The following is a 57,671-nucleotide window of genomic DNA, read 5'->3' as shown; positions in this document are numbered from 1 at the left end:
CGTCGTGGATCGCGGGCAATCCCGGATGCCGCAGCGCCGCCATCAATTCCGCCTCGCGGAAGAACCGCTTGGCCCAATCCGGGTCCTGGTCGAGGTTCGGGTGGGTGAACTTCACGGCGATGCGGCGCTTCAGGTTGTGGTCGAAGCCGTCGAAGACCTGCCCCATGCCGCCCGCGCCGATCTGTTTGATCAGCTCGTACCGGCCGCCGATGAGCTGCGGTTGCACCGCCCCTACCTCCATGAGTTCACGAGAGATGTCAAACTACTCGGCCGCGACCGCCGGCCGCAGCCGCCCCTGCGCCAGCCCCTGGAATCCGGCCCGCACCAGCGCTTCGACGGTCACCCGCCGCCGCTGCCACGCCGCCTCGAAGGCACTCAGCTCCTCGAACGCCGCACCGAACCGCCGCTGCTCGGCGGGCGAGATCCGCGGCACCGGCACCTGATACAGGTCGATGGGTCCGTCAGACGCCTCGACCGCCGCGCGCAGCACCCCGGCGAGAAACCGCGGGTCGACCACGGCGGCATTGGTCCGCACGAGGTGAATCCCGGCCCCGAGCAGCGCCCCGTCGTCCGCGCAAACCCGCACGGCCGCCGCACTACCGACCGCGACGGCCACATCACCCGCCCGAATCACCACCGCCCCCGGGGTTTCCGGATTCCCCCACCGCGACGGCGCGCGTCCGAGCCGAACGTCCTTCACCGACAGCATCGGGGTATCCCCGCCGTCCGAGCCCACGGTCGGCGGTGCCTGGAACACCGTGACGGTCCCGGCCTCGGACAGCTCCTCGAGCGAAATCGTTCCGCCGGCACCCGATTCGAGCTCCAGCACGGGCGGCTCCCCGGCGCGCTGCTGGACCAGCTCGTCCCGCAGCAGCGGATACCGGTCCTGTGGATCGCCCAGCCTGCGCGGGGTCAGATCGATCTCGCCGTCGAGCAGTTCCACCACACGCTCGGTGTGGGGCAGCGCGTCGGGGTGCATGGGATCCTCCTCGAAGGCCCGCCACGCCCGCAGGGCGTAGGCGGGTTCACCGGCCGCGTTCACCAGCAGCACGTGGGCGGGTTGTGTCTCGGACTGCCGCAGCAGCCACAGATCCGGAGAATCCGGGATGCCGGCCAGGATCGCCCGCAGCACGCCGCCGCGCAACAGCACACCCCGCAGCGTGCGCGCCTCCGCGGCGAAGGCGAGCCGGTTGGGCATGGCCACGGCCACGAGGCTGCCCGGCGCGGCATGCCCGAGGCAATCCCGCGCCCACGCCCGCGCCCCGTCACCGGTCGCCCACCGCCGCTCCCCCGCCCGCCCGAAGTGGCCGGGATCGTAGACGAGAGCGTCGAATTCGCGTTCCGCGAGCGCGCGGTAGTCCGGATACACGGCGATATCCCCCGTCACAGCCGACCGTCTCCCCCTCTGATCACCGCGTACACCCGCCCCGTGGTCCGCGTAAACGGTAGCAGCGCCGCCGAAAACAACGGACCCGAACAACAGTCCGCCATCACCGACCGTCCACGGGCTCGTCCTCGGGAATCAACGCGCCCGCGGTGAGTCCGGTTGTCACCAGCTCCGCGACGTGTTCGGCGGCGTATCCGGCCCGCCGGGCGGCGGTGCGCAACAGGAACAGCCGCCGGAAGAGCGCACCGTACCGCTGCTGCTCGGCCAGCGACAGCACCGGGATCTTCAACCGCGTGGGATCGAATCGGATGGTGGATGTCCTTGTCGCGGAGACATTCTCGGCCCCGGTCAGAAACCCGGCGAGGAACCAGGGATCGAACCGCGCCGGATCGACCCGCAGCGTGTGCACGTGCGGCCCCCGCACGGCCCCCGCGTCGTCGGCCTCGGCGACCCGGGCACTGCGCCCACCCGAACGATCGCTGCGCACAGCGGGAATCAACACGTCACCGGCTTCGACCGGATGCAGTACCGCCGGTGCCGCGGTGCTCAGCGTGCCCGACGCCGGACTGCCGGTCGCCACATCCGGCGCGGTCAGAACGCGCCGATCCGCGTCGGCCTCCACGCGCTCCGAACTCGGCGGATCACTCCTGATCCATTCCACCTGACCACTTTTGGACAGATCGTTGATGGTCACGAACCGCCACGTCTTGCTCTCGGATTCGGTCCAGCCCGCCAGCAGCTGGGTGATGGAGGTCAGTTCCGTCGTGGCCCGGGTGAGCTGCCGGATCGCGTCGTCGACCTCGTCGGCGACCGTCCCCGAATCCAGCGCCGACCGCACGTACCGAGCCGGGGTGAGATCAACCTCTTCGTCGAGCACGTCCACGAGCCGCACGACCGCCGTGCGCCCGGAGACGACCGCGTCATCCGGTGTCGCACCGTCGAATTCGCGCCAGGCGCCGACCGCGGCCTCGGTAACACCCTCCCAGTCGATGCGCTCCTCCCCGTCGATCCGCACGGTCAGGCCGGTGGTGTCGACGAACAGCATGGAGTCGGCCGCCTGCTGCGGCCGCAGTATCCACAGCTGCAGCCCCACGTGCCACGGCTGCGCCGCCCCCGGCGCCAGCCCGATGACCGCGCGTAATGCCCCGGACCGCACCAGGTTCGCGCGAATCTTGCGACCCGACGGCCGAGTGGCGACGGCGGGCGGCAACAACAGAATCGCGGTGCCACCCGGGTTCAGGTGCGCGATCGCGTGCTGCACCCAGGCCAGCTCCGATTCGTTGCGTGGCGGCGGACCGTAGTCCCAGCGGGGATCGAAGGCGAGTGCGTCCGATCCCCAATCTCGTTGCCCGTAGGGTGGATTGGACAGCACGGCGTCGACGCGCAGTTCAGGAAAGGCGTCGGCGGTGAGGCTGTCGCCACCGTGGGCAACGGGCTCGAGTCCGGTATCGGCCTCCAACAGCAGCCGCGTGCGCTCGGCCTGCACCGCCAACACGTCCTGCCCGTACAGCCGGGTCGCGCCCGCCCGCGCGGCGGCGATCAGCAGTGAACCGCTGCCGCACGCGGGGTCGAGCACGCTGTGTACATCCGCCGACCGCAGCAGCTCGACCATCAGCCCCGCCACGGCTTCCGGCGTGATGTACACACCCGTCGCCTGTGTACCTTCCAGCGCCCGATCGGCCAGTGCGTCCAGCGCGGCCCGCGTTTCCCCGGCCGCGACGGACCGCCCGAAAACATCCGCCGCGAGAGCGCTCAGCTCGGCGTCCTCGGCCCCCATCTCACGCGAGTCCCAGCCCGCGTCCGACCGCCGCAGCGACGCGATCAGTCGCGCGGCCAGCTCCGGCGAGGTCCGCGCCCGCACGAGCGTGCGCAACTCGGTGGCGGGCGAGTCCGTCGCCTCCACCCCGTGCGCGACCAGCCATTCCCGCACTTCATCCAGGTCGAAGGTGGGCCGGGTCTCGGTACTCCCGGCCGTGGGTTTCGGAAAGTCGGCGTGCCGGCGCCGCCAGTTACTGACCGTGGCGCGCGTGACCCCGGTGAGCCGCGAGATCTCCGCGGCATTGACCTTCGACACGGGCTTCGACATACCACTCCTCTCGTGTACGTTCCCCCACCCTGCGCGATGCCTAACCAAAAATCAATCTCCAGATTCGTGTTGCGAATGTTTTCACCATGCTCTACGTTTTACATCAACGCCGCAGAGGCCGGATCGCCCACAACTCGGGAGCGACTCGCACAGGTCTCGCCGCGTGCACCGGCGCCTCGCCGGGACCTGAAGTCCGTTGTCACACACCGCGGTCGGCCTTTGCCACCCGCGGCGATCCCTTACGCCCGAAGCCAAGGAAAACCATGCGCACCCTGCCCACCCTCATCGCCATCGGCGCGACCGCCGCCGCTCTCACCGCCGCCGCACCCACCGCGTTCGCCGCCCCCGACACCGGATCCGGCAGCGGCAGCGGCTCGTCCGGTTCCGGCTGCACCGCCCGCACCTCGGCCGACCGCCAGTTCCTGCGCGACGCCAACCAGACCAAGAAGAGCTGCACCGTCCAGGACAGCGTCATCCGCCTGGCTCGGTCGCAGTGCCGCTGGCTCGACACGAACGGCAACTCCGCCCGCAACCACATCACCCTGGCCGAGAGCTCGCGCGGCGCGGTGCAGTACCCCTACACCTTCCTGAACGCCGCCATCGACGCCTACTGCCCGCAGTACCAGATCTGATCCCGCCCCTTCGAAGGAAACGAAATCCCATGCACCGCAAGCTGATCACCGCCCTGACCGCCGCCACCCTGGCCACCCTCACCGCGGCCGGCGTCGCCGGCGCCGCACCCACCTCCACCCTCCACGAGGGCATGCAGATCGTCGGCCAGGACGTGCAGCCCGGCACGTACTCCACCGCGGGCCCCACCGACGACGACTACGGCGTCTGCTTCATCACCTGGCTCCCCTACAAGGGCGCCAAGACCTCCGAACTGATCGACATCGAGTCCTACACGGGGGCTTCGTATGTCCGCCTGAACGACGGCGACGTCATCGAGGTCAACGGCTGCACCTGGACCCACGAGTAACCGACCCACCACCAGTCAAGAGGAATCATGCCCAACCGCACCGCCACCTTCACCCTCGCAGCCTGCGCCGCCCTCGGCGCCCTGGCCACCGCCAACGCGGGCACCGCCGCCGCCGAGACCCACGTCCGCACCTACTCCGGCTACGGCGCCGAACGCGCCTGCAACATCGACAAGATGAACACCCCGTACCAGGCCGGCCAGGAGGTCGTGCTCTGCGACGAGGTCGGCGACAACCTCTACAAGCTGACGATCGTCCCGAATTCCGAGATCCCGTTGCACATCGCGCGTCTCGCGGTGACGGGCAGCTTCAGCGGCCTGTCGTAGCGGTAACCATTCGCGGTGCCGGCTCTGCCCGGCACCGCGGCTCGGGAACGCCTCCCATGCCGTTCCCCCGATCGAAACCTCGGCGCGGCCGGCGGGGAGCCGCGCACGGTAAGTCCCGATTTCTCCGGCCTGCCCCCTCTGCGCCGGCACGCCAATCTGTCATCACCCCAACGCATTCGGTCTTCGGCACGCCACCGAAGCCTCGATTCCACATGCCTTCAGGAGCAGCAATGACCAACCCTCAGCACCCCCAACAGCCGTGGCCCACCCAGCCCCCCGCTCCCCACTACCCCCAGCCCCCGAAGAAGCGCCGCGTCTGGCCTTGGGTCCTCGGCGGCTTCTTCCTCTGCATCCTGGTCCTGTTCGGCGGCTGCACCCTCCTGATCGGCAGCGCCGCAAACGAAGTCGCGAAGCAGGAGGAGAAGCGCACGGTAGCCGAGCCCCTCGGCACGGAGGTCCGCGACGGCAAGTTCGCGTTCCAGGTGACGAAGGTCGATCCTCCCGTCGCGACGGTGGGTACCAACGAGTACTTGAAGAAGGACGCCCAGGGCGAGTACGTCCTGGTCTACGTGGACATCACCAACACCGCCGACCAGCCCCAGACCTACTTCGGTGACAACCAGAAGCTGGTGGACGACCAGGGCCGCCTCTACTCCCACGACACGGCGGCCGCCTACAACGTGATCAAGGACCTGGTGACCGAGATCAACCCGGGCAACAAGATCTCCGCGGTGTTGGCCTTCGACGTCCCGAAGGGGACGGTGCCGGCAGCGATCGAGTTCCACGACTCGGCGTTCTCGGGTGGGGTACGGGTGGCGATCAAGTAGCACGACCATGGCCGGAACCATTCGGTTCCGGCCGATACGACCGGTCCACCGCAACATCTGTCCGGCCCGAGGCTCAGCAACAGCTATCGAACCACGCGAGCCGAAGCCAGCGAACCGGACAACCTCAAGATTTCTGGCCTCCTCGCACCCCACCTGTCGTACCGTAGAAACTCACCGGTTCACCTCGTCGGGGCGAGACAACCTCAGAGAGTTCACACAGCTGACAGCGCACCGAGCCGACAACGCTTGCGACGGTTGCTGTCTAGCGCATCCCGAATCGAAAGACGCGACCGCACAACACCTTTGAGGTACGTTCGACTAGGTAGGACAGATCTAGGGGGAGAAGTGAACCATGTTTCTGACCGATGGCAGCTGTGGGTGGTCCCGGTGGGGGATATCGCCGTAACCGAACGATTGACACGCGATTTGCGGAACGAACTTAATCGTTCCGACGAGTTCGCCGCAGACTTCCAATCGGTCGACGATGCACCTCCGGTCACCGCAGGCAGCAAAGGACTCGCCGACGGCGAGCTTCTATTGACAATCGCGGTGGCCGGCGGCGGTGCGCTGGCCGGTGCCGCGCTGGATGCCGCCGCACAGGCACTGGTTCAGAAGGTGATGAGCTGGTCCGGGCGGCACCGGAACAGCGCAGTCGAACTGACCCTGAACGGGAACCAGGTGACTCTCTCGGGGCAGACAGCCGACGTCGACCGTATCGTCGCGAAGCTAATCAATCCGCCACAGAACGACACGCCACCCGACGGCGCTCAGGAAACCGGGACGGGTAGCGGCTCATGACACGCTTCCACCGGCGGCGAGCATTGCTGATCGGGAACGAGACCTATCAATCATTCCCGCCACTCGCCTGTGTTCAGGCGGACATCCAGCTGCTGAGCGAAGTACTGACGAGACACGATATCGGCGGATTCGCCGAGGTTCAGACGCTGACCAACGCCACAGCCGCACAGATGGTCAGCGCTATCGCCGATTTCCTCGGCACCTGTCACGCGGACGAGCTCGTACTCCTGTACTTCTCCGGTCATGGTAAGCGGCTCGTGCAGGTGAACTCCGAGTTCCACTTCATCGCTACCGATACCCAGTCGACAGATCTGGCGGGCACCGCCGTTCGCGCCGGATTCGTGGCCGACCAGCTGGCAGACTGCGCGGCCGCGCAGAAGGTAGTGGTGATCGACAGCTGCGAGAGTGGTGGATTCAGCCTCGGATTCCGGACGGCCGACCCCGCCACGCCGGTAACCAAGGGCGTCGGCGCACCCGCGTTGCTCACGAGTCGCGGCACCTACGTGCTGTCGTCGTCGCGAGCGAACGAAGACTCCCTGCCGGAAATACCCATCGGGGAGGAGATTCTGCCATCGGTCTTCACCAACGAGTTGGTGGAAGCGCTCCGCACCGGCAATGCGGCCGACCTCAACACCGGCGATGTCACTATCGAGGACTTGGCGAAATATGTGAACGGTCGACTGCGGCATCGAGCCGGTCAAGTATCGGTTGCGTCCGCGAATCAAATGGATGACCGGATAGTCATCGCGTCACGACCGAACGGGATCCCTGCCTTGACGTCGGTCATCCGGGAACCACCTGCTACTCCGGATCCTGCCGTCACGGATGTCACCAAGTCGCTACCGCCGACCTGGACCCAGCTGTTCGACTACTATCGAAACTGCATGCGGACCAAGCAGGGACCACTACCGCTGCTTTCCGGATCCGACGAGGACGTCACGTTCGTATGCCTCACCGGCCGTGAGCGATTGCTTTCCGGCGAGGTGGACTCCGACCACTGCATTGCGGTACCGAGAGAAGCGGCCGCCCTCGCGGCGGACGCCACCGCGAACGGTGACGAGCTCTGGGCAGGTTATCCAGCGATAGTACTCACCGAACACGGCAATCGTGCTGGACGACAACGTCATTCGTTCGCGCCGCTGCTGGTACGCAGAGTCGAGATAATTCCGACCTCCACCGGCGTCCGCCTCGAGCCGACGGGTCGAGTGCTGGCACACCCCAACCTTCTCGATGCACGCCTCGGCGAGGGAGCTGCGGCGGAGTTCAACAACTCCTACCTGCCCGGCTGGCATGCAGGCGAACACGCGCTCATGGCCCGGGAGATCGGCGCGATTCTGCGCAATGAACTCGAGCTGTCATGCATGCAGGATCTCCACCCGGACCGACTGGAACCTCGTATCGACTTCGACACCGCCACCGAGGGCGCCCGCAATGCGGCGATACTGTTTCGGGTTCCGAGCCGGCGCACGGATCCCGAGAGCGGCCTACTCGCAGACCTGGACATCATCGAGAAGAAGGCAGCGCAGATCCAGGGCACCGCGCTGGCTGCGCTCGCCCCCGATCACGCGGAACGAGGCAGAAACGCCGACTATGCGCGACCTTTCGACGTGGTCGCTCCGCTGTCGTGCAATGAAGCACAAGCCGATGTGGTGCGCTCGGCGATGTCGCGACGTTTGACCATCGCGACGGGTCCACCCGGCACCGGGAAAAGTCAGGTGGTTACCAACCTTGTTGCCACGGCCGTTTCCAACGGCCAAACCGTGCTCATCGCGTCGACCAACAACAAAGCCGTGGACGAGGTTTGGAAACGCTGCGAAGAACTCTCCCCCGGCAGCCTGATCCGCACGGGAAACAAGGAGTACCACGCCCGGCGCGACGAATCGCTGCGAGCGCTGCTCAATCTGGATGCGCCGCAGTTCAATCCCTCGACCGCCACCATCCAGCTGCGTGCCGCAGCGGCAGAACAGAATGCCCAGCACGGCACGATCGAGCAGGTTGCGACGCTCGAAAGCGAACTCCTCACCGCCGGACAGCGCAGGGAGGAACGCGCTGGGGCGCTGGGAATCGAGGTAGCGGCTCTCCTCTGTCAACTCTCCAGCCGAACTGACGCGCGGACCAGCGAAATGAGCAGGCTCGCACGCAAGGCACGACGCGTCGGACAGGCCCGGTTCTTTCCGCGACTACGGCAACAGCGCCTGCTCCAGCGGTGGGGCGTGCCGGAACCCGACATCGACTCGGCAAGCAAGTGCCGAACACTATCCGAATTCGCTCTCGCGCAGCTCGACTGGCATCGAGCCGCAGGGCGGCGCGCGGGCTTGCCCAACGACCTCCAGCTCGCCGACAAGCTCGAGGCGACCGCGGCCTCGGTTCGCGAAGCTTCCGCGACGCTGCTCGACACCTCGGTTCGCACACTCGCCTGCGGCCGGCCGCAGGTCATTGCCGATCTGCTGGAGAGCGAATGTAGCTGGTCTTCGATGACTGCGTCCCTGCGTGCCGTACCGGCATGGGCGGTGAGCACGCTGTCGGCTCGACGCTTTCCGCCCAACCCCGCGCTGTTCGACCTCGTCATCATCGACGAGGCAAGTCAGTGTTCGATTCCGCATGTACTACCGCTGCTCTTCCGCGCACGCAGGGCGTTGATCATCGGCGACCCGATGCAGCTGCCACACATTGCGACACTCACCCCGGCACAGGAGGCCGAGGCAGCTCGAAATGCCGGTGTGAGTCTCGCGTGGCTGGAACATCACCGCATGTCCTACCGCCGGCACTCGAGCTATCGAGCCGCGGAGCGAGCCGGAGGCGAACCGCTACTGCTCGACGAGCACTTCCGCTGCCATCCACGGATCGCGGAATTGGTGAACCATCGCTTCTACGAAGATCGCCTGCATGTGATGACCGATATTCGGTCGCGCTTCTCCTTGGAGAAACGCGATGCGGTTATCTGGGCCGATGTGCGCGGCTCCGTCGTACGTCCTGCTTCAGGTGAATCATGGCTCAACCCGACCGAAGTCGACCGGGTCGCGGCCTCGGTGGAGTACCTGTACCAGCAGGGGACGCTGCCGGATGATGCGACTGTCGGCGTGATCACCCCGTTCAAGGCACAGGCATCGGCTATCCGCCAACGCCTCGGACCACACTTCGATCATGTCGCCATCGGCACAGTGCACACGTTTCAGGGTGGCGAGTGCGATGTCATCATCTTCTCCCTGGTCGCGGGTCCCAATATGCCGCGCGGTTCGATCGACTGGGTCGACAGACAATTGAACCTCTGGAATGTTGCCATCACGCGCGCACGCTGCCATCTTCTGGTCTTCGGCAACCGTGATCTGTGGTCCGAGCGCGGCATCGGTTCGGCACTGATCGATGCCGCGGAAGCCGGGGTTGGCTCAGCCCCTGGGAGTCTGGCATTCGACCATCTGCGGGATCGACTTCACCAGTACCTGACCACCCGGTATCCAGACGCCCACATCGAAGCGGAGCCGATCGTCTACGGCCATCGCACCGACGCCCTGGTGCGACGGAACACCGGGCAGCATACCGCCGTGGTCCTCGATCGTGGCGTGACGGGAGATTCGAACCCCGCGCGGCATCTACAGCTCATGCTCGCGCAGAGCACCGTGCGGCACGACCCGGCTCGCGGCTTCTACGCCAACCGTTTTCCCGCCTGGTGGCTGTACTGCACACCGAGCGACCAGGACCCGACCAGTGCGTCGCAACAATGATGTAACCAACCTTTGGGGGCCAGATGTATTCAGCTGAAATCAATCGTCGCCAACCGGCACTATTGCTTCTGCTCATCGACCAGTCGTACTCGATGTCGGAACCGTGGGCTCAGGAGGAGGGTTCCAAAGCGGACGCCTTGGCGGCCGGCGTGAACGACCTGCTCGGCAACGCGGTCCTGTTGTGCAGCAAAGGAAACGATCGCATTTACAGCTACTTCGAGATCGGGATAATCGGCTATGGGACCGGTGTGGCACCGGCTCTGCACGGCACCAGCGATACCCGGCCGATCCTGCCCATCGACGAGGTCGCCCGTAATCCACGGCGGGTGGACAGCGTCATCCGGTACGTTCCTGATCTCCTCGGAGAGGAGCAGCCCGAGTCGCAATACACCCCCATCTGGGTCGACCCGGTCACGGACGGGGCAACCTCGATGCGGGCCGCATTCGCCGAGGCAGAAGTCTTGACACGCGAATGGTGCTACGCGCACCGAAACAGCTTCCCGCCCCTGATCATCAATGTCACCGACGGCGCGAGTACCGACGGCGACCCCAGCGACATCGGCAAACGCATCCGTGACCTGGGCACGGATGATGGCAACGCGCTGCTCTTCAACGTGCACCTGTCGAGTCTGGCTGCCGAACAGGTCACCTTCCCGTCCACCGACGCGGCCCTACTGGATCCGAACGCACACATGCTGTTCGAAATGTCGAGTCCAATGCCACCCTCGATGCTCGAGGCCGCGGCAGCCCTGCACTATGCGGTGCAGACGGATTCGCGGGGGTTCCTTTACAACGCCGATGCGACCGTTGTAATCGACTTTCTCAATATCGGGACTCGCGCCGTCACCCCAACTGGATTGAAGGAACTCACCGCGGCCGCGGCCGGATCTCCCGACCTCCCGACGTCGCGATGAGCAGCTACGCACGCTGCGACATCTCCTTCGTGCTCGATGGCTCGCTGGCCACGATCAGCAGCGTCGCCAAAGATGGTCGCGAGCACGACGAAAACGAGGATCGCGTCGCCGCGGGACTGCGCCGAGTCGCGATCGCGGATGGCGCGTCCACGTCCGCGCGGCCCGAAGTCTGGGCGGAAATTCTGGTGCACACATTCGTGAATGACGCCAAGGATCCATTCGAACCTCAGGTACTCAGTGAGCTGCGACAGCGGTGACTGACCGAAGTACACCGACCCGATCTACCCTGGTACGCGGCGTCGAAAATTCGTGAAGGTAGCGCAGCCGCGTTCGTCGGTCTCGAGCTGGATCCTCGAACGCAACGGTATTCCGTGTCCGCCGTCGGGGATTCCTGTCTCCTGCATCTGCGTGGACCCGAGTTGCTCGAAGCCAGTCCGATACGGCAGTGGGAGCGGTTCGGCCGGTTTCCGCTCTTGCTGACCACTAAAAGCGCCGATGACTCGCATCTGCCCGTCTGGCGCGATTTCGGCTACTACCGGTCGGGCGATATCTTCGTGCTCGCCTCGGATGCGCTGGCGAAGTGTCTACTGCGCCGGCACCAGCAGCACGGCCGACGCATCGATACCTCCGAGGCCCTCGGCGACGATTTCGGCTCCTGGGTCGCCGACGCGCGCCTGCACGAAGACCTCGACAACGACGACACTACGATCTGCGTGGTTCGGGTATGAAGATCCCAACTCTGCTCGACTATCAACGGGCCGTGCAAAATCCGTCCCGTTCGTTCGCCGGAGATCCGGTATTGAACGGCGGCGAAGCCGTACGCAATGCCCAGGGTATGCCGTCGGTGGCCTCCGGTGGTTTCGCGGCGACCTTCCGGATCGCCGCACCGTCGAAGGTGCACTACGCGGTGCGCTGCTTCCACAAGCACACCTATCTGGAACACAATCTGCTCGAACGCTACCGCCACATCGACACGTTCGTCACTTCGCATCGCCACCTCGATTTCCTACTCGACGTGTCATACCGTTCGGACGGAATCATGGTTGACGGCAGCTGCTATCCCACCGTCCGAATGCCCTGGGCCGCAGGCGAACCCCTCGGATTCTGGATCGAGGACTGGGCCGAGGATCCTGACCGTGACCCCGATGACCTGGATCAGGTTCGCCGCGGCATCGCGGATGCGGTCGAGCGATTGGGACTGCACGGCGCGGCACATGGCGATCTACAACACGGCAATATCCTGGTGTTACCCGATCTGTCCATCCGACTGATCGACTACGACGGGATGTACCTGGAGAGGTTCCGAACCCAGCCCGAACTACGGAGCTTCGAGGAAGGTCACCGTAACTACCAACACCCCGGCCGCGCCGAACACTTCGATGCCACGCTCGATGTCTTCTCCGCCGAGGTGATCGACCTTTCGCTGAGTGCGCTTCGCGATCACCCGGAACTGTGGGAGACCTTCGGCGGCACCGGCGAGAATCTGCTCTTCCAAGCCGACGATTTCGTAAATCCGTCACAATCCGACATCTTCGAATTCCTCTCGGGCGTGCCAGCTCTCGCGCGCCGGGCCGAGCTGCTTCAGCGCGCCTGCCAGGTGAATTTCACCGATGCGGCAGCAGCTCTGGCCGGCCACACTGTCGCTCGAACGGCCGCCGGAACCTTCTCCCTCGCGATCACTGATGTCTTCGCGGCGGAGGAGAAGGAGGAGCTGCTCCGCCGTCAAGGCGAAACGATCACGGTCTTCGGTACCGTTCGGTTCGCGACCGTCACTGTCGGTAGCGGAGGGCGTGACGTCGCACTCATCAACCTCGGAAACTACGAGGAGGGGGACTTCACGATCATCGGTGAACCCGATGTCGCCACCGCTCTGTTCGGCATACACGGAGTCACTACTCGAAACCAGAAGCGCGTGCTACGGAAGCTGCACGGCTGGCGCGTCGCCGTCACCGGCACGTTGGTGCTGTACGAGTACCGGCACAGAGGCAAACTCTTCCTGGTCCCACAGATAGAACTGGCACGGGCCGGTCGTCTGAAGAATCTCACCCCGGCCCAGTTCGATGCGATGAGAGAAAAGGCCGCCCAACGCTGCGAGGAACAGGCGGAGGTTGATACCGCTGTCGTCGAGCAACTCCGTGCCGCGACCACTTCGTCGAACGCTCACGCTGAAACGCCCATTATGACCACACCGATCACTCATCGCAGCGACGCGGCGGCGCAGAGTGCACGACAACTGCAGCGCCACAGTCGTCTGAACGAGTTGTACCGGGGCTATCCTTCGAGCGCACCGAATTCCGATTCGATTCCCCCGCCGCACGGGCAGCATTCGGTACCCGAAACACCGCCACCGGAGCCCAGATCGAATCGCGCACCCCCTCGGCCGCCCCCTCCGCCACCGCCGCCCGCGTCCAGGCCGCCTTCCACTCCTCAACCGTCTTCCACGATTCGACAGCAGCCTGTTTCGGCGTTGCCACCACCGGCTCCACGATCTGCTGGACGCCTGTACTTCATGATCTGGGTCCTGCTACCCCTCGCACTGCTGGCTATCGTGGCGCTGCTCGAACACTGATCGTCCGAGCAGGCGGGGACGCCCGCCGTGACTCAGCTTGCTCCAACTACGGCTACGTCCTGCGGCTGAGCAACCGAAGGTGACAGGTTCGCCACCCACGGCCCGGTGACAGATCGTGCCAACACCAGCGGAAACACGAACCCGAGCGACGCCGGTACTAAGTTTGTTCCGGAAAACGTCCACGTACAGGGAGCACCAGCACATGACCGTTGTCGATGAGCGCGACCTCAATGTCGCACCCGGCTCGATAGTCGTGGTTCGCGACGAGGAGTGGCTGGTCACTTCGGCCGAGTACGGCTCGGACGGCTGGTTGCTCCACGTGCGCGGACTATCGGAGTTGGTCGCGGACACCACCGCGAAGTTCTATTCGAGCCTCGACGACATCGTGGTTCTGGATCCGGCTCGGGCCGAGGTAGTCGCCGACGGCTCCTCGGGCTACCGGCTGTCACGGCTGTGGCTGGAGTCCCTGCTGCGTAAGACACCGTTCCCGTACGGCGACCAGACACTGACGGTCTCGACCCGCATCCTGGCCGACCCGCTCGGCTATCAGCGCGCCGCCGTGGCGAAAGCGCTTGATCCCCAGCACATTCGGCCGCGCATCCTGCTCGCGGACGCCGTCGGGCTCGGTAAGACCCTGGAAATCGGGATGATCCTGTCCGAGCTCGTGCGGCGCGGGCGCGGCGAGCGCATCCTCATCGTCACCCCCAAGCACGTGCTCGAACAGATGCAGCACGAGCTCTGGTGCCGATTCGCGCTGCCGTTCGTCCGCCTGGACTCGGCGGGCATCCAGAAGGTGCGCCAGAAGCTGCCCGCCACGCGCAACCCGTTCACCTATTACAAGCGCGCGATCATCTCGATCGACACCCTGAAGAGCCCGCGCTACAAGGCGCACCTCGAGCGCCATACCTGGGACGCGGTGGTGATCGACGAATCCCACAACCTCACCAATGTCGGCACGCAGAACAACGAATTGGCGCGCGTGCTCGCCCCGAACACCGAGGCGCTGATCCTGGCGTCCGCGACCCCGCACAACGGTAGGGAGGAGTCCTTCGCCGAGTTGCTGCGGCTGCTGGACCCCACGGCCGTGGCCGCCGACGGCTCGTTCACCAAGGAAGACGTGTCCACGCTGCTGATCAGGCGGCATCGCCACCACTCCGAGGTGGCCGCGGAGGTGGGCAGCGACTGGGCCGAGCGAGCTGAGCCGGTCCACACCCTCGTGACCCCGTCGCCGGCCGAAGACGCCGTGGCGCGCGAACTCTCGCAGGTCTGGCTGCATCCGGAGTCCGGGCGCTCACCCTATTCGGGCGAGACCAAGGCGCTGTTCCCGTGGATCCTGGCCAAAGCGTTCCTGTCCTCCCCCGCCGCCCTCGCGGAGTCGATCTCCCAGCGCCGGGGCACGCTGCGGAAGAACGGCGGCCCGCACACCCCCGAGCAGCACACCGAACTGTCCGCGCTCGAGGCCCTGGAGGAGTTGAACGACAAGGCATTCAGCGAATCGGCCGGCAAGCAGGCCGCGCTCGTCAACCGATTGCGGGAGATCGGTGTCGGCCCGAAGTCGGCGACCCGCGCGGTGGTGTTCGGCGAGCGCATCGCCACCCTCAAATGGCTCACTGACCTGCTGCCGGGCGCGCTCGGACTGAAGCCCGAGAACGTCGTCATGCTGCACGGCGGACTCTCCGACCAGGATCAGCAAACGATCGTCGACAGTTTCAAGCTGGCGACCTCGCCGATTCGCGTCCTGGTCACCGGTGATGTCGCCTCCGAGGGCGTGAACCTGCACTCGCAGTGCCACAACCTGATTCACTACGACATCCCCTGGTCGCTCATCCGCATCGAACAGCGCAACGGCCGCGTCGACCGCTACGGGCAGAAGTTCCCGCCCGTCATCTCCTCGCTGATCCTGCAACCGTCCGATGCGCGGTTCTCCGGCGATCTGCGGGTGCTGTCCCGACTGCTCGAGCGCGAGAACCAGGCGCACGGCACGCTCGGCGACGTCGCCTCGCTCATGGGCAAACACAGTGTGACCGAGGAGGAATCGGCGATCCTGAAGGTCCTCAGCGGTAAGTCGCAGCTCGAGGAGGAGGTGCGCGACATCGACGACGTCCTGGGCGGCGACGACCTGGACGCCTTCTTCGCCCAGTTCGACACCGACGACCAGGAGCCGGTGGCCGAGCTGCCGGAGGAACCGCGCCACAGCCTCTATCCGGACGACATCAGCTTTCTCGACGAAGCCCTGCGCGCGGCCTTCCACGACGCCCCGCACGCGCCCCCGGACCAGCACGGGAAGGGCGGCATCGGCTGGCAGATCCACCCCAATCACGGTATCGCCGAACTGATTCCGCCCCGGGATCTGCGCCAGCGACTCGCCCAGCTGCCGCAGTCCTATGTGCAACAGGGCGTGGACAAGCGGCTCATGCTGGCCACCACCAAGGCGGTCGGCGGCGCGCAGCTCGAGGCGGCCCGCCAGGGCAAGGGCGTCAACGAGACGACCTGGCCCGAGGCCCACTTCCTCGGCCCACAGCATCCCGTCCTGGACTGGGCGAGCGACCGGGCGTTGAGCGCGCTGGGCCGCAATCAGATCTTCCTCATTCGCGGCGCGGTCGACGCACCGACGGTGCTGCTCATGGGCACCCTGATGAACCGCCGCGGGCAACTGGTCTCGCGAGTGTTCTCGACCGCGACCTTCCCGAACCCGGCCAACCCGGCTTTCTGCCTGGTGGAGACGCACGAGGATCTCGAATTCCTCACCACCGAAACAGGTTTGAAGCCCGGCACGGCCAATCCCGGCGCGGTGGCGGACCCGGAACGGTTCCAGGCGCTGATCCCCACCGCGGTCCACCAGGCCAGCGAGGCGATGAACCTGGTGCTGGATCAGCAGAAGGTCTCGGCGAACGAACGCCTGGACCGCTGGCGAGCGCGCGCGGACCGCTGGCATTCGGGCGCGGAACAGCTGGAGCTGTTCGGCAGCCAGAAGTCCAAGGTGGACAAGCTCTCCCGGCGCATCGCCGAGGAGCAGCGCCTCGCCGAATCCCTCGCCCCCACCCAGCAGCTGGTGCGCCCGTTGCTCGTGATCGTTCCCGAGAAGGATCAGTGACCATGGCCTCTTTCGATTCCATCGTCGTCGGCGAGGATTGGATCAGCGAGCACTACTTCACCACCGATTCGGTGAAGGAGTCCTTCCACGGCAAGGTCATGGAACTACGCAAGACCTGGGACGCCGAGGCGAAGGAAGGCCGCGGCACGGTGCGCGCCTCGCTGCTCGCGGCCTGCCGTGACCTCCAGTCCCTGCTGGCGGGCCTGGCCGAGATCCCCGAGACGGCCCCCAAGGCACACGCAGTGGTGCGCGCGGCCCTCGGCTTCGAGGGCGAGCTGAGCGCCTTCACCGGCGAGCGTGCCGGCGCGACCCTCGAGATCCCCGACGCCGAGCTGCCGAAGTTCGCGAAAGTCCTGTTCCTGCAAGCCGAACCCACCGGCACCCTCGAGGATCTGCTGAACCCCGATATCGGCAGGCTCATCACCCCCGCCACCGAGGACGGCAAACCGATCCCCTCGCTCCGCAAGGCGGTATCGGAGGCGTTCCGCACCGACAGCGACAGCGCACCCGCCTTCATCGTGGTGCAGGCCGGCCGCTGGCTGCTGCTGGCCGAGGCCGAACGCTGGGCCGAGGGCCGCTACCTGGCCCTGGACCTGCTGGTGGTCGCCGAACGCAAACACGAGGCGCGCGGCGGCGAAATCGACCGTGCTGCGGCGATATTCGGCATGCAGGCGCTGAAACAGGACGCCGACGGCAATATCTGGTGGACCGGCGTCCTGGAGGATTCGGTCAAGCACACGGTCGGCGTCTCCAAGGATCTGCGCGAAGGCATCCGCCTGTCGATCGAGATCATCGCCAACGAGGTGGTGCGCCGCCGCACCGCCGCCGAGCTGCCGATCGAGGGCATCGACGGCAACGAACTCGCCAAGCACTCCCTGCGCTTCCTGTACCGAATCCTGTTCCTGCTCTTCGCCGAAGCCTCCCCCGAGATGCAGGTGCTGCCCACCGGCGTACCCGAATACACCGAGGGCTACGGCCTGGACCGCCTTCGCGAGCTGACCCTCACCGAACTGGCGACCGAGCGCGCCATGAACGGCACCCACCTGTACGAGTCGCTCAAGAAGCTCTTCGACCTCGTCGACACCGGCCACACCCCGCGCCCGCGCGAGAACGCCGCCGACCCGGCCCCCGGCCTGGAGTTCAACCCGCTGCGCGCGGACCTGTTCTCCAGCGCCGCGACCAAACTCATCGACGATGTCGGCCTGGGCAATCGGGCCGTCCAGCGGGTCCTGGAACACCTGCTGCTCACCAAGGAGAGCAAGGGCCACCGGGGCGCCGACCGCGGTTTCATCAGCTACGCCGAACTCGGCATCAACCAGCTGGGCGCGGTGTACGAGGGCCTGATGTCGTACACCGGGTTCTTTGCCGAGGAGGACCTGTACGAGGTAGCCAAAGACGGCAACCCCGACAAGGGTTCCTGGGTGGTCCCGGTGACCCGCGCCGACCACCTCGCCAAGACCGATTTCGTCCGCTCCGAGAACCCCGACACCCACGAGAACGAACCGGTCATCCATCGGAAGGGCACGTTCGTCTTCCGCCTCGCCGGCCGCGAACGCCAACAGTCGGCGTCGTACTACACCCCCGAGGTGCTGACGAAATTCGTTGTCTCCCAGGCTCTGGAAGAACTTCTCGACCAGAACGGCGTCCGCACCAGCCCCGAGGACATCCTCCAACTCACCATCTGCGAGCCCGCCCTAGGCTCGGGCGCGTTCGCCGTGGAGGCGGTGCGCCAGCTCGCCGCCGAGTACCTCAAGCGCAAGCAGGAGGATCTCGGCGAGCTCATCGACGCGGACAAGTACCCGGTCGAGTTGCAGAAGGTGAAGGCGCATATCGCGCTGCACCAGGTGTACGGGGTGGACCTCAACGCCACCGCGGTGGAGCTGGCGGAAATCTCGCTGTGGCTGGACACGATGGTGGCGGGGTTGCAGGCACCGTGGTTCGGGTTGCATCTGCGGCGGGGGAATTCGTTGATCGGGGCTCGGCGGGCGGTGTATCTGCCTGGCGAGTTGGCCAAGAAGGCGTGGCTGACTGTCGTGCCGAAGGATGTGCCGCTGGGCACGGAGATCGGCACCGGTATCCACCACTTCCTATTGCCTGCTCAGGGCTGGGGTGCGGTGGTGGATACCGCCGAGGCCAAGACCTATGCGCCGGAGAAGCGAGAGGAACTCCGGCTGTGGCGCAATGAGATTCGGAAGTCGCCGAGTAAGGCAATTGTGAAGCGGCTTGCGGCGTTGGCACAGCGGGTGGAGACGCTGTGGGATTTCACGTTGCGGCGGCTCACTATCGCGGAGTCGGAGATCCGCCGCGATATCCACTTGTGGGGGTCCGAGCCTGTCGAGCACACGCCGGCGGTGACACGGGAAGAGATCGAAGCGGTTCTTACCAACCCCGACGGCGCGTACCAGCGCTTGCGTCGGGTCATGGACGCTTGGTGTGCGCTGTGGTCCTGGCCTCTGACTACGGATAAGGAGCCACCAGACTGGGATACATGGGTCGGCGGGTTGGAGGCTGTACTCGGTATCGCGCCGAAGGAGACCGCGGCCGAACGCCGGGGGCAGTTGAGCATCGGCCGTGATACCAGTTGGCAGGAACTCGATTACGCGGAAGAGACCGACCGGGTGCTGTCCCAGGCAAGCCCGGTCGAACGTGCCGAGCAGTCGTTCCCGTGGCTGGTAACCGGACGGCAGATATCAGATCGAGCGGGGTTCTTCCACTGGGAGTTGGATTTCGCACCGGAGTTCGCGCGGGGCGGGTTCGATCTTCAGATAGGTAATCCGCCGTGGGTGCGTCCCGATTGGGATGAGGCCGGGGTGCTCGCCGAGTTCGATCCGTGGTGGCAGTTGGCACACAAGCCCGCCGAAGTAGAGAAGCGAAAGAAGCAAGAGGAAGCACTTTCGTCTCCTCAAGCACTAGTTGATTACTTGGGTGAGCGCGCAAAACAGGCTGGGACAAAAACCCATCTGGGGTCGGGAATCGATCGCCCTGCACTGACCGGATTACAGCCGGACCTTTATCGATGCTTTATGGAACGAACCTGGCGCCTCGTCAGCGAGCAGGGAATCATTGCGCTGATTCACCCGGAGAGCCACTTCACAGAACTTCGAGCAAATCTACTGCGACGAGAAACCTATCAGCGACTGCGGCGACATTGGCAATTCAGAAACGAACTCAACCTCTTCGAAATCGATCATCATAATATCTTTGGCGTGCACATCTACGGCAGGCCGGGTTCGGTGCAATTCCTCCAAGGCGCAGCACTTTATCATCCAGATACCATTACACGTTCATTCACCCATAGCGGATTCGGGAAACCGCCAGGCGTTAAGGACGAGGATGGAAATTGGGATACACGACCGCATCTCGGACGAATAATCGTTGTAGCCGGTGAGCAACTGAGAACCTGGTCGACCCTAATCGAAAGCACTGACTCGGACCAGCTTGAAACAAGAATGCTCTATCCGGTCAATCGTGCAAGCGAGGATGTACTGGACAAGATCGCAGCGGCACCCCGATTCGGCAACCATGACTTTGAATGGACACGCGGCTGGGAAGAAGATCGAGATCGAAAGATGGGAATTTTCGATGCCAGGTCATCCATACCGAAACGCATGGAAGAAGTAATACTTCAAGGCCCACACTTCACTGTTGCCACACCCGTATTCAAGCAACCCAATGAAACGATGAAGAACAGGCTTGATACGAAGTTAGTCGACCTTGAGCAAATTAACCGATCATTCATACCGAGAACGAGCTATCAAGCCGCGAGGCCCTACAGCGACTATATTGCCGCCTACCCCACCTGGAATGGTCGACCCAGCTCGGAATATTTCCGGGTAGCATGGCGCGAAATGGCCGAAACCGGCAACGTCAGAACGATGCACTCAACACTGATACCACCAGGACCGACACACGTACATGCCGTACACAGCTTCACCGTGAAGAGCCTTTCTCAACTCGCTTTTATTTCCGGAGTTAGCCACTCCATCGTTGTCGACTTCATGATGAAGGTTATCGGCAGCGGGCACATAAAGGCCTCTACATGGTCACAGATACCATTCCCGTACGAACATGAATTAAAGCCACAACTGTTATTGCGAACTCTACGCTTGAACTGCATCACAGAACCCTACGCTCCACTTTGGGAAGACCAGTTCGATAAGCGATGGCTGCATGATATGTGGACGCCAGAATCCGGTGTTTGTTACACCGGACGGCCGCCGATTGGGAGCGTATCTTCGAAGTGGGTACTGGAAACCCCGCTCCGCCGTGCTTCCGATCGTCGTCAGGCCCTCATCGAGATCGACGCGATAGTAGCCGTCATGTTGTCCATATCTGCAGATGAATTGAATGTCATCTACCGAACTCAATTCCCCGTTTTACAACGCTACGAACGTGAAGCCCTGTTCGATGCCAACGGCCGCCAGCTCCCCACCAAACTCGCCTCCGAATACCGCAAGAAGGGCTCCCTCCAACCTGGAGACCTCACCGTCGACGACGTGACCTACCAGGAGCCGTTCGTCGGCGTCGATCGCGAGCGCGATATGGAACTCGCGCACAAGCACTTCACCACCTTGTTGGCATAGAAAGAAGCCATGAGGCCATGCGCGGCTGGCGGACCAGCCGTGTGATCCCGCAGCACCGGCGCACGCTCCGACCCTGAATAGATAAGTGCCCCTGACTACTTCGAGCCAGGGGCACTTGCGACCATCAAGACTTCCAAATGTGGCTGTCCAGAAACGTATCCCAATCCCCGCCGGGGAACCACACCTCCGGGCCACCAGGATCCTTCGAGTCGCGAACCCCGACCCGATCACCGTCCTGGTACACCTCAACACAATCAGCGGCATTCGAAGAACGGCTGGACTTGTACCACTGCCGAACAGGCGGTTGACTACTCACGCCTCGTACTCCTTCGCAACTTGCAACACCAGATCCCGGGTGTCATCTTCTGACAACGCTACCGCTCGCAACGCCGAGATCGCTTCCCGATACCGGGCCACGACGTCGGCTTGCTCGTGGTAGAGCGCGCCGACCGCGCCTTCGAGGTAGACGACAGTCGGCTCCACCAAACCGCCCTCCAGGCGCGGGAATTCGAGCATGTGGAACGACTGGATCGACAGCCCCTGGTGCGGTCCGACCCCGAAGGGCACCACCCGCACGCTGACATTGTCACGCTTGCCGACCTCCGCCAGCCAGCGCATTTGGTCCGCCATTGCCGCAGGCGTACCGGGGCGGTGCCGCAGCACCGCTTCCGACAAGAGCGCGTCGGTTCGGAATCCGCTGTCATTCAATCTGGCTTGCCGTCGTTCAGCCAGCTCGATCCGCCGCTCGACATTGACGGCCGATAGTCCGGGAACATCCAGGCGAGCGAGCGCCCGGCGGTAGTCAGCCGTTTGCAGCAGCCCGGGGACCAGTACGAGTTGGTGCGCGGTAAGGCGATTCGCCGTCCCTTCGAGGCGAAGGTAGTGGGGGAAGTGCGGAGCTACCTGGTCTGCGTACGACTGCCAGAATGCCTTCGAGTTCCCTTGCAGCCGAGCACTCTTCTCCTGCTCCCGAACTCCCTGCCAGAGCCTCAACGCTTCAGCTCGCTGATCCTCGGATGTGCCGTAGGTGTCCAGCAGCTGCTTGAGCTGAAGCGTCGTCACCTTCGTGGGCTGGCCGCGTTCCAGCCGCAGCAGAACCTGCGGTGAGACTTCGATTTCCAGTCCCGCGGTAAGCCTGGTGACTCGCGCGTCGTCGCGGAGCCGCCGCAAGAATCCGCCAAATGCCCTGCTGGAAACTGTCACTCCGGCCATTTCGTTAGCCTCACAATCTGGGGAGCTATCGTCGCGGACTTCCATCGTAGTTCGCAACACTTTCGCCGTGGTCGTATTACGGAAGTCAATTCCGTTGTCTACTTGACTCATACGTTCCGGCGACGACCAAGGCCAAGCCGCCGCCACCCACCCTCCAGAGCACCCCCGACAAAAAGGACACTCAAATGCTTTGGGAATCCTGGGTTCTACTCATCCTCTTCCTCGCCGGCCTCGTCACCGTCATCACCGCACTCGTCGCGGACCTGCGCGCCACCGGCGCCTACCCACCCCGCCCGGCCACCCTCCGCTTCGAATTGTCCACCGGCAGCAGCTATCCCATGCTGACCAGGCCCACCCCCGGCCGCCACCGCGCCACCACCCCCGCACCCCGGCGCCGGCGATGACCGCCACCTCCTCCCGCCTCGACCACCACCCGGTCTCGTCCTACCGCACGGACCTGCGCTACCCCGAAGGCCTCCGCGCCCTCCTCCACCCCCACCGCAACTGCCGCCCCGGCCCCGGCCACCACGCCACCAGCTGCGCCCGCCTACGCCAACTCCTCGAGATCGCCGACCGCAACAACTGGCACTGGGCAAAACGAATCCTGAACCCCAACCCCACCGGTCCCGCCATCCCGAGCCCCACCGATTCGCCGATCCCACGCCTCGAACAACACACCGTCCCCGACTCCGAACCCGAAATGACCCAAACCGAAGCGATCGAGGCCCGCGTCCACCACCGCGACTGCGATCCCCCTTGCCCCCGCTCCCGCGCAGCCGCAGCCCGCCTCCACGACGACTTCGGACCCAAACACGCCAACATCCTGCAGTTCCCGGATCGAGCCCAGACCACATCACCCCGGCCCGTACGATGAAACAGGTGACCCACATTCGGGTTCAGGCGAATGTGCGGCACAGCAAATTGCCGACCGAACAACTCCGCACGGGCGACGACCCTCGTGGCCGGCGTACCAGCGATGGGCACACGAAGCCAGCCAATGCCCGGTACGCACCGTTGAGACCGGGCCCTTCCCGGCGCTGAATTCAGCCGGGAAGGCACAATGACTACTCGCTCACTCTTGGACTGCGCGCGTTACCTGTATGAGGAATTCGACTGTTTTTCGAATCTCCTCGTTTCCGAACGTCAAATCACCGTTCGACGTACGAATATTACTTTTCCGGAAAGACAGCTCCGCGATCCATGGGCCTACCTGAGTTCGAAACTGATCATCATTCGTCATCCAAACCTTTTCCCCGAACCCTTCGTGGGGTTGGTAGCTGGACAGGGTAGGCTCTACCGTTCCATCCATGCGCGGGTTATGGATGGAAAGTATTCCTATACCTCTACTGTCCGGAGTGCGGGTCACCTGACACGTGGTATTCCATTCGATTTGCCTACCAGGCTCCGAAGGGTCGTCGAATTTTGCGTCGAGCACCCCTAAGTCATTGCTGACGAAATTCTTGAAGCGCTCGCAAAATTCTCGCCGCGGATAGCTCGAAGGTTCAGAGTCCGCGCCCGTATCTGCGCTATTCGATACCGTTCCACACGCAGCTATGCCGGAAACAGCAAGGGTTAGTACGAGGATATGTCTCAGCTTCATGATGGTTGGGAAGCCCTGTCTGTCTTAACCGACCAAGGCAGGCCGGCGAGGCCGTTCTCATCGGTGACTATGGATGCATCGTCGAATTTTGCGCACGCGGGCACGGGCCAATCATTGGTGGCATTCAGACCAGGCTGAGTGAAGTTTTGATTGATGATATTTACATTGATCTGAATATTTTGGGTAACTTCCCTGGTGGAGTTGATGGCGGTCACGATTGTGTTTGCGGCGTTCTTCACAGAATCTTTGATGTTGTCGCAGCCGTCGAACAGTTTCATACTGGCCAATCCCGCGAGGTCAGTCACGATCGCAACCACAAGGTCGACAACAGCTGACGCCAGCTCCCCATAGTAGACGAGGATTTGCTTCGCCATGTCTTCGAGTGACTGCGCAATCGTTAGACAGACTGCGCTGGCCCCGGCCAGTGCACGTCCCTGGGCCTGCCTTGTTACCTCGTAAGAGTCGTGACCGGGGCTCTGCCACTGAGCCGTTAGATTCGCCTCGTTATGATGAAAAGTTCCATTATCGATCTTTCCCTGGATCGATCTCCACGAATTGGCTACATCAACGAGTGTTTTGGGCAGATCGATGCCTTCCAAGAAGTCGACGATGCCAGGCTTTTCACCGTCACCATACAGCGCGTGCTTTACCCATTTTTTGATCTCATCTCGATTATCTTCGAGAAGTCCAGCCGTTCTCCAGCCGAATGGGTCAACTTCACCGATTTTGATGGCAAGGATGAGATCATTGAATTTATCGTCCACCTTGCTATCAAGCGAATCGAATTCGGGCTCCTTCGAGAAAATCTTGTCTACCTGCTTTTGAAGCTCACTACCGGTATCGCTAGTCATTGATTCCCCCTAGTACAATCCCTCGAAAGCGTGCCGCCCCGACTCTTCCTCGCGCTGATAGCTATTGTATGCGTTCCTCAGCGCAATCGACATTCCTTCCGCACTGTCCACCCCGTCTTTGAGCAGCTCCTCCACATGGGGAGGGACGTTGATATAGTTGTCGCGCAGAGTGGAGAACCATCGCATCTGCGCTTCGGGCAGCTGAACGGACAAGATCATCTTCTTGCCCTCGGTGAGGACGTCTTTCACGTCGTCCCAGCTGTCAGCGGCTCCGTAGAGCGACTCCTTCGCGTCCTTGATTGCTACACCTGACGGCCTCGGTGCCATATCACATCCCCCTCAGTTGGCCGACCAGTCGTCGGCGGTGCTGTTGATGCATTTCTTCGAGTTGAGCTTCGCTGTACTGCGAATAGTCACCTCGTACCACATATTTCGGTCGAATTTCTCTAATTTTCCGGGCACATTCGAGAACTTCGCCCTCGATTGCCAGTGGATCCGAACTACCTTGCCACTGGGGCCAGACTTGAATCGAATTGACCATGAATTTGTCCGCCGCCATGGTCATTACCGGTTCGTCGTATTCGTAGACTTGTCCGTTGACACGATAGTTTCCGATTTGCCGTATAGAGGTCAGCAAGTCCTGGTAGCAGGCCCAGGTTTCGGTCTCGATCATGAGGCACAGTTGTTTTCTCCACGGAGTTGCGCAGCTGTACAGCAATCCTTCTTTGGGCCAGCCGTTGTTAGCTTCAACGGTCCGCTTGATCAACTCGTACCGCGCTGTATGGTATGCCTGGAGCAGGGTACGACCGACCTCGTTCGGGCCGACCTGTTGATTCCATGCCGTGCTGAACTCGAGCCGCACAGGCAGTAGACCGCGGTCCAAGTGCATCGTCACCGGGCCTCGCACAAGGACGTTCTGCATAGACCGCGCGCTCGAAGGGTCCGTCGGCGCGGGGATCTCTACGTGCGCACTGGGCTGTGTGTGCCTCACCGGTGGCGGTTGCCGCCTGGCAACGTTCGTTGGATGCTCGTCCCAGTCATCGTCGAAGTTCCCGAAGTTGGTGTAGCTGATCACCATTGCGATGAAACCCCCGTATACCATTCGATGAACTGGTCAGTATGTTAACACCCCTGGATTTCACTGCAGGAATCAACGGATGCGAACCCGGTACGCCCGCAACGCGCGAATAGAACAGGTACGGGGTCATGCGCAGACACCCCGGTCGCGGTGTGAGCATCGAAACCGATCGATCGGAACGTTTACCGATCTCAGTTGATCCTGCTCGGCGGGGGCGGGCCGTCGCGGAGTGTCACAACGGGCCCGAGAAGATGCCGCTCGGGCGTATGATGCCGCCGAACACGGACATTCCGTGCCTAGTTCTGCCACACCACGCCTCAGACGATCGCAGAGCAGCACAAATGCGATAGTTTTCGAGCGTCGTGATGTACACGGATGCGAGCGTGCGCGCGCTCTTCTGAGCCCGCGTTCGAGACCGCGCTCGCATCCAACGAACAGACAGGAACCGAGTCGATCATGGGGGCCCTACTGCCCACCCTGCAGGCCGATCGCCTGCGGGAGGGGTTGACCGACTACCTCGCCACCACCTTCGCGCTGACCGACCCGGACGCGCAGGGCGCGCTGGCCGACTTCATCGGGCACCCGCGGGACGGCATGTTCAAGGGACCGTTCGTGCGGCTGCGGCTGCCGTTCGCCGCCGCGCGCGGCAACTGGGGGATGCATTTGGATTGGTGGCCCACGGGATTCGTGCCCTACGGCCATCAGGCGCAGGCCTTCGAGCGACTGTCGACCAAGTTTCAGGACCGGCCGCAACCGACGCTGGTGACCACGGGTACCGGTTCCGGTAAGACCGAGTCGTTCCTCATCCCGATCCTCGACCACGTGCTGCGCGCCAAGAAGGCCGGCGTCGCCGGGATGAAGGCCCTGATCGTCTATCCGATGAACGCGCTGGCCAATGATCAGGAGCAGCGCCTGGCGCGGATGATCACCTCGAACTCGGCGCTGGCCGGGGTGACCGCGGGGCTCTACACCGGTGAACAGTCTTCGGGCGGGCGCACACTGGTGTCCGCCGACGGGCTGATCACCGATCGCCGCCTCATGCACGACTCGCCGCCCGACATCCTGCTCACCAACTACAAGATGCTCGACCACATGCTGCTGCGCGCGGACCGAGCCGCCATGTGGCGGCAGTCCGCGCACTCCCTGCAATACGTGGTGCTGGACGAATTCCACACCTACGACGGCGCGCAGGGCACCGACGTGGCCATGTTGCTGCGGCGACTCGGGCTCACGGTGAAATCGCACTGGACCGAGGACAGTCCGGTCACCCCGGAGGATCGAGCACGACCGCTGGGCCGGATCACACCTGTGGCGACCTCCGCGACACTCGGTTCCAAGAACGCCGGGCCGGACGCGATGCTCGAGTTCGCGCACACCGTTTTCGGCGAAATCTTCGCCGAGACAACGCTTGTCGGCGAGACCCGGCTCACCGAGCAGGAGTGGCTGTCCAGCCGTTCCGGCGAACTCGATCGACTGTACGAGGCGATGAGCCCGGTCGTGGACGTCGCGGTGGGCGAGTTGGACAGGCTCGCCGGCAGCTCCACCAGCAACGCCACCCTGACCGCCGCGGTCCTGGCCACCCTGTTCCGGCGCCCGGGCGACGCGAGTTCCACGTTCAAACGCGTCGTCGGCGACATCCGAATGCTCGACGACGCCGAACAATTGGACCTGCTCAGGGGGCACCCACTCTTCGTCGAACTGCTCGGGCACGTGCTGGACGCGGTTTCCCTCGACGAACTGACCGAGGCCATCCTGCCCGCCCCCGCCACCGAGCGCGGCCCGCGCGGCCGCGCGCAGCGCCGGCGCTATGTCGAATATCTGTTCGCCGCGCTCTCGCACCTGCGCGCGCAGATCGGCCGCGACGCCCTCAATGTCGATGTGCACCTGTGGATTCGAGAGCTCTCCCGCATCGACCGCACGGTCGCCGTCGCGACCGGATTCCACTGGGCCGACGACGGCGCCGCCGAAGACCCCACCACCATGTATCTGCCGGCGCTGTTCTGCCGTCATTGCGGGCGCTCGGGCTGGGGTGCGCGAATGGCACCGACCGGTGACACCCTGGACGCCACCGACGAATCCATTCGCGCGCACCACGCCTCCGGTGGCCAGCGGTTCCGGGCGCTGATCTCCGCGCCCGTGGAAGCGCAATTGGGCAAGGACGTCGAGGGACTGCGCTGGCTGCGCGTCGACGAGCGCGAACTCACCGCCGAGGCACCGGATCCGGAGAGCGAAGAGGTGCTCGAAGGCCGGGTGCTGCCCGTGCTGGCGCTGTACGGCCCGGAGGCGGAAGACAATTCGCAGAAGGACATGTGCCCGGCCTGCCGCACCGCCGACGGTATTCGATTCCTCGGTAGCGCGGTCGCCACCCAGCTGTCGGTGGCGCTGTCGAGCATGTTCGGGGACGCCGATCTCGACGCCGACGAGAAGAAGGCGTTGATGTTCACCGACAGCGTGCAGGACGCGGCGCATCGCGCCGGGTTCGTGCAGGCGCGGTCGCACACCCTGAGTCTGCGCTCCACGCTGCGCAACGCCCTGCACGACGTCGACTCCGATTCCGGCATGATGACGCTGGCCGAGCTGTGCGAGGCCGTCATGTCCCGGGCCGGCACGGACTCGTTGCGCCGCTACCACCTGCTCGCACCCGACATCGTCGAACACGACGAGTTCATCGCGTTCTGGCAGTCCGACAGAGCCAAATCCGAACGGGACCGGGCGGCCCGGCTGGTCCGTAAACGTCTCCAGTTCGACATCGACCTGGAGTTCGGCCTGCAATCGCGACTGGGCCGGACTCTCGAGCTCACCGGCAGCGTGGTCGCGGAGGTCGATCTCGGCTCCGACGACCGGATCGCCGAACTCGGGGCCGCGGCACTGGAGGGTGCGCAACACCAGTTGAGTTTCACCGCACCGGATTCCGTCGCCGTCACGCGCTGGGTCCGCGGCACCGTGGAGCGGATGCGTACGCAAGGCGCGATCACGCATCCCTGGCTGGATACCTACATCACCAAAGATGCCAATCGGCGCTGGATCTGGGGCGCGCGCCCCAAAGGGGAGGGCATGCCCGCCTTCCCCAAAGGCCGTCCCGCACCGGCTTTTCCGGCGATCGGCTCGCACCGGATCCCCGAAGGCTTCGACGCCGTCACCGCGTCCGCGTCCTGGTATGCGCGCTGGGCCTCGAAATGCCTCGACGTCTCCGCTTTCGACGGCGGCTTCCTGGCGCGATCGCTGTTCGCGGTGCTGGCCGAGCAACGAATCGTCGCCACCGCACCCACCGAGCAGGGCCACACCGTCTACCGGCTGAGCCCCGATGCCATTCTGGTCGGCGCACCCGACGAGGAAGATCTGGAAAGCGCTCTGCACCTGGTGGTGTGCGATGTGTGCCAGACCCCGAACCCGGGCAGTGCGGCGGTGGTCGACCAGCTCGACGGCGCGCCCTGCCTGCTCGACCGCTGCCCCGGCGTCCTGCACCGAGCCCCGCGCAAGAACAACTTCTATCGCAGGCTCTACAACGAATCGGAGATGAAGCGGGTCGTGGCCCGCGAGCACACCTCCCTGCTGCCCACCGAGACCCGCCTCGACTACGAGACCAAATTCAAATCCGGCGGCGCCGATCCGACCGCACCCAATGTGCTGGTGGCGACGCCCACCCTGGAGATGGGTATCGATATCGGCGACCTGTCCACCGTCATGCTCGGCTCCATGCCGCGCACGGTGGCGTCCTACCTCCAGCGTGTCGGCCGTGCCGGACGACTCACCGGAAACTCCCTGGTGCTGGCGTTCGTTCGCGGCCGCGGCGAGCACCTGCCCAAGCTCTACGATCCGAAATCGGTGATCGAGGGTGAGGTACGCCCGCCCGCCACCTACCTCACCGCCGAGGAGATCCTGCAACGCCAGTACGTGGCCCACATCGTCGACAGGATCGCGCGCAGGCCCGATATCGAGGACCCCGTGTCTGCCCGCGCCGTACTCGGCTCCTTCGATCCGGGTAGCTGGATGGCGGCCCTGCTCGACACCGCCGATTCCAGCGCATCGGAACTGCTCCACGACTTCCTGACCCAGTTCGGCGAACTCCTCGACGATCGGGCACGGGATTCGCTGCGCCGCTGGGCAACTCCGCCGGAGGACGGCACCCCGAGCGGATTGGTCACGCACTTGCGGGAAGCGGTGCACCGCTGGAATCACGACGTCGACGAACTCAACAACCGCCGCATCGCGGTCAACGAGGCCCTGCCGGAGTTCGAGAAACGCGCCGGCTCACCAGCGGCCACCGATGACGACCGTCGCGATCTGCGTACCGCACAGGGCACACTGAAGATTCTGCGCAAGAACATCAGCGACCTCACCGACGAACACTGGGTCGGAGTGCTGGAGCGGTACGGCATCCTGCCCAACTACACCCTGCTCGACGATTCGGTGACCCTGGATGTCGGCATCACCTGGATCGACCCCGATACCAACGACTACGCCGGCGACTCGGCCAGTTACCAGCGCGGATCACGCATCGCGCTCACCGAACTCGCGCCCGGCTCGACGTTCTACGCCCAGGGCCTCGCGGTGGACATCGACGCCATCGACCTCGGCGCGGGCGGGGCGAGCATCCACACCTGGCGACTGTGCCCGCAGTGCGGCTGGGCCGAAATCACCCACGCCGCAGAGGGAACCGCGCCGCCTCTCCAGTGTCCGCGCTGCCACAGCGGTGCCATCTCCGATGTGAGCCAGCAATTGCAGGTGGTGGAGATGGCCAAGGTCTCCGCGGAGGTCCGCCGCGACGAGGCCGCCATCTCCGATGGGCGTGACGATCGCAAACGCGAGACCTACACCGTCGCCACCGCCGCGGACATCGACCCGGACCAGGTCGTCCGGCGCTGGTTCGTCACCGATCGGGATTTCGGCGCGGAGTATCTGCGGCGCATAGACATTCGCTGGCTCAATATGGGACGGCGCACCTCGCAGGGGGCCAAGCGCACCATCGCCGGGCAGGAGACCACCACCGGCCTGTTCCGGGTGTGTTCGAGCTGCGGTCAACTCGCACGCACGCCCGGGCAGAATCAACCGCGCGAACACCGAAGCTGGTGCCGATACCGGCGGGCGACCAACGAGCAGCACGTCCGGGAGATCGCGCTCGCCCGGACCCTGCGCACCCAGGCCGTGCTACTGCATCTGCCCGGCGTGCTCGAATACGACCCCTTCGCACACCCGAGCCTGAGTGCGGCGATCCTGCTGGGACTGCGGCAGGTGATCGGCGGCTCGCCCGAACACCTCGACGTCGTCACTATCACCGACGCCCTGCACGCTCCGCATCAGCGAGCGCTGCTCATCCACGACACCGTGCCGGGCGGGACGGGATACCTCGCCGAATTCGCCGATCCCGCCAAGGTGTGGGCGGTGCTGATGGCGGCACGCGAGGTCCTGACACACTGCGAGTGCGCGGAGCAGGATCGTCTTGCCTGCCACCGCTGTCTACTCCCGTTCGCCTCGCCCTACGAACTCGACAAGGTCTCACGCAAATCGGCGCTCAAGGCCCTCACCACGGCGCTCGTCGGCAAGGACGAAATCGAGCCGTCGTGGGAGTCGTGGCAAGAGCACATCACCTCGGAAGAGCCACGCAAACCCGTCACGAGCGAAGAATCGCCGCTCGAGCACGAGTTCTATGCCGAATTCACCAAACGCCTTCGGGTCCTGGGCGCGACCGTCAAGGAGAAGCCGGGGACGCATGGGCCGTCGGCGACGATCGTCATGCCCGGCAACAAGATTCGCACCTGGAAGCTGGAGCCCCAGGTGTCCACGCGCAACAGCCGGCCGGACTTCCAGCTGAGCACCATGGACCCCGACATCCCGGTGATCGCGATCTTCGCCGACGGCCGCCGCTTCCACGCCATGGCCGGCGCCAATCGGGTCGCCGACGATGCCCGCAAGCGCGAGATCCTGCGCGCGGACGGCTATCTCGTGTGGTCCTTCGGGCACGAGGATCTCGAGCGGTTCAAGAACAAGCAGTCTGCTACGCCGGACTGGTACACCCCCCAGCTCGCCGGAACCACCCGGAAGAACGGCAATCTACGGCCCGCCCTGTTCAATTTGGTGACCGCCGACCCCATCACCCAGTTGCTGGAATTCGTCACAGACCCGGATCAGGAAGCATGGACCGCGGTCGGGCACTGGCTACCGATGATGTTCATGAACAAGGAGCGAGGACACAGGAGCGACCTCACCGCGATCGCGCCGTGGGCGCTGGACCTGCTCAACGGCAAACAACCTGACATTCCGGCCGGAACCTACGCGTGCTGGTTCTATTCAGACGGACCACTGGCCATTACCGCCGCACTGCGCCCCGACACCAAGCAGATGACCGCGGTGCTGGCTCTCGACGATCGAGACGAGCGCCTCGAGGCCAACAGCGGCAAAGCCTGGAAAGACTGGCTGCGACTGTCGAACTGGTTCGGGCTGTGCCACAACCACCTGATCACCACTCGTACACTGCTCTCCGCCGATACCGGATCACCGGGCGCAACCACGCTCGGGGCCAAGCCCGATTCCAGCGGCGTCCACATGAGCCCCGCGTGGCGGGAGGTCTACGAGGCGACGATCTCCGACCAGGAGAAGGAACTCGTACTGGGACTGATCGCGGCGGGAGCGCCGGTACCGGTGCTGGGCGCGGAAACCGAGGACGGCGAAGTCATCGACCTCGCGTGGCCGGATGCTCGGCTCGGCGTGCTCCTCGGCGATGAGCCCGATATCGCGCCGGCCCTGGTCGAACTCGGCTGGACCCTGTGCCCGCCCGATGCGCTACAAATTGTCGAAAGCTTGACCGCGAACGGGGGAATGTAATGGCGAACATCGTGATGGCCACCAATACCAAGGCGATGGGCAAACTCGACGGCTCGGTCAAGAGCCGGGTACTCGACTTCCTGGAGAAAGTTCAGAACGACCACACCGCACCCGGGCTGCACATCGAACCGCTCAAGGGCGCGGTGGACAAGCGGGTGCGCACCGGGCGCGTGGATCTCAATCACCGCGCCATCATGTTCCGAATCGACCCCAAGGGTGGTGACACCACCTACATCTACATGGGGACCTGGACGCACGATGACGCCAACAAACTGGCGGTGAAATCCACGCTGCGGGTGAACCCTATCAACGGCACCCTCGAAGGCATCATCGGCGAGCTCAACGGCGAAGCCGATCGCAAGAAGCGCACCGTTGTGCCGGACTACACCGGCGACCTCAGCAAACACGTCACGGACCAGGACACCATCGGGTACCTGGCGGGCAGCGGATTCACCCTGGCCGAACTCACCGAAGATCTCGGCCTCGATCCGGTCCTGGCCGAACAGGCGCTGGCCGCGTCCGACCAGGACGCCATTCACGAACTCGCCGCGGTGGCCGAAACCAAGATGGCGGGCTGGCAGGCGGACGCGCTGCTGGACCTGGCCTGCGGCACCGCGGTTTCCGATATCAAGAAGAAGTACCAGTTCACCGAGGTGCCGGCGGTCGATCCGGTCGTGGACGAGGACACCCTGATCATGGAGGCGCTGGAACGGCCGGCCTCCAAGATGGTGTTCACCTATGTCGACGGCAGCGACGAGCTGCGCCGGGTGATCGAAGGCGGCGACTTCGCCGCCTGGCGGACCTTCCTGCATCCCGAACAGCAGATCTACGCGGAGAAGAGCTTCGGTGGCGCGTTCCGGCTCTCCGGCGGCGCGGGCACCGGCAAGACCGTGGTGGCGATCCATCGCGCCCGCAACCTGTGGCGCCGCAACCCGGACGCGCGAATCGTGCTGACCACCTTCAACAAAACCTTGGCCATGGGCCTGGAAGCCGACCTGAAGGTCCTCGAGCCCGGCATCACCATCGCCAAGAAGCCCGGTGATCCGGGCGTCTACGTGGCGGGCGTGGACAAACTCGCCAGCGATGTCCTGCACCGGGCCGATGACCTCGGTCCCGCCGCCGAGGCGCTGTTCGGCGAACCGATCGACGCGACCTTCACCCGCACCAACTCCGACAAGGTGTGGCGCGATGTGGTTGCGACCGCGAAGAGCGAACTCGACCCGCGGCTCACCACACCGTCGTTCCTCGAAAACGAGTACGTGTCGGTGGTGTTGGCGCAGAAGGTGACCAATCTGGCGGAGTACGCGAAGGTCGCGCGGGCCGGACGCGGTGTGCGGCTGACCCGGCCGCAGCGCATCGCGGTGTGGAAACTGGTGGAGGGTTTCCGCCGGCGCAGCCGCATGGACTCGAGCCTCAGCTTTCCCGAGGTGCTGGCCCTGGCCGCGGAATACCTGACCCAGCGCGGACCGGCCGGCATCCTGGCCGATCACGTCCTGGTGGACGAGGCGCAGGACCTGCATGCCACGCACTGGTCGATGCTGCGCGCCCTGGTCCCCGTCGGCCACGACGATCTGTTCATCGCCGAGGACTCACACCAGCGCATCTACGGTCAACCGGTGGTACTCGGCCGACTGGGCATCAAGATCGTTGGCCGGTCCCGCCGCCTCACCCTGAACTACCGCACCACCGCGCAGAACCTGCACTTCGCGATGAGCATCCTGTCCGCCGGTGACTTCAGCGATCTCGAGAACGAAGCGGAATCCACCGCCGGTTACCGTTCGGCGCGGCGCGGCCCGGTGCCGCAGCTGCTCCAATGCGATTCGGCCGCACAGGAACTCGACAAGGTCGCGGCCACCATCCGCGATTGGCTCGACCCGACCCGTGAGCAGCCCATCGAGCCGTCCACCATCGCGGTGCTCACCCGCGCCAAGCATGACCGCTCCCAGTTCGTGCGCGCGCTGGGCGAGCGCGGTATCGAGGCCCGCTCCCTGGACGACAATCTGGCTGTCACCGGACACGTCCAGGTACTCACCATGCACCGCTCGAAGGGTATGGAGTTCTCCCGCGTGATCCTGGCGGGCATCGACGACGCCCACGTGCCATCGAAGGCCGCGATGAACGCGATCCCCGAGGAGGACAAGCTCGAGGCCGAACTGCGCGAGCGCTCACTGCTCTACGTCGCGGCCAGCCGGGCCCGGGACGAACTCGTGGTCACCTGGAGCGGTAAGCGGTCCGGACTCCTGGGCTGAGCCCATCAGCCATGCTCGATGCTCGCGGGCCGGCCACTACCGCAATGACGCGGCCAGTCGGCCGGCATCCGCGTCCGCGGCATTGAACACGCGATACCCGTCGGCCGACAATCCCTCGTCGCGCTCGGGATCGGAGTGCTCGACCAGCACCACGCGCCACTGCGGCCATACCGCTTCGACCGGCCAGTAATGCTTGCCGGTCTCGATCCCGATATCGGGCCGGGTCACGCCGAGAGCTTCGAGTTCGGCCAGCAGTGCCACAACCGGAGCCGAGATTCCGACCATCGACTCGCCCCAGGGCCGGTCGGGTTCGGCCGCCCAAGCCGCCACTCCCAGTTTCTCGAACACGGTCAACGCTCCTGCGCGCGAGAGCCTTTCGTGCAGTCGGTCGTTGCGGAACGAGCGCAGGCATCCGTAGCAGGAGGTCTCGACCCCGCAGTCGCACGAGGTGACCCGGCGTACCGCGTGCGAGATGACCAACTCCAGGTGCTCGGCGATCTTCTTCGACGCACCGGCTCCGGCGGGCACGGTATCGAACAGCACGATGCTGCGTCGCCCATCCACACTCCACGACAGTGTGCCGTCGATATCGTCCCGGCTGATCTCCAGCGCCTCGGACGCGCCCTCCAGCAGCGCGTAGAGCACCGAAAGCCAGTTGGACTCGGAGTCCTTGTCGTAGGACATGTCCTCGAAGGTGAATTCGGCGACGTCGGTCTCGTAGCGGTGCGCCAGCGAAACACGGTGCAGCCTGCCGGCACACGATTTCCCGGTATCGGGTCGGTTGTGCGTGGCGCGGCGGGTCTTGCGGTCGGTCACCGCCTCGGCCCAGCCACACCACTCACACAGGCTGAATCCGCCACCGTGCCCCTCGGCGATCACCGCCATCCGGGCGCGAATCCCCGCCCGCGCTTGGATCTGCGTGCCTTCGGTCGCGCACTGATAGGTCCGGGTCACCTCGCCGATCGTCTCGACATAGCTCGCCCCACCCCAGAGCCGTTGCGGCGGTTCGGCTTTCACATCATCGACCTGACTGTCCGCGACGAAACCGAATTCGGGCACCACGCAGGTGCGGATCTGACCGAAGTCCTCACCGCAGCTGGGGCATCCGGCCGACGAGTCCAGCGCATGTCCGCATTCGAACCGGCCGCATTCGCGGCACACCCGGTAGTTCAACTCCTCGAGTTCACGCTTGGGCAGTTTGCGCAGACCACGGGAGGTGAAGACCTTGCCGCCCGCCACGATCTGATTGCCCGGCGCGTAATCGAAGATCGCCTGGCTCAGGTCTCGACTGAGTTCGAGTTTGCGGCCGACCTCCGAATCGCAGTGTGAGGTGCGCAGATCCACCGTATCGACCGGAAAACCGTACTTGGGCAGGATGTTCTTGTTCGCCAGGTAGCCCAGGAGCTGGCGTTCCTCGATGGTGCGGAGCGTATTGCGCAGTCGGCCCGCGAGTGCGAATTTCTCCGCCTGCGCCGCCTCGGCGATCAGCGTGCGGAAGGTGTCCATATCGTCGCGGATATCGCGCTCCGCCAGCTCCAGCAGCTCACACAGCCGGTGCACCCAGGAATCGTTCGCGACCCCGATCGCGGCCGCGACCGATGCGGGCAGCACCGTACTCAGTGCGGCGCGCACGGTGGGCGGAACCGGGGTCAGGAACAGCCGGACCTGCGCGGCGGCCGAATCCTGACCGTCCGGTCCGGGCATGAAGAACTCACCGGCGTGCCGCCAACTCACCTTGTCCCGCTCGAAGCGGAACCGGAAGTACGCCGACAGAGCCACCGAATGCGCGTGCCGCCGGGCGATGCGCTCGTTATCGACCGGAATCCACGGAATCCGCATCTCACCGGCGATCATCGACTCGGGATTCTGGAATTTCGACAAATCGTGCGAGCCACGCTTGGCGAAGGTCAGCACCAGCGCCGCGGACGCGGCCCGGCGTCCCGCGCGCCCGGCCCGCTGCACGTAGTTCGCGGTCTTGGGCGGCATGTTCCGCAGCACCACCGACTGCAAGTCGCCAACGTCCACACCCAGTTCGAACGTCGTCGAGCAGGACAGCACGTTCACTTCACCGGAAATGAAGCGACGCTGAATATCCGCTGCCTCGGTCGCCTCCCACTGGGCGGTGTGCTCCTGCGCGGTCAGCGGAGCCGGACTCAGGGTGCGGTACATGGTCCGGTAGTGGTTGGGGTCGCTGTCCGCAGCGGGCAGTAAGAACTCGACGAGCAGACCATCGCACGATCCGTAGGGGCAGAGTCCGCGAATGTCGTTGGGCGTCAGCCGACGACACGACGAGCACTGATACCAGCGGCAGTCCATGCCGCGGGAGATGCGCAATTGCTCCTGGTCGACCCGATAGAGCACGCCGGCGGTCTTGTGCCTGCTCTCCTCGAAATACTTGTTCGCGCTGAGGAACTTCCAACAGCCCTCCAGCACGAGCCGGGCGTCCAGCGGAGACCCGATCGACTGAAGAAGCTTGCGAACGAGCAGAATTCGGCTGTTGGTCGTCGACGGACCACCACCGGGCAGCCAGCTGATGATGCGGCGCGCGGAGTCCGAATCCATGGACCGCAGGTGAATGAGGGAATTGCGCGGCTCGAAGATCGCGTCCTTGATATCGACATCCGCCAGCAGCGACAACGCGCCCTGGTGCCGAACGGTCCGGACGAGTTCCTCGAACAAACTCCAGCATTCGGATTCGGACAACCCCACTTGCAGCAGGGGTTTGGGCACGGCGAGGCTTTTCGGCCGGAACAGCGAGACCCGCATCAGGCCGAGCCCTTCGAGGGACTGACGTTGTTCCATGGTCATCAACTCGGCCATGACCCACGGATTCACTACCCGCAGCACCGTGCGAGGGGTCACTCGTTCATCGAAATGTCCTGCGTCGATCGCAATCTCGCGCGTCGCGGCCGCCAGATCCGCGACCGAGAGCAGCTCACCGCTGTTGCGTGGGTCCAGCAGCGCCCGGGTCAGATAATGCCTTTCGAGCATTCGACCGTAGGTGCGCGCCAAATAGGGCGCGGCGAACGCGGCCGCCTGCCGCGAATCGGAGAACATCAGCAGTTTGCGACCCTCGCCCACCTGGTCGGCGGTCTCGTCGGCCGCGACCGGGATGTGCTGGTACAGAGCCGTGGTGATCACGGCGGGCGCGGCGTTGACATCGGTGCGCAGCCTGCGGATCACCTGCCGCGACCGCGCACCACATTCCGTGCACGTGCTCATCACCCGCGTCTTCACCGGGTGTTCGCGCACCCGCAGCACCGGACCTCCCGGACACCCCGGCCCGGAACACCGGCCGACGCCGGCTCCCAGCGCACCGCATCCGGTGCACAGCTGGCGCACCTTGCCTGTCTCGGACACCGGATCATCGGAGAGAGTCTGCTCGTCCTCATCGAGCAGACTCTCCACGGTGCCCTCGGTCAGCACCAGCCACCGCACCGATTCCGAATCCTCGCTCTTGGCCGGGCGGAAGAACTCTCGTCCCTGCACGGCATCGACCTGACCGGCAAGATGCACCGCGCCGCAACGCTGACAGGTACCGAACTCGAAGACCGCTCGCCCGGTCTCGGGATCGATCTCGTGGCGGCCCAGGAAAACCCGCGGCGGTCCGTCGGTGAAACTGACGAATGCGCCCTCGGTCGCCCGGACGAACATGTGATAGCGCGCCGACAGCACCGGATTACCTTCGGCGTCATGAACTTTCGAGCCCAGCGCGACCAGCGCCTCGACCTTCTTGGCGGCGACGGCGGTCTCGTCGCCCGGCCACAGCTTCGCGGCCAAAGTACGCACATCGACGGGGCCGCGGGACACCACCGCCTTCACATCGGTAATTCGCTGTTCGGAGTGCAGCGCGTCCGCGTAATCGCCGGTCCGGGAATAGTTTCCCAGCACGCTCAGATCCGCGGCCGGATCGGCCAGACTCAACAGTTCGGCATCGGGAATCGTCCAGGCCGGGATGTCGTGGCGTGGCGCTCGGGTGGCGATCACCAAATCCTGCCGAGCGGGGTCGCCCTCGACGAATTCGAACGGTGCGTCGAACAGGCGGGTGGCGAAATCGGTCGCCTCCGGGCCCTGTGTCTGTTCGGTCTTGCCGGTCAGCGACGCCGATGTCGCGATGCACTGCAATCGCGTGCCCCGCGCGACTCGTTCGCGCAGCCGCCGCAGCAGCAGTGCCACCTCGGACCCCTGCGCGCCGTCGTACACGTGCGCCTCATCCAGCGCGATGAACCGCCAGGTGCCGGCGTACTCGCCGTCGAACAGATCCAGATCCGCCGGTCGCAGCAGCAGGTACTCGAGCATCGCGTAGTTGGTCAGCAGGATGTGCGGCGGGTTCGCCTGCATCTCGGCGCGACTGAGCAATTCGTTCGGCAGTCTGGGCTGCCCCGGATGCAGGGTCTGGAAGAGCCGCTCGGCCTCCCGCGAGTCCTGCTTCGTCTCCCCGGTGTAGCGACCGAAGGTGATCTCCGGGCACGCGGCGAGCAGACCGCGCAATCGCTTCAGCTGATCGTTCGCCAGCGCGTTCATCGGGTAGAGCAGCAGCGCCCGCACACCCGGCCCCAGCGTGCCCGCCGCGTGTTCGGCGAGCAGCGCGTTGAAGATCGGCAGCAGGAAGCTCTCGGTCTTGCCCGAACCGGTTCCGGTGCTGACCACCAGATTTCGCCCGGCCACCGCCTTGCGCACGGCGGTTTCCTGATGCCGGTAGAGCGGCCGGTCCAGGTCGATCGTGGCCGACATGCGCGCAAAACCCGGATGCAGGATGCCTTCGGCCATCAACTCCCGCAGCGAGCTGCCCGGCGCGTACGGCGGTGTCAGCTCCAGCAGCGGGCCCTTCGTCAGCATCGACGTGCTGTCCACCGCGTGATCGAAAGCGGTGGCCAGACCTGGGTCACGAGGTGCGAGCAGGGTTTTCAAGTAGCGCTTGTAGGCGGCTTCGATATCGGCGCCGGCCGCCAGCGGATCGAGTCGTTCGATCATCGTGCTGCTCCGATCAATTCGGGATGAGTCTGGGCGGTCGCCAGGGCCTCGGCGATCAGGAGGTCGGTCACGACCAGGTCCGGGCACAGCTGGGCCATCCGCCCCCACGCCTCCCGCATATCGCGGCCGATCGGCGGGCTGCTACCGAATCGGCCCCGGGCATCGAGCCGGGCGAGGGCCGCCATGGTCAGCGACTGCACCGACAACAGCATCCACGGATGTGCCGCGACGTCGACGCCGTCCAGTGCCGCGTTGCGCCCGTCGATCAGGTCGTACACCAGCGGTGCGACCCGCCTGATCTGCCGTAGCGCCGCGGCTGTTCCGGCGGCCAGGATCTGACTCGCCGGGTCGACAGCCCAGTCGCGCCGGACCCGGAACGCGGCCATGGTCGCGTCGGTCCGGGTGTCCTCGTCCAACAGCGCACCCGGGACCAGTTGCGAAGCCAGATACAACTCTTCCAGCTGCGCGGTGGGCAGCTGATGCAACTGCTCGACCGTGGCGTCGAAGACACCGGCCCGGGCGTTACCCACCCGCCCATCGATGAGTTCGAGCAGCCACGCACCGCCCTGGCTGCGCAGATACCCGACCAGTTGCTCCCATTTCTCCGGTGCGTCGGTGCGCCAGGATGCCCGGTAGGGCAGGCCCGCGATTTCGATGAGACAACCGATCCACGGGTTCACGTGCAGATGCTCGGTGACCACCGCCGAGGCGTACGGGCGCTCGGCGAGACCGGTACGTATCAGCAGCGCGACCATCTCCGCCGCAGGAATCATGCTGCCGCCCAGCATGTCCAGTGCTTCGCGAGCATCGGAGGAGAGCACACCGATCAGCCCGCCGCGCACTATCTCGACTGCCGTACTCGATCGCACCGACGGCAATGCCGCGAGCGCGGCCCACGCCTCGGCCATCGCACCACCGCTACGGGGCGGAGGGCCAACCCCCGCCAGAAAGCGGGACAGTCCCTCGCGCGCGGAGTTCTCATCGCGCATCCACCCCGGCTGTGGGACACGCACCGCGGTGTCCTCGGGGCGTGGCGGCGGCGCCACAGTCAGCCACGGGTCATCCACGAACACCTGGATGAGCAAGTCACCGGCGGAACACAATTCGTCCGGCAGCGGAGCCCGACCGTTGGTGATGGTCAGTTGCCAGGGCGAGAGCCATGGTGCGGTGCCCGCCCAGGCGAACACACCCAGCTCCGCCGAGACACAGTCCTGGAACACCAGATCGCGCTCGTCCACACGAATCGCACCGCACAGCTGGCTGGGCTGCACGCGGGCCATGACGACCGTGTGAGAGTTACCGGCGGGGTCGTCGATTCGTGCGACCACCTCAGCCGAGCCGAGTTGCCGCATCGTATCGGCGAACACCCGGGTGGAGATCTGAAAGACGTTTTCCAGCGGCACATCCGGGGTCTCGACCTGGACGATCTGACCGGCGGCGTTCATGATCGCGAAGTCGGCGGTGACAAACCCGGGCACTTTGGCCGCGACCACGGCCGCGGTTTCGAAATCCGATGGGGTGAGCACCTGGGGCGCGGTTCGCCATTGTGCGGGCGCGCCCACCTCGTCCATGCGGGATTCGAAGTAGGGCGGAGTGATCACCAGGGTGTGAACCGTGTCGCCGCTGCCGATCTCGACGCGCGCCTCCCGACTCTCGGTCCCGAACGTCAGCAGGTCGCGATCCGACCACAGTGGCCTCGCGCAGTCGAGCAGCGTTTCGCAGACGGACAGACCACCGGGCACCGGAACCCGGAAGGTGCGGCTGTGCTCGACGGACAGGCCCTCCGCCATGAAGACGCTGCACCGCAGGTCCGAGCCGAGCGGGCCGGTGACCACGATGTCGTAGAGCCCGAGCAGACCCGGATCGAGGCCGTCGAAGGGGTCGAGCATGCTCTGCTCCGGGCCCGACTCCCACTCTTGGTCGCTCAGCAAATCCGCCGCGCCCGAACGACGTACGCGGACCCGCCACACATGCGGATTCGGGTCCGTGCACGGGGGCAACTCGATGAGCGGCCGCGCCGCATACACCGTCAACCCGCTCCCGCTCGTCACCCCTTCCAGTCCATCCGCCGGCTCGAGCCGGGGAGCGCCTACCGCACGAATCTCACGCGGCACTCCGAGTCGGTTCCCGGCCCGGCCACGCAGCTGCACCACGTTGTGAACGGACAGATCCACCGTGTGCGCCCGCCACCCACGCCAGCCGGTCGGGGTTCGGAGATCTTCATCCGATCGCACCGTGGCGCCGGTCGCCATATCGACGAGATCGACGTCGTTCGGATGCATCGCGAGCACGCTGTCGCGCGGCAGTGCGCTGCGGCGGGGCAGGAGTACGCCATCGAGATCGAACAGCAGCAGCGGATCTTCCTTGTCCACCAGCATTATTCGATGCTCGACGCCCGAACCGTCGTGACGCAGTACCAGATCCCGCGCCGGACGTACGACCGGAAACGGGGTCAGCGGATGCTCACCGTCCTCGGCGATCCCCCAGCCCCGTTCGGCATACACCTCACGAACCTCCCCGTTGACCGCGACCCGCCATGGCAGTTCGGACGCGGTCTCCGGGTAGGGCAGGCGCACGACGACCTGGTCGTCCTGCGTGGAATATCCGATGACGGGCACGTTCCGGCGAATCAGTTGCCTCCGCCCCAGCGAATGTTCGCCGATGCGGTCTATCAATCCGTTGAGCAATATCGTGGGCAGCCCGGTGGTCGCGGAATCCACCTCGAGGTCACTACCCACGTCGGGATGCGCCGCGACGTATTCCAGGAAGTCCAGTATCCGATCGACGATGTCGACCGCCATCTCCCCACCAAGCTGGAGGAAATTTCGCACCGGGACATCGAGCTGATTGAGCCGGTACGCCATTCCGGGTTCGGTGAGCCACTCGAAGACCGCCGCGCCACTGCGCTCACGACCCACTGCCAGGTGGTGCTCGATCACCTGGATCAGATCTCCGAGGCAGTGCACCGGGATGCCGGCGTGCATTGCCATCAGTTGCACGTAGTGCCCCCGGAGATCCGGGAATTCACGCAGCCCGAACCGCTTCAGAAGCGGGCCGAGCTCCGCGCGTAGCGCGTTCTCGAAGTCTTGATCGCGGTCCATCCCCAACTCCGCGAAGAAGCTCTCCCAATAGCGTCCCTGGTCGTAGGCCAAGCCCGCGTGGCCGACCAGAGTGATCAGGCACAGCGCCGGATACTTCCGGATCAAACGGCGCGCCCCCAAGCGCGAGCCGAACCGAACCGCCGTCGCGCCGAAGAGTTCCCGCACCCGGCAGATCTCATCGTCGTCGAGATCGAGTTCGAAAACCATTCGCACCCGGGCCAATTCACGACTCAGCCGGAACTCTTCATCCCCCGCCAAGTCAGCCACGAACGACTGCCCCATGACACCGGCCCTTCCCCCTCGAATCCTGGGGCGACTGTGACACATCCCACCGACAAATTTCCAACCGGAACAACAAATCGAACATATTTGCGAACAGGCGCACTCTCGATCAAACACCAGCCCGAAGGCCGGTATATCGACACCTCCGCACGGGCGTGTGCGCGAGCGGCCGCCGCGACCGGTCAGCTACCAGCATTTCGATGCCGATCGATAATCCCGAATTCCGGCAATGGACAAAGACACGCCCTTCACTCGATCGATTCGCTGCATGGCAACAAGACAGCCACTCCCTACAGCCTGGGGTCGTGCCGATGCACCTGATCGGTGGCAGGCGCGTCGACGGAACGGCGACCGCGCCCACCGCGGTATCGGACGCCCCGGGCCTCACGCCGTCCGAATCGGCCACTGCCCGTCGATATCCCCCACGTCCCGCCCCTTCCGCCGCAACCACGCCGCGAAATCCTCCTGGCGGTCGTGGTGCCAACCGGTCTGCGCGGCCGTCAACTCCGTCGGCGTCAGGGCGCCGAGATCAACGACGTAGCGGGCGGCGAGGATCTCCACCAGTGCCACAGCGGCTTTCGCGTCATGGCCGGCGTCGTGAGCGGAACCGAGCACGGCTCCGTAGTGTTCGCACAGCGCGGACAGCGTCCGCTTCCCCGGGCGGTACCGGTCCAACTCCCGATCCATCACGAACGGATCCGCGATCGGCCCGTGGACCAACGGCGGGTAGCCGAGCCGCTGCCCCTGCCTGTCCAGCACGGTGAAGTCGTAGCTGGCGTTGAACGCCACCACGACATAGCCGAGCGCCCACACCCTTTCGAGTTCCGCACGAAGCTCCGCGTAGCCGAGCGCGTAGTCCACACCCTCCGTGCGGGCCCGTTCCGTCGTGATGTGGTGCACCGCGGTCGCCTCGGCCGGAATCGACACCCCGGGGTCGAGCAGCCAGCCTCGATCGAGCGCCGAATCCGGGAACACCAGGGCGGCGGTGACGATGCGCGCGGTCATCGGATCGGGCGACGTCGTCTCGAGATCTATTCCGGCGAGCGGGCTTTCGGTCCATGGGACGGTCATCGGCGGGAATCTAGTCCATCTCGACCCTGCAGTGACGAGAACCCGGTCGATTGCGCTATCGGCGATCGGCATTCCAGCGTGATCGGCAGCGAAGGATATTGGTGCCGTGCGCCGGAACCGATGAATTGCTCGGGGCAGGGTCGCCCCGCCCGAACGCCTGCAACACCCCGCAGCAGCCGGTCATACCGTACATACCGCGTGACTTTGCGGTGCGAATCCCTGAAACCGCCACGGATCTCGCCTCCGTGTCGGTTAATGTCCAACCGTGGCCGAGATACAGCCGCCCTCCCCTTCCTATCGTGGACCGCGCCGCAAGCGGGCCACCACCCTCCGCGTGCGAGCGACGGTCATCGGCACCGAGCCGGCGCTGACGCGGGTGCTGGAAGTCTCGTCAGAGCTATTCCTCAACGACCTGCACGAGGTCCTGGGGTGGTGCTTCGGCTGGGTCGGGCGCGCCGACCACGAATTTCGTTGCGGCACAGACTTCGACGCAACGGACGCGGAGCGCTACATCTCAGCCGCAGCGGTCGCCCGGGGTGACACCGCACTCCCCGAATCGGAAGTCCGCCTCGACGAAATCCTGCGCGCCCCGGGCGATTCCCTGTACTACTTGTACGACTTCACCGACCCCTGGCCCCACCACCTGATCCTCAACGGCTTCGAACCCCGCACCGCCAAGACTCCCCGCGCCGCCTGCACCGACGGACGGCGAGACTGTCCCGCCGATGTGCCGGGCGGGATACAGCGGTACGAGTACTGGTCCGCCCGCGCCAATCCTCACGACGAAAACGGCTTCGCGGCCTTCAACTACTTGACGCCGGAAGACATCACGACGCAGACCGAGGACTCGGAGCCTACGCCGTTCGTCATCGAAGAGATCAACTATGGACTGGAGAGGCAGTTCGGGTTCGGACGCGATCCGAAATAGGCTACGTATCAGCTGTTTTCGCATCCCCGTCCGTCGTTGTTCCTGTCCAGGTCGTACTCGTCCGGTCCGATCACTCGGACCGGGCCCGTGAAGCCGGGTCCATTGCCGTCGCCACCGAGGCAGTCGACGTCGCTGTTCCTCTCCACGCACGGGTCGTAGGACGGGTGACAGTTGCCGGCCAGCGGAGGCGGCGGCGGGCAGAACTGGGTCGACCCGCTGTTGCACAGAAAGTCGGTGAGCGGATCAGCGGCGGCCTGCATCGGCCAGACGATGGCGAGGGCCACCGCCGCGCACGCCGCGGATCCGAGGAATGAAGCCGAGCTCATCGCTGCTTCCGATCTTCGAGATCCCCTCGATCAATTCCCAGCTATTTCTCGGATCGGGTCAGGTTTCCTCACACCCGATTCCGTTCCCGTTCCTGTCCAGGCGGTACACATCCGATCCGTGCACGCGCACCGGGCCGCGGAGGTCCGCGCAGGTGACGTTGCCGGTGTTCGGCACGCACGGGTCGTAGGAAGGGTGGCAGTCGGTACTGGGCTGGGCGAACACCGTCGAGGTTTCCACCGCGCCGAGCGGAGCAGCGCCGGCCTGGGCCGGCCAGATGAATGCGATGGCAGCGACCGCGCAGGCGGCCGGGCCGAGGAATGAAACTGCTTTCATGATTGATTCCGATCATCCGAAACTGATCTAGATCATTCTCCGGCTACCCAGCAGCAACGGAGCAAACAGAGACCGAATCGTTGGCAGCGAGAACCCCCGCGCACGACGTCCCGTATCCCCCTCCGAGAGGGTCGCGAACGACCGCGGAAACGATCACATCGGAGGGCGCAGTGAGCCACGTGGAGCAGACGGCCGAGCAGTTCGCCGAGCGCATGTTCGGGGCCGCGCTCGGGGCCATCGACATCCTGGCGGCGCACCTCGGCGATCGGCTCGGCTGGTACCGGGCGCTGGCCGAGGGCGGGCCCGCGGACGCGGCGGAGTTGACCGCGCGGGCCGGCGGGGATCGCCGGTACGCGCGGGAGTGGCTCGAGCAGCAGGCGTGCACCGGGGTCCTGACGGTCGATTCGGACGGGCGGTTCGCCTTGCCGAGCGGTGCGGCCGAGGTGCTCACCGATCGCACCAGCCTCAATTACCTTGCGCCTCTTGCCCGGATGATCGCCGGGGCCGGCGTTCAGATGCCCGGGCTGGTGCGCGCGTATCGCGAAGGCGGCGGGGTCGGCTGGTCCGAATTCGGCGTCGACATGCGCGAATCGCAGTCCGACATGAACCGGCCCTGGTTCGAGCGGCGCCTCGCCGCCGACCTCGCGGGCGTCGAAGATCTGCACGCCCTGCTCTCGCGGCCTGGCGCCAAGGTCGCCGATATCGGGTCCGGCGGCGGCTGGTCGTCGATCGCGCTCGCGCGGGCATACCCGGAGCTGACGGTCGACGGCTACGACATCGACGAGCCCTCGGTCGCGATGGCCGCCGAGAACGCCGCGGACCTGGCCGGCCGCGTCCGCTTCCGGCACGCGGACGCGGCCGTCGACCTGCCCGAAGCCACCTACGACGCGCTGTTCGCCTTCGAATGCGTCCACGACATGCCGCACCCCGTCGACGTCCTCACCGGCATGCGCAAGGCTCTGCTCCCGGGCGGCGCGGTGATCGTGATGGACGAGGCGGTCGAGCCGGAGTTCACCGGACCCGGCGGCGAGGTCGACCGCCTGATGTACGGGTTCAGCCTGCTGGTCTGCCTGCCCGACGGCATGGCGCATCCGGACTCGGCCGGCACCGGCACGGTCATGCGGGCCGCGAAGCTGCGCGAGTACGCCGAGAAGGCCGGTTTCAGCGCCGTGGATGTACTACCGATCGAGGACTTCGGCTTCTGGCGGTTCTACCGGCTCACGGTCTGACCGGCCGGTCTGACCGAGGACCAATCGCCGGCGCCGGTCCCTTGCTACCGGCAGATACCCCGTACGCCCGACCTCGCGGCGCGGAACCGCGACAATGTCGCCGGCGGAGTTCGACGTCCGAATCAGGCGCTCCGGGGTCCGATCAGCAAGGCCGCCAACTCGTCCGGCTTCGTGTTCTCGACCCCCACAACCCGGTATCCACCCTCGGCCAACCCGCTGTCCCGGTCGTCGTCCTCACCCTCGACCAGCGCCAGCCGCCATTCGGGCCACACGGCCTCGACCGGCCAGTTGTGCCTGCCGAGTTCGACGCACATCTCCGGTTCGGGGGCGCCGTGTTCGCTCAGCGCGGCCAGCAGCGCGCGGACCGCGGGCGAGACGGGCTGAGTCTCGGCATCCCAGCCTCCGCCCCCGGCGGTCTCGCCACCCAGTGCCGTGTTCCGGAACCACAGCAGCGCGTCACACAGCCGCCGGTACTCGGCGGGATCCTTGAGCGATTTGATCGAGAAGGTCGGGCGCAGGGCGAGTTTGCCCTCCGGGATGTCCACGCCGGCGATCTCGTTGAGGCGCAGGCGGAACTCGTTCCGAAGTTCGTTGCCGGTGAAGGGTTCTCGTACGACGAGGTGCTGAAAGACGATCTCCAGCTTTCCCGGACCGCCGTCTCCAGGATAGAAGGCGCCGGGCCAGATCGGGCCTGCCGATTCGCGATTGAGCATCAAGATGCAGCTGGTGGACTTCGCGCCCGTGCCGTATTCGAGGTGTCCGCCCTGGGATTCCCAGAAGGCCAGTACCTTGGTCACCGCCTCGGCAACCGGGGCCGGATTCTTGTCGGCGAGCTGGGCGAAGAAGCGGGCGCGGCGGTCGACCTCGCTCGCCGTGCCGGGCCGCACGGCAGCGCTCGCGTCGGCCTCGGTCATGCCGAGCAGGTCCGCGAGGTCGCGGACGTTCAACCGCTGGCCGGGAGCGGCCACATTGCGATCGTTGACCGTAATGCCCTCTGTGCGAAGCACATCCACCACATCACCGCGGTCCGGTCCGTCACCCCAGTTGAAGCCCTCCGCGACGCGGCCCGCATGGTCGAGTACACGGTGGGCGTTCGGGTACGCGCGGGTCATCTGCTGGCCGATCGCGATGGGGCTCGAGCCGACCAGTGCGGCCAGGTCACCGTAGGAGGTCCAGGTGCCCGGCGGCAGGACCGAGAGCGCGCGGCGGAGCAGACTCCAGTCGCGGGTCTTCTCCACGCGTTCCACACCGCCGATCGGGCTCGGCCACAGGGTGATCGCGCGGTCGGCGAGTTCGGCTGCCCGCGCGGCGATTTCGGCGGCGCCCCAGGTCGCGGTGGCGGCGATGCGGCGGTTCATCTCCAGGTGGCTGTTCGCCAGCAGGTCTTGCTTGCGCTCGAACGGGTGATTCGACAGGCGTGAGTTCTCAGCGGTGAGGGTCAGATTGCCCAGCGTATGCACGAGCCGCCCGTGCCGGTCGCGGGGCGATTCGCCCTCCGCCGCACCGACTTCCAAAGCCGCCAGCCACTCCGGACCCGGTTCCTGCGGCAGCACGTGTTCGATGGTCAGCTTGGCGTTGACGAAATCGACCGGCTCGGGATGCTCGTAGCTCTCCTCGAGCCGTTGCAACACCAGTCGGCGCTGTTCCCACTTCCCGTACCAGTAGAAGGGTTTCGTCGCGATAGCCTCGCGCAGCTCGTCATCGGTGGCCCAGTAGCGTCGCGGGGCGGACAAGACGTGGCGCAGGCCTTCGACCACCGTCATCCCGTCGGGCAGCTGACCGGGCAGCTCCTGGAAGATGCCGCTCAGGCTCTGGGTCGGGCGCTGGCAGATCATTCGGCGCACCAGGAACGATTCGATGTAGGACAGGGCCAGGACCAGCTCGTCCGACGAGATGACGCCGGTGTCCCGCTTGTCGAGCAGCATCATCAGAACCGGATGCGTCGTCGCGGCCTGCCACTGGTCGATCCGCCGCAGGTACCGCCGCACCTCGAGGTTCGCCTCGTGCTCCGGATCGATGATTCGCCGGAAATGCATTGCCTTGCGGTGCAATTCGCGCACGTATGCCTCGATATCCTCCTCGGTTTCACCGTCCCGGAGGAATCTGCGCTGCTGCGCCGAGTACATGTCCTGCCGGCGGACCCGTACCCCGCCGTCGAGCACCAACTGCAACCACATCAGCTGTTCGAGCTGCTCGTTGCTCAGGCTGCGCTGCATGGGCAGCCAATAGGTCCGATACACCTGCTCGCCGCGCTTGGGCAGGCGCATGAACAGGTAGTTGCGCACCAGGTCCGCCTGCGAGAGCTTGAGCCCGGTGTTGTTGAGCGACTCGAAGATTCGGTGGACGTTGTCGTCCCTATCGGCTACGACCTGGACCAGCGTCAGCCGCGTGGTGATCGCCTTCTCGATGTGCGAGACCTCGCGCGGCTCGGCGGGATCGTCCAGGGCGATCAACGCCTGCCGGAAGTACCGGTACGCCGACCCGATTCGGTCACCGCCGGTGCCGACGTGCGTATTTCGGACGTGCTCGCCGTAGGCGGGCCGGTCGGCCTGGGTGGGAAGGATCCGGAAGTAGCCGTCGTCCTCCTGGAACTTGTTGATCAGATACTGCTCGTTGATCCGCTCCCGCTGCCGCGGATCGGTGTAGTGATCCCGGATCGCCGCGAGCGCCAAACTCAATGTCGTCAGCCGCTGCTGGCCGTCGACGACCAGCCACCGGGAGAAAGCCGCATCGTTCAACGGCGAAGGAGCCAGCACGACCGACCCGCAAAAATGCGTGGTCCCCTCTTCCCCGCCGCGAGCAGGTCCGCCTGCTCACAGATGTCACTCCACAGTTGCGCCAACTGCTTGTCGGTCCACGAATACGTCCGCTGATACAGCGGGATCTGAAACTGCTTCTCCCCCTGCACCAATGCCGCCAGCGTGGTCTCCGACGCCTTCATTCCACCCTCACCCTCACCTTATGCTTCGGTGGGGAACATTACCGGGATCACGGCCGACCGGGCCGGGTTACCGCGGCGGACCTGCACCCGCCACGAACCCGGTCCGGCCATCTCACCGATGTCGATACTCATCCCGCGCGTGCGGCGAGCACCGCACCGCCGCGGCCGGTGCTGACCGACCGGCGGGCGAGCGCCTCGCCATGGTCGGGAGTGGATGCTCCCGCGCGCACGGGGATGAGCCCTGGCCGCTGATCACCTGCCCGGGCACGTGAGCATGCTCCCCGCACAAGCGGGGTGGCAGAGCTACAGCGACAGGTCGGAGGAAGGGCAGGCGAAATTCGCAATCCCGGGCCAGCGATGGTGGTTCCGGGAGGCGGGAACCTATCGCGGCGCGCGGTGGGCTGTGCGTGGTAGGCAGTATTTCTTTGTGGCAGAGCGAAAACGGAGCCGCGCGATGCCTCGGGCGAAGTGCCTTCACCGGCTCGGCCGACGCCGCAGCAGGTCCGGAGCTCAGTGCAGCCGAGCGCTCCCTCGCGGCGGCAGCTCGAAGAACGAGTTGCCCAGGTGCGCGCGGTCGGCCGCGGGGACGTACAGATCCGAGTACTCCCGTAGGACCAAACGGCCGCGGAGTGCCGAAAGGTCTAGATCCCAGTCAAATTGGTTCAGGTACCCGCACCGTTCGCTGGCGCGGACGAGGTCTTCTTCGGCACGAGCGGGGGTCCATCGATTGATCCGGCACAACCGCGCGACGACCTCGTGTTCCACACCCTTCACCCGCGCCAGCCCCGAATGCTGCACCTGATGGCACCCCGGACACACCGCGATCAATCGCTCCAGCCGTTGCACCGCCCGGTCCTCCCGGAACTCGAACACCCACTTCTCATGGCAATCCGGGCGGCTCGAACGGCCGTTGCGAACCGATTGGTCCCCGCAGATTTCGCACCGGTTCCCGGCTGCGGCGCACACGGGGTTGCGCAATCCGTCCCAGACCTCCCTGTCGACGATGCCGCGAATGTTCGAGCCGTGGGTGGTGGGTGGTAGGAGATCGGACCGGATCGCGATCCCGTCGCGGGAGTCGGGCCCGGCAAGTGTGTCTACCGCAATATGGTCTCGCGCGTTGAACACCATGCAACGCAAGATATCTCGAGGCTATGACGGCAATGCCGACCCGACACTCATCGACCCCGTAGCGCCTACGCGAGGAGCCGAGGACGTCGTGGCGAACTGCACCCCGACCAGGTACTTGTCGCGGTGCGCCGCTACCGAGAAGCCACGACCGCCGGTACAGGTGCCGTTACCAGGTCATCGCCAGGAATCGGATTCGGCTACATCGTAAAGCCGTGACCCGTCATCGCGTCGAGCCACACCGCGGCTGACGATGTCGCTCTGAACCGGATCGGCCCAGATCAATTCGAAGTTCGACACCGCGATGCGCGATGCCTCTCAACCTTCATCTCGGCAGCCCCCTTCGGGGTGGTGACGGAGCGATCCGTGCCGGCAGCTCCGAGCCCAGCTCGGCAGCGGCGAGAATCGGGGTCAGCGCCGATTCGGGTAAGTCCGCGCGTTCCCCGAGGAACCGCACCCACTCGGGCAGCAGTTCTACGCCGCGGCGAACCGCAGGGTGCGAATCGACCATGAGCAGGTCGCGGTGGATCGTCACCCGGTGCACCGAGACGGAGGTCAGCGTGTCCGGCAGCGCCTGTTCGGCCCAGCCCCACACCATGTGGGACAGTGCGGCAAAATCCGGCTCGTGGCCGAAGCGGTCGGCAAACCACCGTTGAAATTCCTCTTGCAGACCGATGACCTCGCGCATATCCGCATGGATCGACCCGAACGGCTGATCATGCCACCACAGCCGGATCTCAGCGGTTCGCCGACGCGCCCGGTAATACTCTCGCGAACCGGCTGCAGAACCGGAGTTCAATCCCGAAAAGTCACAGCATCGCAGGCACACGAGGTCGGCCGCGTCCACGACTCGGTATGGGCGGGCTTGGGCGGCATCGGCACCCACGGCCGCTCGCCAGGCGTCGGAGGCTTCCTGGACGGTGTCGTAAACACCGCCCCCGACCACCTCGGCCCACCCGCAGGCATCGATATCGAGCAGGTAGGCGTGCGGTTCGGCATCGCCCGGATAGATGAACTCGGCCACGACACCGAGCCGAGTGCCGAAATAGTCGTTGAGCCGCCACACATCACCGGTCGGGACCGGACTCACCGTCGACGATCCGCCGGGCTCGCACCACATTTCGTCGATCAAGCGTTCCATCTCGGCACCGGCCGCGACCATCAGCAGTCCACCCGCCAGCCAGGCCGCCGCGGCATCGTCCTGATCCTGGGCGGCCGCGTGCACCGCCGCCATGAACAGTTCGACGAACCACCGATCGGCGACGGTCTCCATATCGCCGGTCCCGGTATCGATTGCCCGGCCCAATTGTTCACCGAGCAGTTCCGAGACCGTCTGCTCGAGATCCCGAAGTCTCGGGGACGTGATCACTCGCGATCGGAAGTCGTGCAGCACGGCGCCTATCGCCGACTCGAACCACGGCGGACGCGGTAGCGACCGCTGCGCCCGCACCGATAGTTTCTCCCCCTTGCGCCCACGCTTCCGCGAAACCGGCATGGGAATAACCGTATTCACGAAACGCGTGGATGTTCACGACTACCGAAATCCCGACCGATCTGCCCGAAATGTCATTCGGGCCAACGGAGCGGCAGCGTCGCATGGGGACGGTGGTTGCCGCTGGAACGCCGACCCACGGGACCGCACGGGTCCAGGACGCGATTCCGTGCGCGGACTCAGCGCTCGGATGCCACGCCGATCTGGCAAACAAGCGCATCGAGCGAGTGCAGTCCGGATTGAAAAATACTGCGGCTGAACAGTTTCGACAACTCCGATACTCGATCCGCGGCGGCCGTGAACTCCGTCCGCCAGTGCGCGAATGTCGTATCGTCGGCGGTCACCGGGATGAACTCCAGCGTCGCGTGATAGGCCTGGACACCAAAAGGGTTCTGGACGAACGAGTAACTGTATCGGTGACGCACATCATCGAACGCCTCCAGCCGCTCGACTATCACCTCTCCACCGTGAGTGACTATCCGGCGCCGGGCTTCCGCCACCCCATCCTCGCCCACCGGCCCTGCCTCCGGTTCGCAGCTCGCGATCGCGGGATGCCAGGACAGATCGCCGAAATCCCGCACCCGCGCCCACACCACATCGACGGGCGCGTGGAGAACAGCTGTAGCGAAAGCCATGGTCATCAATCAAACCTTTCGTCACGTGCGAGCACACCCGATTCGCGGCGGCCCTCCACTGCCCAGCCGCGCAAGCTGGACCGGACCGAATTCACGGCACCATGTCGAGGCATGGTTCCGGGACCACCGAGCAAGCACCGACATTACAATGCTGAACACGCATAACAGCACTTGGCAGCCGGTCCAACCCGCACCGAGCTCCGTTCGGACCGATGTTCCCCAACGCTGCGCGGCGCACGATGTGGCGGGCCCACCCGACCCGCTCCCCCGACCCGGGAAATCAGCGCAGGCCGGGCACACGGCTGCCCTCACTCGAGCCAGTCCGCCAAATCGGGTACGTCACGCCGGGCAACGCCCGTGAATCGGGGCGGACGCTTCTCCAGGAACGACGAAATACCCTCGGCTAGATCGGGACTCGTCGACGCGTGCGGGATGGACTTCTTGTCGAGCGCGAACGCCGCCTCGGGATCACCGTGAGCGGTCATGCTGACCAGGGCGCGACGGATCAGCGCGGCCGAGGTCGGCGCGACGTTCACCGCCAGATCCCGGGCCAGGGCGTAGGCGGCGGGGAGCAGTTCCGCCGACGCGTGGGTGCTGGTGAGCAGACCCGCGGCGAGCGCCTCCTGCGCATCAAAAAGGCGGCCGGTGAGCATCCATTCCTTCGCCTTGGCCAGGCCGACCAGCTGCGGCAGGAACCACGTCGAGCCGCCCTCGGGGTACAGGCCGCGGCGGGCGAACACGAAGCCGAAACGCGTGTCCTCGGCCGCGAGACGGAAGTCGGCCGCCAGGGTCATGGAGATGCCGACACCCACGGCCGCGCCCTGGATCGCCACGATCACCGGCTTGTTCGAGTTCACCATCGGGCGGGCGACGCGGGTCGAGGGCTCGTCCCAGTCCGGGTCGGTGACGTCGCCGAGCGAGGGCTCCGCGAAATCCATTCCCACGCAGAAGTAGTCGCCGGCTGCGGCGAGCAGGATCACCCGGACCTCGTCGTCCAGGTCGGCCGCGGTCAGGGCGGCGCCGAGCTCGTCGGCCATGGTCAGGGTGAAGCCGTTGCGGGCGTGCGGGCGGTTCAGGGTGATCGTCGCGATCGCATCCGCGACGGCATAGGTGATCGTGGAGTAGGTGGCCGGATCACCCGGGTTGCCGTCGTCGATGGTCATTGTCGATCTCCCTCGGATTGAGCAAATGGAACCTGAAGCTTCTCAATGCATCATCGTTAGGTCAATCGCCGAGTGAGTTCGGTCCGTCCGGGGAGCCCGGCACACCGCCGCACGCTGGGACCGAGCCGGCCGCTACGGCCAGGAAATACGTTCGCCGAGAACGCTTTCTATCGTCGGCAGGGCGCGCCCGCAGACGCCGCCCTCCACCTTCTCGTCGCCCGGCGGGTCGATGAGGATGAAGACCATCCGGCGCGGATCCTGATAGAGCGTCATCGCCATGCAATCGGTCGTGTCGTAGCCGGAGAGGTCGACGGCGCGGCCGATCCTCGCACCCACTTCCCTACTGCGGTCGTTCGGCGGGGTGATGGTGTAGTCGTCTTTGATCAGGCCGTGGAAGTCGATCTGGAGCACGGGACGTTCACCGCCCCAGTCGCAGCTGATGGTCTTGCTCGGGATGTCGAAGGTGCGATTCGGTGCCAGGCCGGGCGTGCCGGTCATCTGCTCCACCTCGGCCGGGGTCACCAACGTGCAGGGGTCCACGTTGCCGAAGATCGCGAGGACATCGGACTCGGAGCGCACCGCCGCGGTCGTCTCCACGGGCGCCGGAGCCGAATCGGCGTCGGGCAGTTGACCGATCAGCACTGTGCCGACCCGAACGACCTCGGCGCACATGTCCCCCGACGGCTGATCGCCCGTGGCCGGGAGGCCGAACGTCTGGAACAGCGCCATGCCCGTCGACGTCTCGGCGCCGACCGCGCATACCGCGCGCCGGTCCGGATCGAACGACATGGTGAACAGCTTGGCCGGACGGCCGCCGAGCGTGGTGTCCTCGACGGGGGTGTACGACTGCGCGAACATCGGATCCGATTGGAAATCGGCGAGTTTTCGCGGTCCGGTGTACATCGAGAAGGTGCGCCCCTCGGTGGTGGACTGCCAGGCGCAGCCCTTCCACCCGTTGAACTCGACGCCCGTGGTTCCCGGCCGCTTGTCCGCGTCGAGCAGCCCCGCGGGTGTCAGCGCCGCGCTCGGCATCGTGCACGGGTCGTTGTACACGGCCATTCGTTCGTCGACCGCCGCGGCCGGGGAGTCGGTTTCGCCCGTCCCACAGGAAACGACCGCTACCGCGAGCATCGCGATTGCGACGGTCCCCCGCACCCTGCCCAGCCCGTCAACCACCGACACAACCTCCCCTGGAACCGCGCACAAGCCTCACGAACAGCCTGAACGATTGCAGGATGCGGCCGAATAAGCCAATCGGCCGACAGCCGAACGAATGTCGAGAACCGTCAGGACTTCTTGCCCTTCAGGGCGTCGATGTCGACGAGGACGTTGTCGCCGCTGCCGGTCACGACGATCGTCGTGCCGTCCATCCGGACGCTGGTCGGTGTCACGCCGAAGGGGAGGAGGCCGGCTACGTCCACCAGGGCCAGGGGGCGGAGGGCACTGAAGCGGGCCGTTGTTTCGAGGTGGTCCACGGGGAGTTTGTGCAGGACGCGGTCGGCGAGGTCCGAGAGCGGGATCTCCACGCCTTCCAGGGTGGCTTCCACGTCGACCAGGCCGAACTTCTCGTTGCCCACCTGATCCGCCTTGACGACGATCTTGCTGTATTTGCCGGTGGCCGCATGGAGGAGGACCGGGAAGCCCTGGATGTCCACGTGGGGGTCGGAGCCGAGATTCGCGGTGTTGCGCATCGTCTCGGCGGCGGCCTTCTCGGCGTAGGCGGCGGCGCCGAAATCGGCTGCCACGGCGAGGCCGGCGAAGACTATGAGGACCGCGAGAAGAATGCGCACACCGACATCATGTCAAGAGAACGGGATCCGTGAGTGGGGCGGTGGCGGGTTGGTGGGCAGATTCTCAGGTATTCGGGGCGTGGGTGGTGTCGTACCGGTGGGGTATTACTTGGGCAATGCCCGGCGTGAATGGTTCGGGAAACGGTCATTCGGACCGCGGACGCGGGGCTCGACCGTGGGGAGGTGAGGGTGATGGCGTCAGGGGTGGAGCGGGCGCGGGTGCTGGTCACCGTCAAGACGTATCCGGCTACTTCGGAGGCGGACGGAGAGGTCACCGCAGTCGCGGGGGTTCGGCTGGATCGGGGGACGCCGTCGTGGATCCGGCTGTATCCCATGCGGTTTCGGACGGCCGCGGAGTACTCGCGGTTCCAGAAGTACGACATCGTCGACGTCGATATTCGCCGGGACAGCGAGCGCGATCCGCGGCCGGAGTCGTATCGGCCGGACGCGCGGTCATTGACCGTGGCCGGGTCCGTGAAAGCGGATGGGCGGCAGTGGATCAAGCGGCGGGAGATCATCGGGCCGTTGATCGGGGCCACCAGTGCCTGTCAGCTGCTGCGGCCGAACTCGTTGGGGCGGACGGGCGGGGAGGCCGCGCCGTCCATGGGACTCGTCAAACCGTATGTCGACGGGGTGGTGGTCGAGCACGGGTCACCGTGGGCTTCACGACATCTGGCGAAGATCGAGGCGGTCAGTACGCCCAGCCTCTTCGGGGACGAGATCGCGTTGATGGAGCCGATGCCCTTCCGGCTCAGCTACCGGTATCGGTGTACCGACGGTGCGTGCCGCGGGCATGAACAGCTGTGCCTGGACTGGGAACTCGGTCAGGACGGCAGGGCGTTGATACGTGACTACGGGGCCGAGGAGGCCGGGCGCCGGCTGCGCGCGAAGTGGGAGCGCGAGATGTGTGATCCCGGAAGGGATCTCTACTTCTTCATCGGGAATCACGCGGGGCGACGCAGACAGTTCGACGTGCTGGGTACCTGGCATCCGCGGATGCCGGCGAATGTCAGCCCGGATCAACTGACCCTGCTCTAGCTTTCGTGCCCGGAAACGACGAAACCCCCTGACCGAAGTCAGGGGGTTTCGTGAATGATGTTCCGGCGGTGACCTACTCTCCCACACCCTGTCGAGTGCAGTACCATCGGCGCTGGTGGCCTTAGCTTCCGGGTTCGGAATGGGACC

40 protein-coding genes, 1 rRNA gene and 1 pseudogene (1 of these 42 running past the window's edge) are annotated in these 57,671 nt (G+C 65.3%); 19 read left to right on the top strand and 23 right to left on the bottom strand.

The features are described 5' to 3' along the window. From ACWDOP_RS33175 to ACWDOP_RS33165, 3 genes are all read right to left on the bottom strand, one after another. Positions 1 to 241: the 5' portion of a protein kinase domain-containing protein gene (locus ACWDOP_RS33175; protein ID WP_456348211.1), read on the bottom strand. The gene continues 1,202 nt to the left of window position 1, outside the view; 241 of the gene's 1,443 nt are visible here — the first part of the coding sequence; it begins with the start codon at positions 239 to 241; the stop codon falls past the left edge of the window. Between the two features lie 21 nt (positions 242 to 262). Beyond that, positions 263 to 1,387 carry a hypothetical protein gene (locus ACWDOP_RS33170; RefSeq protein ID WP_456348210.1) on the bottom strand — a complete coding sequence of 375 codons (1,125 nt, stop codon included), beginning with the start codon at positions 1,385 to 1,387 and terminating at the stop codon, positions 263 to 265. A gap of 103 nt (positions 1,388 to 1,490) precedes the next feature. Further along, positions 1,491 to 3,473: an N-6 DNA methylase gene (locus ACWDOP_RS33165; RefSeq protein WP_456348209.1), complete on the bottom strand. Its 1,983-nt coding sequence runs from the start codon at positions 3,471 to 3,473 to the stop codon at positions 1,491 to 1,493. Between the two features lie 263 nt (positions 3,474 to 3,736). Between ACWDOP_RS33165 and ACWDOP_RS33160 the strand changes: the two genes are divergently transcribed. The 12 genes from ACWDOP_RS33160 (at position 3,737) to ACWDOP_RS33105 (ending at position 21,283) form a co-directional block, all read left to right on the top strand. Beyond that, complete coding sequence (locus ACWDOP_RS33160) at positions 3,737 to 4,105, top strand: DUF732 domain-containing protein (RefSeq protein WP_456348208.1); 369 nt, start codon at positions 3,737 to 3,739, stop codon at positions 4,103 to 4,105. A gap of 29 nt (positions 4,106 to 4,134) precedes the next feature. Further along, positions 4,135 to 4,452 (top strand): hypothetical protein, encoded by a 318-nt coding sequence (locus tag ACWDOP_RS33155; protein WP_456348207.1) that lies wholly within the window; start codon positions 4,135 to 4,137, stop codon positions 4,450 to 4,452. 27 nt (positions 4,453 to 4,479) lie between these two features. After that, complete coding sequence (locus ACWDOP_RS33150; RefSeq protein ID WP_454206641.1) at positions 4,480 to 4,776, top strand: hypothetical protein; 297 nt, start codon at positions 4,480 to 4,482, stop codon at positions 4,774 to 4,776. Between the two features lie 230 nt (positions 4,777 to 5,006). Further along, positions 5,007 to 5,603, top strand: coding sequence for a DUF4352 domain-containing protein (locus ACWDOP_RS33145; protein WP_456348206.1), 597 nt, complete (start codon positions 5,007 to 5,009; stop codon positions 5,601 to 5,603). 345 nt (positions 5,604 to 5,948) lie between these two features. Further along, positions 5,949 to 6,401 carry an effector-associated constant component EACC1 gene (locus ACWDOP_RS33140; protein ID WP_456348205.1) on the top strand — a complete coding sequence of 151 codons (453 nt, stop codon included), beginning with the start codon at positions 5,949 to 5,951 and terminating at the stop codon, positions 6,399 to 6,401. After that, entirely contained in the window at positions 6,398 to 10,123 is a 3,726-nt protein-coding gene (locus tag ACWDOP_RS33135; protein ID WP_456348204.1) for a caspase, EACC1-associated type, read from the top strand. The genes ACWDOP_RS33140 and ACWDOP_RS33135 overlap by 4 nt, the downstream gene beginning before the upstream one ends. Before the next feature lie 23 nt (positions 10,124 to 10,146). Then, positions 10,147 to 11,037, top strand: coding sequence for a hypothetical protein (locus tag ACWDOP_RS33130; RefSeq protein WP_456348203.1), 891 nt, complete (start codon positions 10,147 to 10,149; stop codon positions 11,035 to 11,037). Continuing rightward, on the top strand, positions 11,034 to 11,294 hold the full coding sequence (locus ACWDOP_RS33125; RefSeq protein WP_456348202.1) for a hypothetical protein: 261 nt from the start codon (positions 11,034 to 11,036) through the stop codon (positions 11,292 to 11,294). The genes ACWDOP_RS33130 and ACWDOP_RS33125 overlap by 4 nt, the downstream gene beginning before the upstream one ends. 162 nt (positions 11,295 to 11,456) lie before the next feature. Beyond that, entirely contained in the window at positions 11,457 to 11,765 is a 309-nt protein-coding gene (locus ACWDOP_RS33120; protein WP_456348201.1) for a hypothetical protein, read from the top strand. Then, entirely contained in the window at positions 11,762 to 13,606 is a 1,845-nt protein-coding gene (locus ACWDOP_RS33115) for a hypothetical protein (RefSeq protein WP_456348200.1), read from the top strand. Before ACWDOP_RS33120 ends, ACWDOP_RS33115 begins: the two co-directional genes overlap by 4 nt. 202 nt (positions 13,607 to 13,808) lie before the next feature. Next, positions 13,809 to 16,700, top strand: a complete 2,892-nt coding sequence (locus ACWDOP_RS33110; RefSeq protein WP_456348199.1) for a helicase-related protein — start codon at positions 13,809 to 13,811, stop codon at positions 16,698 to 16,700. A 2-nt stretch (positions 16,701 to 16,702) separates the two neighbouring features. Next, positions 16,703 to 21,283 carry an Eco57I restriction-modification methylase domain-containing protein gene (locus tag ACWDOP_RS33105; RefSeq protein WP_456348198.1) on the top strand — a complete coding sequence of 1,527 codons (4,581 nt, stop codon included), beginning with the start codon at positions 16,703 to 16,705 and terminating at the stop codon, positions 21,281 to 21,283. Between the two features lie 124 nt (positions 21,284 to 21,407). Here the strand turns inward: ACWDOP_RS33105 and ACWDOP_RS33100 are convergent, their stop codons facing one another. Next, a complete protein-coding gene (locus ACWDOP_RS33100; protein ID WP_456348197.1) occupies positions 21,408 to 21,599 on the bottom strand; it encodes a DUF397 domain-containing protein in 192 nt (63 codons plus the stop codon). Next, a complete protein-coding gene (locus tag ACWDOP_RS33095; RefSeq protein ID WP_456348196.1) occupies positions 21,596 to 22,495 on the bottom strand; it encodes a helix-turn-helix domain-containing protein in 900 nt (299 codons plus the stop codon). The genes ACWDOP_RS33100 and ACWDOP_RS33095 overlap by 4 nt, the downstream gene beginning before the upstream one ends. Before the next feature lie 185 nt (positions 22,496 to 22,680). Between ACWDOP_RS33095 and ACWDOP_RS33090 the strand changes: the two genes are divergently transcribed. Together ACWDOP_RS33090 and ACWDOP_RS33085 are read left to right on the top strand one after the other, a co-directional pair. After that, complete coding sequence (locus tag ACWDOP_RS33090) at positions 22,681 to 22,899, top strand: hypothetical protein (protein ID WP_456348195.1); 219 nt, start codon at positions 22,681 to 22,683, stop codon at positions 22,897 to 22,899. Further along, positions 22,896 to 23,369, top strand: coding sequence for a hypothetical protein (locus tag ACWDOP_RS33085; RefSeq protein WP_456348194.1), 474 nt, complete (start codon positions 22,896 to 22,898; stop codon positions 23,367 to 23,369). The genes ACWDOP_RS33090 and ACWDOP_RS33085 overlap by 4 nt, the downstream gene beginning before the upstream one ends. Positions 23,370 to 24,091: 722 nt before the next feature. Here ACWDOP_RS33085 and ACWDOP_RS33080 read toward each other — a convergent pair. The 3 genes from ACWDOP_RS33080 to ACWDOP_RS33070 are packed head-to-tail and all read right to left on the bottom strand — an operon-like array spanning position 24,092 to position 26,021. Beyond that, on the bottom strand, positions 24,092 to 24,946 hold the full coding sequence (locus tag ACWDOP_RS33080) for a hypothetical protein (protein ID WP_456348193.1): 855 nt from the start codon (positions 24,944 to 24,946) through the stop codon (positions 24,092 to 24,094). A 9-nt stretch (positions 24,947 to 24,955) separates the two neighbouring features. Next, positions 24,956 to 25,273, bottom strand: coding sequence for a hypothetical protein (locus tag ACWDOP_RS33075; protein ID WP_456348192.1), 318 nt, complete (start codon positions 25,271 to 25,273; stop codon positions 24,956 to 24,958). A 1-nt stretch (position 25,274) separates the two neighbouring features. Beyond that, the gene (locus ACWDOP_RS33070) at positions 25,275 to 26,021 is read right to left on the bottom strand and encodes a hypothetical protein (RefSeq protein ID WP_456348191.1); all 747 of its coding nucleotides are present in this window, start codon (positions 26,019 to 26,021) and stop codon (positions 25,275 to 25,277) included. A 459-nt stretch (positions 26,022 to 26,480) separates the two neighbouring features. On the opposite strand from ACWDOP_RS33070, the gene ACWDOP_RS33065 reads away from it, so the two are divergent. Further along, complete coding sequence (locus ACWDOP_RS33065; RefSeq protein WP_456348190.1) at positions 26,481 to 32,846, top strand: DEAD/DEAH box helicase; 6,366 nt, start codon at positions 26,481 to 26,483, stop codon at positions 32,844 to 32,846. Then, positions 32,846 to 35,095 (top strand): 3'-5' exonuclease, encoded by a 2,250-nt coding sequence (locus ACWDOP_RS33060; RefSeq protein WP_456348189.1) that lies wholly within the window; start codon positions 32,846 to 32,848, stop codon positions 35,093 to 35,095. The genes ACWDOP_RS33065 and ACWDOP_RS33060 overlap by 1 nt, the downstream gene beginning before the upstream one ends. 36 nt (positions 35,096 to 35,131) lie before the next feature. On the opposite strand, the gene ACWDOP_RS33055 is transcribed toward ACWDOP_RS33060, so the two are convergent. From ACWDOP_RS33055 to ACWDOP_RS33045, 3 genes are all read right to left on the bottom strand, one after another. Beyond that, on the bottom strand, positions 35,132 to 40,069 hold the full coding sequence (locus ACWDOP_RS33055) for a DEAD/DEAH box helicase (protein WP_456348188.1): 4,938 nt from the start codon (positions 40,067 to 40,069) through the stop codon (positions 35,132 to 35,134). Further along, the gene (locus ACWDOP_RS33050; protein ID WP_456348187.1) at positions 40,066 to 43,569 is read right to left on the bottom strand and encodes a hypothetical protein; all 3,504 of its coding nucleotides are present in this window, start codon (positions 43,567 to 43,569) and stop codon (positions 40,066 to 40,068) included. Before ACWDOP_RS33050 ends, ACWDOP_RS33055 begins: the two co-directional genes overlap by 4 nt. A gap of 267 nt (positions 43,570 to 43,836) precedes the next feature. After that, entirely contained in the window at positions 43,837 to 44,523 is a 687-nt protein-coding gene (locus ACWDOP_RS33045) for an exonuclease domain-containing protein (protein WP_456348186.1), read from the bottom strand. Positions 44,524 to 44,788: 265 nt separating this feature from the next. Between ACWDOP_RS33045 and ACWDOP_RS33040 the strand changes: the two genes are divergently transcribed. Further along, positions 44,789 to 45,451 (top strand): plasmid pRiA4b ORF-3 family protein, encoded by a 663-nt coding sequence (locus ACWDOP_RS33040; RefSeq protein WP_456348185.1) that lies wholly within the window; start codon positions 44,789 to 44,791, stop codon positions 45,449 to 45,451. An 8-nt stretch (positions 45,452 to 45,459) separates the two neighbouring features. Here ACWDOP_RS33040 and ACWDOP_RS33035 read toward each other — a convergent pair whose 3' ends face one another. Together ACWDOP_RS33035 and ACWDOP_RS33030 are read right to left on the bottom strand one after the other, a co-directional pair. Next, positions 45,460 to 45,777 (bottom strand): hypothetical protein, encoded by a 318-nt coding sequence (locus ACWDOP_RS33035; RefSeq protein WP_456348184.1) that lies wholly within the window; start codon positions 45,775 to 45,777, stop codon positions 45,460 to 45,462. Between the two features lie 58 nt (positions 45,778 to 45,835). Further along, positions 45,836 to 46,111 carry a hypothetical protein gene (locus ACWDOP_RS33030; protein ID WP_456348183.1) on the bottom strand — a complete coding sequence of 92 codons (276 nt, stop codon included), beginning with the start codon at positions 46,109 to 46,111 and terminating at the stop codon, positions 45,836 to 45,838. A gap of 170 nt (positions 46,112 to 46,281) precedes the next feature. Between ACWDOP_RS33030 and ACWDOP_RS33025 the strand changes: the two genes are divergently transcribed. Continuing rightward, positions 46,282 to 47,340, top strand: a complete 1,059-nt coding sequence (locus tag ACWDOP_RS33025; RefSeq protein WP_456348182.1) for a class I SAM-dependent methyltransferase — start codon at positions 46,282 to 46,284, stop codon at positions 47,338 to 47,340. 122 nt (positions 47,341 to 47,462) lie between these two features. Here ACWDOP_RS33025 and ACWDOP_RS33020 read toward each other — a convergent pair whose 3' ends face one another. The 9 genes and pseudogenes from ACWDOP_RS33020 to ACWDOP_RS32980 form a co-directional block, all read right to left on the bottom strand. Further along, the gene (locus ACWDOP_RS33020) at positions 47,463 to 49,103 is read right to left on the bottom strand and encodes a GmrSD restriction endonuclease domain-containing protein (protein ID WP_456348219.1); all 1,641 of its coding nucleotides are present in this window, start codon (positions 49,101 to 49,103) and stop codon (positions 47,463 to 47,465) included. 516 nt (positions 49,104 to 49,619) lie between these two features. Beyond that, a pseudogene (locus ACWDOP_RS33015) lies at positions 49,620 to 50,105 on the bottom strand (DUF262 domain-containing protein); the annotation flags it as partial. Beyond that, positions 50,075 to 50,281, bottom strand: a complete 207-nt coding sequence (locus ACWDOP_RS33010; RefSeq protein ID WP_456348181.1) for a DUF262 domain-containing protein — start codon at positions 50,279 to 50,281, stop codon at positions 50,075 to 50,077. The gene ACWDOP_RS33010 and the pseudogene ACWDOP_RS33015, both read right to left, overlap by 31 nt. A gap of 510 nt (positions 50,282 to 50,791) precedes the next feature. Then, on the bottom strand, positions 50,792 to 51,409 hold the full coding sequence (locus tag ACWDOP_RS33005; RefSeq protein ID WP_456348180.1) for a hypothetical protein: 618 nt from the start codon (positions 51,407 to 51,409) through the stop codon (positions 50,792 to 50,794). A gap of 322 nt (positions 51,410 to 51,731) precedes the next feature. Further along, positions 51,732 to 52,679, bottom strand: a complete 948-nt coding sequence (locus ACWDOP_RS33000; RefSeq protein ID WP_456348179.1) for a hypothetical protein — start codon at positions 52,677 to 52,679, stop codon at positions 51,732 to 51,734. Positions 52,680 to 53,077: 398 nt separating this feature from the next. Then, positions 53,078 to 53,539 carry an SRPBCC family protein gene (locus ACWDOP_RS32995; RefSeq protein WP_456348178.1) on the bottom strand — a complete coding sequence of 154 codons (462 nt, stop codon included), beginning with the start codon at positions 53,537 to 53,539 and terminating at the stop codon, positions 53,078 to 53,080. 302 nt (positions 53,540 to 53,841) lie between these two features. Further along, positions 53,842 to 54,696 (bottom strand): enoyl-CoA hydratase-related protein, encoded by an 855-nt coding sequence (locus ACWDOP_RS32990; protein ID WP_456348177.1) that lies wholly within the window; start codon positions 54,694 to 54,696, stop codon positions 53,842 to 53,844. A gap of 132 nt (positions 54,697 to 54,828) precedes the next feature. Next, positions 54,829 to 55,827, bottom strand: coding sequence for a DUF3558 family protein (locus tag ACWDOP_RS32985; RefSeq protein WP_456348218.1), 999 nt, complete (start codon positions 55,825 to 55,827; stop codon positions 54,829 to 54,831). Positions 55,828 to 55,982: 155 nt separating this feature from the next. Beyond that, positions 55,983 to 56,486 (bottom strand): LmeA family phospholipid-binding protein, encoded by a 504-nt coding sequence (locus ACWDOP_RS32980; RefSeq protein ID WP_456348176.1) that lies wholly within the window; start codon positions 56,484 to 56,486, stop codon positions 55,983 to 55,985. 192 nt (positions 56,487 to 56,678) lie between these two features. On the opposite strand from ACWDOP_RS32980, the gene ACWDOP_RS32975 reads away from it, so the two are divergent. After that, complete coding sequence (locus tag ACWDOP_RS32975; protein WP_456348175.1) at positions 56,679 to 57,524, top strand: hypothetical protein; 846 nt, start codon at positions 56,679 to 56,681, stop codon at positions 57,522 to 57,524. 60 nt (positions 57,525 to 57,584) lie between these two features. Here the strand turns inward: ACWDOP_RS32975 and rrf are convergent. Further along, a 5S ribosomal RNA gene (rrf, locus tag ACWDOP_RS32970) occupies positions 57,585 to 57,671 on the bottom strand; the annotation flags it as partial.

This window comes from Nocardia sp. NPDC003693, assembly GCF_053981095.1.
Note: the sequence above shows the minus strand (reverse complement) of the source record. Positions and strands in the feature narration are given on the sequence as shown.

Excerpts from the sequence above, each read along its gene's own strand:
- ACWDOP_RS33165 (WP_456348209.1), bottom strand. The coding sequence starts at position 3,473 with ATGTCGAAGCCCGTGTCGAAGGTCAATGCCGCGGAGATCTCGCGGCTC.
- ACWDOP_RS33160 (WP_456348208.1), top strand. The coding sequence starts at position 3,737 with ATGCGCACCCTGCCCACCCTCATCGCCATCGGCGCGACCGCCGCCGCT.
- ACWDOP_RS33155 (WP_456348207.1), top strand. The coding sequence starts at position 4,135 with ATGCACCGCAAGCTGATCACCGCCCTGACCGCCGCCACCCTGGCCACC.
- ACWDOP_RS33150 (WP_454206641.1), top strand. The coding sequence starts at position 4,480 with ATGCCCAACCGCACCGCCACCTTCACCCTCGCAGCCTGCGCCGCCCTC.
- ACWDOP_RS33145 (WP_456348206.1), top strand. The coding sequence starts at position 5,007 with ATGACCAACCCTCAGCACCCCCAACAGCCGTGGCCCACCCAGCCCCCC.
- ACWDOP_RS33135 (WP_456348204.1), top strand. The coding sequence starts at position 6,398 with ATGACACGCTTCCACCGGCGGCGAGCATTGCTGATCGGGAACGAGACC.
- ACWDOP_RS33130 (WP_456348203.1), top strand. The coding sequence starts at position 10,147 with ATGTATTCAGCTGAAATCAATCGTCGCCAACCGGCACTATTGCTTCTG.
- ACWDOP_RS33125 (WP_456348202.1), top strand. The coding sequence starts at position 11,034 with ATGAGCAGCTACGCACGCTGCGACATCTCCTTCGTGCTCGATGGCTCG.
- ACWDOP_RS33115 (WP_456348200.1), top strand. The coding sequence starts at position 11,762 with ATGAAGATCCCAACTCTGCTCGACTATCAACGGGCCGTGCAAAATCCG.
- ACWDOP_RS33110 (WP_456348199.1), top strand. The coding sequence starts at position 13,809 with ATGACCGTTGTCGATGAGCGCGACCTCAATGTCGCACCCGGCTCGATA.
- ACWDOP_RS33105 (WP_456348198.1), top strand. The coding sequence starts at position 16,703 with ATGGCCTCTTTCGATTCCATCGTCGTCGGCGAGGATTGGATCAGCGAG.
- ACWDOP_RS33095 (WP_456348196.1), bottom strand. The coding sequence starts at position 22,495 with ATGGCCGGAGTGACAGTTTCCAGCAGGGCATTTGGCGGATTCTTGCGG.
- ACWDOP_RS33090 (WP_456348195.1), top strand. The coding sequence starts at position 22,681 with ATGCTTTGGGAATCCTGGGTTCTACTCATCCTCTTCCTCGCCGGCCTC.
- ACWDOP_RS33085 (WP_456348194.1), top strand. The coding sequence starts at position 22,896 with ATGACCGCCACCTCCTCCCGCCTCGACCACCACCCGGTCTCGTCCTAC.
- ACWDOP_RS33080 (WP_456348193.1), bottom strand. The coding sequence starts at position 24,946 with ATGACTAGCGATACCGGTAGTGAGCTTCAAAAGCAGGTAGACAAGATT.
- ACWDOP_RS33075 (WP_456348192.1), bottom strand. The coding sequence starts at position 25,273 with ATGGCACCGAGGCCGTCAGGTGTAGCAATCAAGGACGCGAAGGAGTCG.
- ACWDOP_RS33065 (WP_456348190.1), top strand. The coding sequence starts at position 26,481 with ATGGGGGCCCTACTGCCCACCCTGCAGGCCGATCGCCTGCGGGAGGGG.
- ACWDOP_RS33060 (WP_456348189.1), top strand. The coding sequence starts at position 32,846 with ATGGCGAACATCGTGATGGCCACCAATACCAAGGCGATGGGCAAACTC.
- ACWDOP_RS33055 (WP_456348188.1), bottom strand. The coding sequence starts at position 40,069 with ATGATCGAACGACTCGATCCGCTGGCGGCCGGCGCCGATATCGAAGCC.
- ACWDOP_RS33045 (WP_456348186.1), bottom strand. The coding sequence starts at position 44,523 with ATGACCGTCCCATGGACCGAAAGCCCGCTCGCCGGAATAGATCTCGAG.
- ACWDOP_RS33035 (WP_456348184.1), bottom strand. The coding sequence starts at position 45,777 with ATGAGCTCGGCTTCATTCCTCGGATCCGCGGCGTGCGCGGCGGTGGCC.
- ACWDOP_RS33030 (WP_456348183.1), bottom strand. The coding sequence starts at position 46,111 with ATGAAAGCAGTTTCATTCCTCGGCCCGGCCGCCTGCGCGGTCGCTGCC.
- ACWDOP_RS33020 (WP_456348219.1), bottom strand. The coding sequence starts at position 49,103 with ATGACGGTGGTCGAAGGCCTGCGCCACGTCTTGTCCGCCCCGCGACGC.
- ACWDOP_RS33010 (WP_456348181.1), bottom strand. The coding sequence starts at position 50,281 with ATGAAGGCGTCGGAGACCACGCTGGCGGCATTGGTGCAGGGGGAGAAG.
- ACWDOP_RS33005 (WP_456348180.1), bottom strand. The coding sequence starts at position 51,409 with ATGGTGTTCAACGCGCGAGACCATATTGCGGTAGACACACTTGCCGGG.
- ACWDOP_RS33000 (WP_456348179.1), bottom strand. The coding sequence starts at position 52,679 with ATGGAGACCGTCGCCGATCGGTGGTTCGTCGAACTGTTCATGGCGGCG.
- ACWDOP_RS32995 (WP_456348178.1), bottom strand. The coding sequence starts at position 53,539 with ATGACCATGGCTTTCGCTACAGCTGTTCTCCACGCGCCCGTCGATGTG.
- ACWDOP_RS32990 (WP_456348177.1), bottom strand. The coding sequence starts at position 54,696 with ATGACCATCGACGACGGCAACCCGGGTGATCCGGCCACCTACTCCACG.
- ACWDOP_RS32985 (WP_456348218.1), bottom strand. The coding sequence starts at position 55,827 with ATGCTCGCGGTAGCGGTCGTTTCCTGTGGGACGGGCGAAACCGACTCC.
- ACWDOP_RS32975 (WP_456348175.1), top strand. The coding sequence starts at position 56,679 with ATGGCGTCAGGGGTGGAGCGGGCGCGGGTGCTGGTCACCGTCAAGACG.